We start from the raw sequence: 46,203 nt of genomic DNA, 5'->3' as shown, positions 1-46,203 counted from the left end.
GGTGGGGGGGGGGGGGGGGGGGGGGGGGGGGGGGGGGGGGGGGGGGGGGGGGGGGCGGCGGGGGGGGGGGGGGGGGGGGGGGCGCCCCCCCGCCCCCCCCCGCCGCCGGATCAGTCGACGATCACGGCCGCGTACGCAGTCGGCGTCGTCCCGGTGAGCGCGCCGCCGAAGTTGTCCTCGACCTCCGCCCGCTCCGCCGCGTTCGGGTAGGGGTTCGTGCAGGCGGTGCCGGCGCTGGAGCCGGACATCAGACTGGAGCAGGGCCCGGGCTTGCGGTCCGGCAGACCCAGGATGTGCCCCAGTTCGTGGGACGAGATGCGGACCGTGTCGTAGCCCTGGCCGACGGCCTGCCGTCCGATGTAGACGGTGCCGTTGCCGAGGGTGGTGGGCAGGGCGCGGGGCCAGCCGTTGTCCGCCAGGACGCGGATGTTGGCGCGCTGTCCGGCCGCGACCGGCCGCAGTTCGACGGCGTCGACGCTCTCGTTCCAGATGGCGGCGCCCCGGTCCACCGCGGACCTGAACTCCGCCGCGCCGCTCGCGTCGTAGGTGAGGACCCGTGCCGCCAGGGCGTGGTCCCCGGCGGCCGGCCCGGCGGCCACGGCGTGGCCTCCGGACAGGGTCAGGGCCACCGTCAGGGCGGCGGCGCCCAGACCGCCGGTCAGTCTGCGGACGTGCATGGTCGACCTCCTCGTGGGGAAAGGCAGTCGTGTACATGACATGAACATCGGGGGGTTTCCTGCCCACCCGGGGCAGGCGCCAATCCGTCGTTCCGCGTGACGGTACGACGCCGCGGGACTCGCCTTCGGCGGCCGCCGCGGCGAGGCCCGGCGCCGGACCGGGACGAACCGGTGCCCCCCGCCGGGGCCGGCCGGGACACGCGGTCCGCCTCCACCGGCGAAGCGACGGCTCCCGCGCCGGGCGGCCGGAGCAGCGGGCCGCCGCACTGGCGGGCGCCGGCTTCGGCGACGGGGAACCGGCCGGGACCGGCGGGTCCGCCGGCGGGGCCCCGCCGGCGGATTCACGCCCCGGTGCGGCACGGCGGGCGCGAACCCGCACGGCTGTCCCTCCTTCTGGCGGGCACTCGGACGGTACGTCGTCCACAGGGAGGGGAAGCCGTGCTCGCGGTCGCTGTCCTGCTGCTGCCCGGATTGGGGCTGCTGCTGTTCGTCATGACCCGTATAGAGGACCGGCTCCTGCGGGACGGCGGTGCGCCCCGGTCGCCCCACCGGGGCCATCTGCGGCTCCTGCCCGGTGGCAGGAGCGCGCCGGCCCGGGAGGCCGCCGTGAGCGGGCGCCGCGCGCAGCGCGGGCGGCACGCCGCCTGAGCCCCCGCCTCGGCAGCCGGGCCCCCCGGAGCCGGGCCGGTCAGTACAGCTTGTCGACAGCGGTGACGGTGGTCCGCCGGAAGTCGGCGACCCGGGCGTGCTCGAAGGTGCCCATCTGCCCCCACTGGACGACGGTCACGGTCCTGTCGTCCCGTCCGACCGAGAACAGATGGATGTCGGAGGACCCCGACGTGGAGGCGGTGTGCAGGCCGTAGACGTGGGCGCCCTCCTCCACGTTCAGCCCGCCGTAGGACTTCACCGTCGCCGTGAGGTCCGGGTCCTGCTTCATCAGCTTCTTCGCGCAGTCGGCGAGGTCCTTGCGCAGCAGGGCCGCGAAGTCCCGGGCGCGCTGCCGGTCCCGCTCCACCACGGTGACCTGCAGGGCGCCGGTGTCGTACTCGGTCCAGTACGAGCGGTGGGTGGCGGTGGACGGCAGCGCCTCGCCCGCGCAGACCGGCAGCGGGTCCGGCTGTCCGGCGGTGACCGGCCCCGCGTACCAGGGGGAGGCCGGGTGCGGCGGCAGCTCGCCCGGTTCCAGGAACCGGGGGGTGCCGGAGTCCGCCGTACCGGCGGTCGCGGGGACGGCGGCCACGGCGACACCGGCGGCGGCCGCCAGCACGGCCACGGTGGCGCGGATTCCTCGAGCTCGTACGTTCACGGTGTGTCTCCCCTTGTGGGCAGGCGCGGCGTGCGCGCTGCGGTGCGGCGTGCCCGGGGCGCCGGGCGCGGCCGGGCCCGACGCCCGGCGCCGCGCGGTCCAGCGCTCCTTGCACCCGGTACGACCCGCTGCGGCCGGCTTTCGTTGCCCTCTCCCTCCGCCACGGTTTCGTCCCGGATGTCACCGGCGGGCAACGGCGGCGGGGCGCATCGGCGCCCCGCCGTCACGGCCCTCTCCCCGCGGGGCCCCGCGTGTCCCGGGACGCCGTCCGGGCAGGTGACGGGGAAGCCCGCCCGGGGCGGGCGTGCCACGATGGGCGAGGGCCTGTAGGTGCGGTCGGGTGTGGAGGCGGAGCATGGACTGGCGGTCGTTCGCGGAGCAGATGGCCTCCCTGGCCCGGGACCTCCTGGCCCAGGAGACGGTGAGCGCCACGCTGGAACGGATCACCGACTCGGCGGTGCGGCTGGTGGAGGGCTGCGAGGCGGCCGGCATCCTCGTCCTGAACGGCGACCGGGTGCAGTCGCTGGCGCCCACGCACCAGTTCGTGGTCGACAGCGACCGGCTGCAGGAGCAGCTGCGCGAGGGACCGTGCTTCGACCTGGCGCGGCCCGGCCCGGCCGAACGCGTCTTCCGCATCCCCGACTTCACCGAGCAGGCGGAACGCTGGCCGACCTACGTACCCCGCGCCCGCGATCTCGGGATGGGCAGCATGATGGGGTTCCTGCTCTACACCCGGGAGGAGGAACTGGGCTCGCTGAACCTCTACTCCCGCAAGCCCGGCACCTTCACCGAGTCCAGCGAGACGGCGGGCTGGCTGCTGGCCTCCCACGCGGCGGTGGCCTTCTCCAGCGCCCGCGCCGACGCCCAGCTGCGCGAGGCCCTCGACACCCGGCACACCATCGGGGAGGCGATGGGCATCCTGATGGGCCGGTACCGGATCAGCGAGGAGGAGGCCTTCGACCTGCTGCGCACCCAGTCCCAGAAGACCAACACCAAGCTGCGGGAGGTGGCGCGGCGCGTCTGCGAGACCGGCAGTCCGGTGCCCTGAGGGGCGCGGACGGCGGTCCTCCCGGCTCATGGGCCGAACCGGGAGGACCTTGGCCGGGACAGCCCCCGGGGTATGCCGCTGCACCCGGCCCGGTCACGGGGTTCCCTGTTCACACGGCCTGAGACGTCCCCCGCGGCGGCGGGCCCGGCGATCCGCGGGCGGCCCGTCCGCCCGGCGCGGTGTCCCGCCGCCGCACCACGCACCGCGCCCGCCCGGGACGGCGCGGCGAGGACGGACGGGGCGGCACCGCCCGGGATCGGCGCCCCGGGGCGTTCCGCCGCCGTCCCGGGGCCGGCCGGGTCACACCGCGTGCCCCTGCGCCCTGAGCCATTCGTGGACGGTGTCCTTGTCCGACGGGGTGATCCGGACGTCCGCCCCGATCCAGGGGCCCTCGTCCTCGTTGAAGGCCGTGTCCGTGACCCGGGCGGTGACCCATGTGGCCAGGTCCTCCGCGGCCCGGTCCGACAGGGAGCCGCGCTCCCAGCCGGTGCGCGCCTCACGGGCCGCGGCGCTGTCGTGCCGTTCGGTCTCCGCCAGCCAGGCCGCCACCAGCCGCTCGACGGTACGGCGCTCCCCGGACGGTGTCCGCTGCTGCTTGTCCTCGCTGTTCATGCCGCACGAGTGCCCCGGATCCGGCCGGCACGCGCACCCGGGCGGACCCGTGTCGGCGGGGACGCGCCGGGTACCCGAGGGGCACCGGCAAGTGTTCCGAGCGGTCGTCCCAGGCGGCCGGCGAAGGGGGCAACGATGACGCAGCACGCCGACGACAACGCTTTCGACCAGCGCGCCGGCGTTCCCGAGCTCCGCCTGGCGGCGGGCGGCCCCGCGCCCGTTCCCCGGCACGACGTGACGGGCGGGGACCTGCCCCTGGACCGCAACCAGGCGATCCTGGAGGCGGCCAAGCAGGTGGGGGCGATCCTGAAGCGGCAGGGGCACGCGTTCGCGCTGGCGGGCAGCGTCGCCGTGTACGCCCACGGCGGCGTCCAGAACCTCCAGCACGACGTCGACTTCTGCATCCGCCCCGAGGACGCGGCCTCCGTCGCCGACACCCTGCGCGAGGCGGGCCTGACGGTGTACACGCCTCCGGAGGACTGGCTGCTGAAGGCCACCTGCCTGGGACAGCAGGTGGACCTCATCTTCGAGCTGGCGCACGAGCCCGTCACGACGGAGCTGCTGGCGCGGGCCGAGGAGCTGTCGGTGGACTCGGTGCTCATGCCGGTGCTGGCGCCGACCGACCTGATGCACAGTCTGCTGGCCGCCTTCTCGGAGCACCACTGCGACTTCGGAGCGGTCCTCCCGATCGCCCGCACGCTGCGGGAGAAGATCGACTGGGGCGAGGTGCGCCGCTCCTGCGGGGACGCCCCGATGCCCGCGGCGTTCTTCTTCATGCTGGAGCGACTGGAGATCATTGCGCCGAAGGAGGAACAGCGATGACCGACCCGGTAGCCCGCCAGGGGGCCGCGGCGGGCGACGCCCCGCCCGCCGCGCACGTCGAGTACCGCGTCGCCCATCTCCAGGACCGGCTCGCCGCGGAGGAACTCGGCGAGCTGGGCGTACGGACCGAGATGCGGGCCGGAGCCGTCGTGGTGAGCGGCACGGTGCCCTCGGCGCGGTGCCGCGAGACCCTGTTGCGGATCGTCGGTGAGGAGCTGGCCGGGATCACCGTGCACAGCGACATCGTGGTGGCGGAGACGACCCGCCCCGATCATGCGGAGGAGCTGTGATGGTCCGCGTCGCCGCCGTGGGGGACATCCACATGGGGCCCGACAGCCAGGGACTGCTGCGGCCCGCGTTCGACACCCTGTCCGACTGTGCCGATCTGCTGCTGCTCGCCGGGGACCTGACCCGGCACGGCACCCCGGAGGAGGCACGGGTGGTGGCGCAGGAGGTGCGCGGTCTGCCCGTGCCGGTCGTGGCGGTACTCGGCAACCACGACCACCACGACGAACAGCCGGAGAAGGTCGCCGACATCCTCCGGGACGCCGATGTGACGGTCCTGGAGGGCGGGGCGACCGTCGTGGAGTGCGACGGCGCACGCGTCGGCGTGGCCGGCACCAAGGGTTTCGGCGGCGGGTTCGTCGGCCGCTGCGCGGGGGAGTTCGGCGAGCCGCTGATGAAGGAGTTCGTCCGCTCCACCCGGCGCAGCGCGGACGGTCTGCGCACCGCGCTGGAGGAGCTGGACCGGGAGGGCTGCGACGTGCGGGTCGCCCTCACGCACTTCTCCCCCGTGGCCGACACCCTCGCCGGTGAGCCGCTGGAGATCTATCCCTTCCTCGGCAGCTATCTGCTCGCCGAGGCGATCGACACGGCCGGCGCGGACCTCGCCGTGCACGGCCACGCCCACATGGGCACGGAGCACGGGATGACGGCCGGCGGCGTGCGGGTGCGCAACGTGGCGCAGCCGGTCATCCGCCGCGCGTTCAGCGTGTACCAGTTGCACACCGCCGGCTGACCGGCGCGGGAGCCGTCAGGGCCGGCCGGGTTCTCCCGTCGTGCGCCCCAGGTAGGTGACCGGCCCCGGGTCCGGCACCTCGATCTCGTGGAAGCCGAGGCGGTCGTAGAAGGCTCTGGCCGGGGTGTTGGCCGTCGCCATCCCCAGGTGGACGGCCGGCACCCCGGCGTCCCGCAGCGCCCCCAGGAACGTCCGCATCAGCGCCCGGCCGTGTCCGCGGCCCTGCCACTCGGGCAGCAGGTCGATGTGCAGATGGGCCGGATACGCGGCCAGTTGGGGCAGGACCATCCGCTCGGGGTGGTGCAGCAGCACCCTCATCGCCTCGTCCGGCGTGCCCGGCGGGCCGTCCGGTTCCGGGTGGCGGTCGGCGACCCGGGGCAGCCACTTCGTGCGGAACGCCTCGACGAAGCGGGGCGTGTCGGCGGTGCCGAGGATGTAGCCGACCGCCCGCCCCTGCCCGTCGTCCAGGACGAAGGCCAGCTCAGGCTCCAGGTGGACGTACGGCGCCGCGAAGATCACGGGGAGGATGCCGGGATCCGCGTAGTGGGGTCGGCTGTCGCGGCCGTTGTGTCCGGTGCGGACGCAGATGTCGTCCAGGGCCTCTCGGTCCCCGGGGCGGTACGGGCGTACGGCGGGAGACGAAGTCACCGGGACATCCTGCTCCCCTGGGAGCGCTCTCACAAGATTGCGGGGCGGCTCCCCGCCCACGGGTGTCTCCCGTGGGCGGGGTGGGCGGGCGGGGGTCAGGCGGTGTGCAGGACGGTGTGCAGGACGGTGGCGGCCTGGGCGATGGCGGCCTGGGCGGCGTGGGTGTCGCGCAGGGCGTCGAGCATGACGAAGTCGTGGATGACGCCCTGGTAGCGCACGGCGGTGACGGGTACGCCGGCGGCGCGGAGCTTGGCGGCGTAGGCCTCGCCCTCGTCGCGCAGGACGTCGGCCTCGGCGGTGATGACCAGGGCCGGGGGCAGGCCGGTGAGCTGTTCGGTGGTGGCGCGCAGGGGGGAGGCGGTGATCTGCGCCCGCTCGGCCCGGTCGGTGGTGTACTGGTCCCAGAACCACTGCATGGCGTCGCGGCGCAGGAAGTAGCCTTCGGCGAACTGGTGGTAGGAGGCGGTGTCGAAGCTCGCGTCGGTGACGGGGTAGAACAGGACCTGCTGCACCAGGGGCACGTCGCCGCGTTCCTTGGCCATCAGGGTCAAGGCGGCGCTCATGTTGCCGCCGACGGAGTCGCCGGCGACCGCGATGCGGGCGGCGTCGAGGTTCCTGGCGGCGCCCTCGCGCACGACCCACCGGGCGACGGTGTAGTTCTGCTCGATGGCGATGGGGTAGCGGGCCTCGGGCGAGAGGTCGTACTCGGGGAAGACCACGGCGGCGTGGGCGCCGGTGGCCAGTTCGCGCACCAGGCGGTCGTGGGTGTGGGCGTTGCCGAACACCCAGCCCGCGCCGTGGATGTAGAGGACGACGGGCAGGGTGCCCGTGGCGCCGGCGGGGCGGACGATGCGGGCCCGCACGCTGCCCGTCGGGCCGCCCTCCACGGTGATCCACTCCTCGTCGACGGCCGGCTTGGCGATCTGGCCGGACTGCACCTCGTCGACCGCCTTGCGGCCCTCGACCGGGCCCAGGTCGAACAGGTAGGGCGGGTTCGCGGTCGCCTCGGCGAACGCCTGCGCGGCAGGCTCCAGCACGGGGCGGACGGCGGTGGTGGTGTCGGTCATCGCGATCTCCTCGGATCGGGCGCCGCGGCAGGTTCCCGGCGGGATTTCGCCGGGAGGGGCGGCACGACCGAAACAGTAGCGCTCGATTAGATAGTGCGCAACTAGTTTGGGTTCGACAGAATCGAGGGCGCTCGACCGGTAGGGTGGTGAGCGCCGTGCCCAGGACGCAGACCAGGAGTGGTGCGTGAACCCGACCGTCCCCGAACCGCCCGAGGGGTCGCTGCTTCTGGACGACCAGCTCTGCTTCGCCCTGTACGCGGCCTCCCGGGCGGTGACGGCCCGTTACCGCCCGCTGCTGGACGAGCTGGGCCTGACCTACCCCCAGTACCTGGTCATGCTGGTGCTGTGGGAGCAGGACTCGATCTCCGTCCGTGATCTGGGCGCGGCCCTCCAGCTGGAGTCCAGCACCCTCTCCCCGCTGCTCAAACGGCTGGAGGCGGCCGGCCTGCTGCGCCGTGAACGCCGCCCGGACGACGAGCGCTCGGTGGCCCTGCGCCTCACCGACGCCGGGATCCGGCTCCGGGACCGGGCCCGCGCGGTGCCCGCCGCCATCGGCGACGCGATGGGACTCACCCCGGAGCAGGACGCGGCGGCCAAGCGCCTCCTGCGGCTGATCACCGCCAACGTCTCCGGGGGCTGACCCGGGCCGGCGGGCCGCCGCACCACGGAACCCGCACGGGCGCGGGCGCCGATTGGCACCGGCCGGGCGGGGAACCCGGGGAGCCGCTGGGGGGCCCGCAGGGCCTGTAGGGCACGACACCTCCTGGAGAGCGTCATGAGTCTTCTGCGTGTGGCCGGCCGCCCCATGCTGGCCTCGATGTTCGTCGCCGGCGGCATGAACTCGCTGCGCAACCCCGAGAGCGTGGCACCGGTCGCCGAGCCCGTCGTACGCCCCGTCGTCGAACGCCTCGGCGTGGTGGTCGACCGCCCGGAGCAGCTGGTCCGGCTCAACGGCGCCGTGCAGGTGGCGGCCGGCGTCCTGCTCGGCCTCGGACGCGTGCCGCGCCTGTCGGCCCTGGCGCTCGCCGCGACGCTGCTGCCCACCACCCTGGCGGGCCACCGCTTCTGGGAGACGGAGGACCCCGCCGAACGCGCCCAGCAGCGCGTCCACTTCCTCAAGAACCTGTCCATGCTGGGCGGCCTGCTGATCACGGCCGACGACACCGGCAGCGCGCCGTCCGTGCTGTGGCGGAGCCGCCACGCGGCCCAGGACCTGCGCCGGGACGCGCGGCTGGTGCGCCGCTCGGTCCGCGCGACGGCCCGCCCCATGGCGGCGGCGAGCGGCGTCAAGGCCAAGCTGGGCGGCTGAGCGTCGCCGGCCGGGGCGCTTTCCCGCGGAGTCGTCCGCGACGCGCCCCGCGGCGGCCGCCGCGGGGCACGAGCGCTGCCCGCTTCCCCTCCGCGCCGCCGCCCGGGACCACGAGGACGCGCTCCTCCGCAGGGGGTGTCCGCCCGTGCCGCCCGCCGCCGGGCCCCCGCGAGGGACGGGGCGGGACGTGCCCGGAAGGGAGTAGCCGAAGGGGCGTGGGAGTGCGGCGTGTGGTCGGGTGGCCACAGGTGGCCGGTGCTCCCGCGCAGTCGTGCGGCACGGCCAGGCCCCGGACGGCCGGCCGGCCGGGGCGGGGGGACTCGACGCTCGTGGCGAGTCGATCCGGGACCGCCACGACCTGGCTGGAGGTGAAGGACATGGGACACGGAGGAAACGTCATCGACGAACTGGTGACCGATCACCGGGAGGTCGAGGAGCTCTTCGGCAGGATCGAGGCGCTGGCGCCCGGTCACACGGACCGCAAGATGTACGCCGACCAGGTCACGATGGAGCTGATCCGGCACTCCGTGGCGGAGGAGGAGTACCTCTACCCGGCCGTGCGCGAGCACGTGCCGGACGGGGACGCGGTGGCCGACAAGGAGCTGGAGGACCACGCCAGGGCCGAGCAGATCATGAAGGACCTGGAGGGCTGCGGGGCGGACGATCCGGAGTTCGACCGGCTCATCGGCATGCTGATGAACGAGATCCGCTCGCACGTGGCCGACGAGGAGGGGAACCTCTTCCCGATGCTGCGCAACGCCTGTTCCCCGGAGGCGCTCGACGAACTGGGCGACAAGGTCCGGCAGGCGAAGAAGACGGCGCCGACCCGTCCGCACCCGGCCGCTCCGGACAAGCCTCCGGCGAACAAGATGCTGGCGCCGGGGGTCGGGCTGGTGGACCGGATGCGCGACGCGCTGACGGGCCGCGGCAAGCAGGGCTGACCGCACGCCCGTCACGGTCCGGCCCCCGCACCCCGCCCGACGGGCCCGTCGCCACGGCGACGGGCCTCCCCTGCCGCACACCCGCCGCCCGGCGCCCCGCCTCACGGGCCCGCTTGCAGCAGCTCCCGCACGGCCCGGACGGCGTCCTGGGGCGTGACCTCGTCCGGGCGGGCACGGCCGGGCACGGGGCGGTCGCGGGCGCCCGGGTCCGCGTCCCGGCCGCCCGGATCGCCGAGGAGGACCGCGGGGACCCGGTAGGGGGCCCGGCGCCCGGCCGGCACCGCCGGCGGGAACAGCGAGACGACCGGCGTACCGACCGCCGCGGCGAGCTGGGCGGGACCGGTGCCGCCGGCGACGAGGACGTCGGCGCACCGCAGCACACCGGCCAGCACCCGAGGGCTCGTACGGCCTCCCAGGTCGACGGCCGTGTCACCGCTGACGCGGCGGGTCAGGGCGGCCTCGCCGGGCCCACCGGTGACGACGACGCGGTGACCGGCGTCGGCGAGCAGGGCGACCGTCTCCGCGCAGCGACCGGGGTCCCAGGCGTGGGCCGGCCACCCGGACCCGGGGTGGACGACGACGTACGGGCCGTTGCCGGTGAGGGGCGCGGTGTCGGGGGCCGGCAGGACGCGCAGCCGCCCGTCGTCGCCGGGCCTGAGGGAGAAGCCCAGGGCGGCGGCCGCGTCGAGGGCCTCCTCGGCCTCGTGCCGCCCCGGCGGACACCGGCGGCGGACGTCGAGCAGGTCCCCGTCGTGCTCCACGGGCTGCGCGGGGTCCGGGCCGCCGGCGCCGACGCGGCGCACCCCGGCCGCCCGCAGCAGCCGTGCCGTGGGCAGCGGGTCCCGGCCACCGGGGGCGAGGACGAGGGCGACGTCGTACCCGTCGTCGCGCAGACGCCGCAGCACGCTCCCGGTGTCCGTGCCGGCCGCGGGCGGACCGGCCCCCTCCTCCGGGGCCCCGGACGTCCCGGGGGTCTCGCCGGTCCCGAGGCCGTCCCACACCACGACGTCGTCGACGTGCGGCAGCAGCCCGGCGGCGGGCGCGCCCCGGGCGCCGCAGAGCAGCGTCACACGAGTGGCCCGGGTGGCCACCGCCCGCACGGCGGGGCCGGCCAGCAGGACGGGCCCGAGACCGCCCGGGCAGGTGACGAGCGCCTTCACGCGGACCGCCCCCCGCCGTCGCGCCCCACGGCCGCCGGGGCGCGGCCGGGCCCGGCCAGGAAGGCGGCGACGGTGCGCTCGAGGCCCTCCTGCCAGGTCACCCTCGGCACCCAGCCGAAGAGCTCGCGGGCGAAGCCGGTGGCGGGGCGGGGCGGTGGAGGCTCGCCGGCCGTCCCGTCGGCGAGCGCCGGCGAACCGGAGCCGGTCAGCGCGGCGATCCGGCGGGCCAGCTGCGCGACCGTCGGCCCGTCGTCGCCGCCGAGGTCGACCGGGCGCACCGACCGGCCGGCGGCCAGCAGCAGCACCCCGTCGGCCACGTCGTCGACGTAGCACAGGGGCAGCGTCCGGTCACCGTCGCCGGCGACGGTGACCGGTCCGCCGGACAGCGCCTGCCCCAGGAGGGTGGAGATCGTCCGGCCGTCGTCCGTCCGCATCCGGGGCCCGCAGGTGGCGAACACGCGCACGATCCCGGCGTTGCTGCCGCCGGCCGCGTGGGCGGCGACCAGGGCTTCGGAGAACCGCGTGGCCTCGGCGTAGGCGCTGTACGGGCCGACCGGATCGCCGTCGCCCGCCCGGTCCCCGGCGCGGGCCTCGGGCGAGGAGACGAGCAGGAAGCGGGCGCCGTCCCGGTCGGCGACGGCCAGCGCGTTGCGGGTACCGAGGCTGCCCGCGTCGAGGGCCTCCCGGGGCCGGCCCGTCGCGTCGGCCGGCGCGGTGGGCCCGGCCAGGTGCAGGACGAGGTCGTACGGGCCGGTGAGGGCCTCCTCGCAGCCGGAGGCCGGGACGTCACGGGTGCCGCGGATGTCGTGAATATCGCGGATGTCGCGGATGTCGCGTTCCAGGAACCGGAATCCCGGGCGGTCGGAGAGGGGGGCCACGTTCCCGGACCGCCCGGTGGAGAGGTCGTCCAGGCAGTCGACCTCGACTCCTGAATCCAGCAGTCGTGCGCACAGATGCGAACCGAGGAAGCCCGCCCCGCCGGTCACCAGGGCCCGGTTCCAGGAAAGTCGCGCACCGGCGTCCGCGGGGAGCGTCGTCATCGGCGTCATGGGACGGCCTTCCTTCCCCTGGGGACGTCGACTCCCCCAGGGGGCGCCGACGACGGCTGAGAAGCGCCGAGAACGGGCCGACGGGTTCCCCGCCGAGCCGCTTTCATTCCTTGACGGCCGCTCCGCCCCGCCGCCGGGGCGGCGGATCCCCTCCGCGGGCGGTGCGGCTGTGGGCACCGTCACGCCCGCCGGGCCCCGGCACCACCGCGGCGGAAGCTGTGATCAAGCGCACTCGGCGTGCCAAGTGCCGCGGGCGGGCGGGCTCTTGCCGTCGGTGCGAGGAGGCGGGAGGGCCGGGCCGGCCTCGACTCGGCAGCCCCTTCTGCCACCATGGTCCGCGCCGTCTCCCGGCTCCGCGGGGTCGCCGCGCAGCGCAGCCGGCGTCACGCCCCTCTTCCTTCCCCCTTCTCCGTCGGGAGTCCCCCGACTCGTCCTCGAATAGCGCCCTGTGTCTTCCTCCCCCTCCCCCGCCCCGCCCGCCCCTGCGCCCGATCCGGCCCCGCCGCCCGCGGCCGCCGCCCGCTCGCCCTGGCGGTCCCTCCGGCACCGCGGCATGCGCTGGTGGTCCTTCGCGAACTTCGTGTCGAACGCCGGTACGTGGATGCAGCTCACGGTGCAGAACCTGCTCGTCCTGCAGATCACCGGGTCCGCCGCCGCGACGGGGCTGTCGCTGTCCGTGCAGGCCGCGCCCGCGCTGCTCATCAGCCTCTTCGGCGGCGCCGCCGTCGACCGCTGGCCCCGCAAGGTGACGGCCGCCGTCAGCCAGGCCCTGCTCGGCGCGATCGCGTTCGCCACGGCCGTGCTGGTGGCGCTGGACCGGCTCGACATGACCTCGCTGATGGTGCTGGCCGCCGTGACCGGCGTCGTCGCCACGGTCGACGGGCCGGCGTGCGCCCTGCTGGGCAACGACCTCGTCCCCGTGGCGGACGTGCCGTCCGCCATCGGGGTGGGCGCCCTGGTGCACCAGGCGGGGTGCCTCGTGGGCACCGCGCTGGCGGGCTTGACGGTCGGTTTCCTCGGCACGGCCGCGGCGTACGCCGCCAACGGGCTGTCGTTCCTGTTCGTGGCCTCGGTCATCCCGTTCCTGCGCCCGGCCCCCGGGGCGGCCCGGGGGGCCGCGGCCGGCGGGCGGGCGCGCCCGGCGCAGGACATGACCGTGCGGGAGGGCCTGGTGTTCTTCGCCCGCCGGCCCCGGCTGCTGGCGCTGGCCGGGATCACCGGGGTCAGCGCGGTCTTCGGCCGGAACTACGGACTCACCCTGGCCGTGCTCGTCACCGGGCCGCTCGCGGGCGGCGCCGGGGCGTTCGGGACGGTGTCCACGGTGCTCGCCGCCGGCGGCATCCTCGGCGCTCTGCTCGGCGCCCGGATGCGCCGGCCCTCCGTGCGGCTCGTGGGGCTGCTCGCGGCCTCGGGCGCGCTCCTGCAGGTGGTGGCCGGACTGTCGCCGTCGCTGGCCGTGCTGCTGGCGCTGGTGCTGCCGATGGCCGTGGTGGAGTCCGTCTCCGACACCGCCGGGCGGGCGGTCCTGCAGACCGACCCGCCCGCCCGGCTGCGGGGGCGCGTGCTCGGCGTGTGGGGCAGCATCGGCACGGTCTGGAACCTCGGCGGCCCCCCGGCGCTCGGCCTCCTGATGGAGCTGGCCGGCGCCCGCGGCGCCCTGGTGGCCGGCGGCCTGGTCATCGCCGGCGCGATCGGCGCGGGCCACCTCCTGCGGGGACGCCGGACGCCGGCGCCGGTGACCCTGGGCACGCAGGAGGGGGACCTCGCCGGGAAGGCGGCTCTGAGCACGGCCGCGTGAGCGGGGCCGGGCCGGACACGGCTCGGCCCCCTTCGCGCGGCGGGACGGGAACCGGGCCGGACACGCCCGGCCCCGTCCGCGCGGCGGGACGGGGCCGGGACCGGGTGCCGGAGCCGCCCGGGCGGTCGGGGCCCGGCCCGCTCTCAGGCGATCAGGGCCCGGCCGGGCTTCAGGCGGTCGAGCAGCTGGGAGCGGTGCAGTCGCGCCACCGGGGCCAGGAGGTCGGGGTGGCGCAGCAGGGCCGCCGCGCGGCGGTCGCCGTCGTCGGGCGCGACCAGGCGCCGGAACTCCAGCGGCGTCCCGGCCGCGTGGTCGCCCTCGGCGAGCGCGGCCACGGCCAGGGCGGCCAGCTCCGGGTCGCCGAGCAGGCAGGCCGCCCAGCTGGCCACGACCTCGTCGACCCAGGTCCGCCAGGCGTCGTCCCCGTCCGCACCCGTGATCCAGTCGAGCCGGGCGGAGCCTCCGGGGCCCGCCACGCCGACCAGCGCGGCGTCCATCGGCGTCGGGTACCGCAGCCACGCCGCGACCGTCGCGGCCTGCCGCGCCTGCACCTCGCACAGGGCGGAGGCCAGCGCGCCGCCGTACGACGGGTAGGCGCACGTGAGCCATCGGGCGGTCGCCGCGATGACCGGGGAGAGATCTGCTTGCACTGCCGGGCCGTCCGAGCTGCTCGCGAGGGGACAGGGGGACTGCCCACACGGTAGTCGCGGCCCGGAGCGCGGGAACATGGCCCGGGCCACCTCCGGCGCGTGGCTTCGGCCACATCCGCGCGGCCGGGACGGGCTCCTCGGGCCCCGGCCCGGCCCCCGGGGGCCGCGCGTGGCCATCGCGTTGATCATGAGCCGGTAGGCTGGGGCGGCTGCGGCCTCCCCTACCCTCATCCGCGCACGCGATGAGGCCCGGTCCGCGGCGGTCGAGTCGACGTATACGGCATCACGGCATGAGGAAGAGACGCAAGTGCTGACAGCGGGCCGGTACCGGCTGCAGGACGTGATCGGGCGCGGAGCGATGGGGGAGGTCTGGCGGGCCGTCGACGAGATGCTCGGCAGACCGGTCGCCGTGAAGCTCATGCTGCCCCAGGACTCCGATCCCACCGCGGTCTCGCGGTTCCGGCTGGAGGCGCAGACCGCCGGCCGGCTCAATCACCCCCACGTGGTCGGTGTGCTGGACTTCGGCGAGTACGAGGGCCGTCTGTTCCTGGTGATGGAGCTGATCGAGGGGGACAGCCTGGCCCGTGTGCTGGCCCACGGCGGTCCGCTGCCCGCCGAGCGGGTGGCCCGCATCGCCGCCGAGGCGGCCGCCGGTCTGGCCGCCGCCCACCGGCAGGGCATCGTCCACCGCGACATCAAGCCGGCCAACCTGCTGCTCGACGCCGACGGCACGCTGAAGATCGGCGACTTCGGCATCGCCCGCTTCCTCGACGACCCCGGCGCCGCCCTCACCGCCACCGGGCAGATCGTCGGCACCAGCCTCTACCTCGCGCCCGAGCGTGCCCTCGGCCGGCCCGCGGGACCCGCCTCGGACGTGTACGCGCTGGGCTGCGTGCTCTACCAGCTGCTCACCGGCCGCCCGCCGTTCCAGGCCGACAGCCCCCTGGCCGTCCTGCACCAGCACCTCGACGCCGTGCCCGTGCCGCCCCGGCAGCTCGGCCTCGGACTGCCGCCCGCCTTCGAGAACTACCTGCTCGGGCTGCTGGCCAAGCAGCCCGAGGACCGGCCCACGGCGGAGGAGGTGGCCGACTGGTTCGGCCGCGGAGCCTGGCACGGCGCACCGGAGCCCCTGCCGCAGCAGCTGCCGGGACAGGACGCCGCCCCGTCCGGGCCCCCGGTCGTGGACACGCAGTGGCGGACGACGGTGCACCGGGCCGCGCCGCGCCGCCCCCACAAGCCGTCCCTCTCCCCGTCCCGTCTGGTGGCCGTGGCGGGCGGTGCCGCCCTGTTCGTCCTGGCGCTGCTGGCCGGCATGGCCTGGTTCGCGCCCGACGAGGGCGCGGCGCGCGACCCGCAGGCCGAGCCGTCCGTGAGCGCGAGCCCGTCCGTGTCGCCGGAGGCGGCTCCCTCCCCCGGCGTGCCCGCCGCCGTCACCTCCTCCGCGCAGCCCGCCGGCGTTCCCGCCGGCGGGGGCGACGAGGAGGAGCAGGAGGAGGACGAAGGCGACGAGTGACCCCGGGCCGGCTCGTCCCGGCCCGGGGTGACGGCCGTCGGTCACCGTCCCGCCCGGGGACGCCGTCCCCGGGCGGCCGGCGAGCACAGGTCCGCCGTACCGGTTCTGGAGGAAGCCCGCTGAGTACCGCCGTCGTCTCCGAGACCGTCCCGGTCGCCCTGCTGCTGGGCGTGCTGGCCTTCGCCGTGCTGCGCCCCCGGGGGTGGCCGGAGGCGGTGGCCGCCGTGCCCGCCGCCGTCCTGACCGTGGCGCTGGGCGCCGTGTCGCCGTCCGGCGCCCGGGAGCAGATCCGCACGCTGCTGCCGGTGGTCGGTTTCCTGGCCGTGGTGCTCGTGCTGGCGCACCTGTGCGCGCGGGACGGCCTGTTCGAGGCCGCCGGGGCGGCCGTCGCCCGCTGGTGCGGCGGCAGTCCGCGGCGGCTGCTGGCCGGGGTGTTCACCGTGGCGTCGGCGACCACGGCGGTGCTCAGTCTGGACGCCACGGTCGTCCTGCTCACGCCCGTCGTCCTCGCGACGGCGGCCCGGGCCGGCGCGAGCGCGCGCCCGCACGTGTACGCCACCGCGCACCTGGCGAACTCCGCCTCGCTGCCGCTGCCGGTCTCCAATCTGACGAACCTCCTGGCGTTCACCGCCAGCGGTCTGTCCTTCACCGGGTTCGCGGCGCTGATGGCGCTGCCGTCGCTGGCCGCCGTCATGGTCGAGTACGCCGTCTTCCGCCGCTGGTTCCGCGCGGACCTCGCCGCGCCCGCCGCGCCCGGCGCCCCCGGAAAGGCCCCGCGGATGCCCGTGTTCACGCTGGTGGTGCTGGCGCTGACCCTGGCCGGGTTCGCCGTGGCCTCACCGGCCGGGGTGGCGCCCGCGTGGGCGGCGCTCGGCGGGGCCGTCGTGCTCGGCGCCCGGGCGCTCGCCCGGCGCCGCACCACGCTCCGGGAACTGGCCGGCGCCGCCTCCCCGCTGTTCTGCCTGTTCGTGCTCGCCCTCGGCGTCGTGGTGCAGGGCGTGATGGCGGGCGGCCCGGGCGCCGGACTGGACCGGCTGCTGCCGGAGGGGGACTCGCTGCCCGCGCTGCTCGGCGTGGCCGCGGTGGCCGCGGTGCTCGCCAACGTCATCAACAACCTGCCGGCCGTGCTCGCCCTGCTCCCCCTGGCCGCGCCGGGCGGCCCCGGCCCGGTCCTCGCGGTGCTGATCGGCGTGAACCTGGGCCCCAACCTGACGTACGTCGGCTCACTGGCGACCCTGCTGTGGCGGCGTGTCCTGCACGAGCACGGCACCCGGCCGGACCTCGTCCTCTTCACCCGGCTCGGCCTGGTGACCGTCCCGGCCGCGCTCGCCGTCTCCACCGTGGCGCTGTGGGGAATGCTGCGCGTCCTGGGCATCTGACCGCGGTGTCGCGTCGCGGTCCTCACGGCCCGGTCGCCGCGCGGGCCCGCCGGGGAGCCGCCCGGCGCCGTAGTCCAGGCGCCGGGCGGTCCTGACCAGCGGGTCCAGCGGATCCCCGGCGCCGGTGCGGCGGCGCAGCGCGGTCCGTGCCCGCACCCACACGGCCCGCCACGCCCCGAGGCGCCGGTTCCGTGCCGCGGGCGCCCGCACGAGGCCGCGGCGTGTTCCAGGACCGGGAGAACACCTGCTCGCAGAACCGGTGTCCCGGGGGAACCGGAGGGAATCCGCCACGGTTCGCCACCCCTTCCGCTTCGTAGAAATATCCACAACGATGAGCATCTCGTCCGCGTGGGTCGACCGACCGGAGGGACGCCATGCGAAGAGTCACGCGGCAGGCCACGGAGTGGCTGGCCGCCGCCGCGACCGATCCGCGGGCCTGCAAACGCCAGTGGCGGGGGGACACCGGCACCGCGGTGCTGGCCTGCGGACGCTTCTGGGACGTGCTGAGCGTGCCGGAGGAGCTGGGCGTACTGGCCCTCGACGCCCTGCTGTGCCTTCCGCAGGCGCCCGGGCCCGTGCTCGCCGACGCGGCCTCCCGCCGGGTGGGGTTCTTCCTGCCGCCCGATCCGGCCGGCCGCTGGATCGGCGCGGACATCCGGTACCTGGGCCGGGGCGCGTGGATCGCGGTTCCCGCGCCGCAGCGGGCCGCGGGGCGGCTGCGCTGGCTGATCCCGCCGGACGGCTCCGGGACGCTGTTCGTGCCCGCCGCCGTGGAACTGGCGCTGCAGCAGGCGCTCGGCACGCTCGCCGTCCAGGCGCGCGCGGACCGGCGGTGCCCGACCTGCGGGGCGTCCACGGCCGGTCCCCGTCCGCACGGGGCCGGGCGGCCCGGCTGACGCCGCGCGGCCGTCAGCGGGCGGGCACCAGTTCCGCCCGGATTCCCGAGGGGACGTCGGCGGCCCCGCCCCGTGCGTCCCGGAGTGGCGCGTCCGGCTCCGCCGGGGAGGTGAGGGCGGCCCAGTGGGCGTCCCACGCGCCCGGGACCATCCGGCCGACCGCGCGCCACTCCGTGACGAGCGCGGCGTAGATCGGCGGATCGGACTGGGCGGCCGTGACGAGGAGGACGTGCCGTGCCGGTCGCTCCCTGCGCTCGAGGAGGAGACACCCGGTGGTGACTGTGCACTTCATGCCCACTGCAACGCGTCGGCGCACGGGGTGGTACGCCCACGGCCCGGCATGACCCGCATCGGATGAGGCGGGGTCCCCCGTTCGGGGCCATGCGGTCATCGGACAAACGGGTGAGCGGGCTCACGGTGCGCGCGGCGGGCGTCTCACCACAGGCCGGTGGTGAGGGCGGGCCGCTGGGCGGCGTGGACGGCGTCGCGCAGTTGCAGGGCGACGCCGATCACGGCGCGCAGGGCGGAGGGGCGTACGGTCTGGGCGCTCTCGGCGGCCAGCACGAGGAGGCAGGCGGCGGCCTGTTCGACCACGGCGACGGGGAGGGTGCAGGTGCCGCTCTCGGCTTCGCGGAAGGCCCGCCAGGGGGCCGCCGCCCCGTCGACGGCCCGTTGCACGGCCTGTTCGAGGTGGTGGGCGGCCTGCTCGCACAGGGGGGCCGGAAGGGTGAGGGTGCGGTGGAACGAACTCGTCATGATCTCACTGCTCCCCCGGTACCGGCGGGTCGCATCGGTGGGAGGCGGATATTTCACCGGGTCGGTGGGGCCCCGCGGGTAAGGGCCGGGGAGCCGGCCGCCATCGGCGTCCCGCCCCGGCGGGGGCGCGGCACCGGTCGGCGGGCGGCGGGGCGCACCGCTCGGTGGGGGCGCACGGCGAACCGGAAGGCGGTGGCCTCGCCGGCGGGACCGGGCTCCCGGCGCGCGGCGGGCCGGAGGCCGCCGGGACGGAACAGGGCGGCCGGGACCTACCCTGGTCGCCGTGTGTGTGACGTCCTCCTCTCCAGCGGCCGGGGACGGCGCGGGGCCCGGGGCCGCCGTCGCCCGGCTCACCGGGCGGCCGGTGACCGGTGAGCGCCGGCTGTCCGCGGCCCTCACCGAAGTCGGCCTCGACGGCGGGCGGGTGGTGATGGCCAAGCGCGGCGACGGCGACGGGGCGGTGCGGGCGGAGGCCGCGGGGCTGCGCTGGCTGGCCGGGGCCGGCGCGGTCCGCGTGCCGGCCGTGCACGGCGCCGACGGGCGCTGGCTGGTGATCGACCGGGTTCCGCGGGGCCGCCCGAGCGCGGCGGCGGCGGCCCGGTTCGGCCGGGACCTGGCCGCGCTGCACGCGGCCGGCGCGCCCGCGTTCGGCGCTCCGCCGCCGGGCGGCCCGGTGGACGCGTTCATCGGGCGCGCCCCGATGCGCAACGTCCCGGGGACCGACTGGCCGCGCTGGTACGCCGAGCACCGGGTGCTGCCGTACCTGCGCCGCGCGGTCGACGACGGCACCGTCCGCCCCGCCGAGGCGGCCGTCGTGGAGCGGGTCTGCGAGCGGCTGCCCGAGCTGGCGGGACCCGCCGAGCCGCCCGCCCGGCTGCACGGCGACCTGTGGAACGGCAACGTGCTGTGGGGCGCCGACGGCGAGGTCCACCTGATCGATCCGGCCGCGCACGGCGGGCACCGGGAGACCGACCTGGCGATGCTGCGCCTGTTCGGCTGCCCCCACCTGGACCGGATCCTGGACGGCTACCAGGAGGCGGCGCCGCTCGCCGGCGGCTGGGCCGACCGGATCGGGCTGCACCAGCTGTTCCCGCTGCTGGTGCACGCGGTGCTGTTCGGCCGTGGCTACGCCGAACAGGCGCTCGCGGTGGCCCGGTCGGCCCTGCGCCGGTGAGCGGTCAGCGGGTCACGACGTGCCGCTCGTTGGGGACGCAGTGGGTCATGGTCAGGCCCTCCACGTCGCGCGGCGGGTTCTTGCCGAGGTTGGCCAGCCGCTTGCGGTCCTCGTCGGTGAGGTCCTGGCTGGCCAGCGGTTCGAGATGCGCCACGTCCTCGGGGCTGATGCCGAGGCCCTCGCCGACCCGCAGGCCGAGGTCGTTCTCGACCAGGAGGAAGTGCCAGACCATGCGTTCCTGGACGGGCCGGTCGCACTGGGAGAGCAGGTTGACGAAGTTCTTCACCAGGTCGTCGCGCTCCCAGTCCTCCATCAGCAGGTAGCGCTGGCCGGCCTGCAGGTAGTCGTTGGTCCGGGGGATGCGCTTGCGGGTGAGCCGGCCCCGGATCTCGGGCCCCTGCTCGTCGTGGGTCGGGTACTGGGCCTCCCGCAGCCCGCCGAGGATGGACGGCTCGTAGTTGACGGTCGGGTTCTCCCCGCCGCGGTCCACGTAGTACGCCATCTGGCCGCCGCGCTGGTTGGTGCGCACCGGCGCGTTCTTGGCCTGGTTGACGGGGAGCTGGAGGTAGTTGGGGCCGACCCGGTAGCGCTGGGTGTCGCTGTAGGAGAACGTCCGGCCGATGAGCATCTTGTCGTCGGAGAAGTCCAGGCCGTCGACGAGGACGCCCGTGCCGAACGAGATCTGCTCGTTCTCCGCGAAGAAGTCCTCCGGCATCCGGTCGAGCACCATCCGGCCGACCGGCTTGGGCGGGAACTCCTGCTCGGGCCAGGTCTTGGTGTCGTCGAGCGGGTCGAAGTCCAGCTCCGGGTGCTCGTGGTCCTCCATCATCTGGACCAGGAGCTCCCACTCCGGGTAGTCGCCGCGGGCGACCGCCTCGTACAGGTCCTTGGTGGCGTGGCCGAGGGCCTGCGCCTGGACGTTCGCGGCGTCCTCCTCGGTCATGCTGCGCACGCCCTGCTTGGGCATCCAGTGGTACTTCACCAGGACGGTGCGCCCCTCGGCGTTGACCCACTTGTAGGTGTTGACGCCGAAGCCCTGCATGTGGCGGTAGTCCGAGGGGATGCCGCGCGGGCTGAACAGGTTGACGAGCATGTGCATCGACTCCGGCGTCTGCGACATGAAGTCGAAGATGCGCCGGGGCTGCTGCTCGAAGGTGACCGGGTCGGGCTTCAGGGCGTGGATGACGTCCGGGAACTTGATCGCGTCCCGAATGAAGAAGACGCCCAGGTTGTTGCCGACGAGGTCCCAGTTGCCGTCCTCGGTGTAGAACTTCACCGCGAAGCCGCGGGGGTCGCGGGCCGCCTCGGAGGAGTCGCGCCCGCCGATGACGGTGGAGAACCGGACCGCCACGTCGGTGCGCTTGCCGCGCTCCTGGAACAGCTTGGCCCGGGTGTAGCGGTCGATCGGCTCGTCGCCCCAGGCCCCGTAGGCCTCGAAAAAGCCGTACGCGGTGACGCCGCGGGCGTGCACGACGCGCTCGGGGATGCGCTCGCGGTCGAAGTGGCTGATCTTCTCCAGAAGATGGTAGTTCTCCAGCGTGGCGGGCCCTCGGGCGCCGACCGTGCGCTGGTTCTGGTTGTCGTAGATCGGATGTCCCTGCCGGTTGGTGAGCACCTTCCGGTCGTCGCCGGGGGCGGGGCCCTGGCTCGATACGTCCGTCATGATCTGGGCTCCTTCGACTCGTGCCTGCCGTCGGGCGAGGTCCTGGGCTGCGCGCAGCCGTCAGCCACTCCCTGCGGACCGCCCGGGTACCCGGTTGCGTGGATCGCTCACACATCCCGGCCGCCCGACGGGCGCCGGCTTCTCCGGGGGCGGGCCGGCTCCGGCACCGCCGCGCGGGTCCTCGCGCACGCCGCGTCGCCGGGGCCCGGCACGGTCCGGACGCGCCTCGGGCGCTCCTCGCGCAAGAGGCCCGGACACCGGTGTCGCCGCGGTGTCCGGGCCGGTCCGGCGGGCCGTGCTCAGCCGCCGTCCAGTCGCGTACGGAGGAGCTTCTTGCCCAGCTCGGCGCCCTTGCGGCTGTCCGCCTGAGCCTTGCGGAACAGCTCCGCGACCTCGGTGTCCTCGGCGCGCTCCGCGTCCTGGATGTAGGTCTCCAGGCGCAGCGCGTTGTTCAGGCACGACTCGACGTACCAGATGAGGTTGTAGTCCTTGTCCTGCGTGCCGGTCACGCCGCCGGTCTCCGTGCCACCGGTCATACGGGCCTCCTCTTCGCGGTGGGCGTTCCGGTCCGCCCGGGCGCCCCGCGCCCGGGCGGCGGACCCCTTGCAGCGCGGGACGGGTACCCGCCCTCCGCCGGGGCACACCGCCGGGAGCGGACGGCCGAAACGGCCCCGCCCGGCACCCGCCGGCCCGCGTGGAGGCGTGGGCCCGTGCGCCGGGCCGGAACCGCGAAGGCCGCCGGGGCGCGACCGGTCCCCCGCTCCGGTCGCGCCCCGACGGCCCGTCGAACTTACGTGTCCTCGGGCGCTCTTGTGAATCGCGCCGGTGCCCGCTATAGGGTCCGCGGCACTCACCCGTGCACAACCGCGTCCGGATGGCCCGGTTTCGTCCGGTGACCGGCTCCGGGGAGAAGGGGCTGGTCGAGGTCGCCGGCCGCCAGATGGGCGAGGACGACCTCGTACAGGTCGCTGCCGCCGGCCAGCAGCTGGCGTTCCAGGACGGGTTCCGCGCTGCGCACGTGCTCGCGCACGGTCTGGGCGTGCACGCCCAGGGCCTGCGCGGCCCGTTCCGCGTTGCCGCCGGCGGCGATCCAGGTGCGCAGCGTACGGCGCAGGGCGCGGGCGTCCTGGTCCAGGCGGCCCAGCAGGTCGTGCGCCCAGGTGCGCAGCGCGGGCCCGGCCAGCAGGCCGGCGAGCCGGGCGGGACCGGAGGGACGCGGCTGCCCGGGGCGGCCGCCCGGGGCGGCCGCGGGGTCCGGCTGCCCGGCCCCGGCCGGTTCCTCCGGCAGGGCGGCCTGGGCGCTCAGGGCGAGATGGACCACGGCGCGCACGGTGAGGTCGGCGAAGTCGGTGCGCAGCAGGCCCTCGACGCGTTCCATACGGGCGCGGACGGTGTTGCGGCTGACGCCGAGCACCTTCGCCGTGCTGACGGCGGTGAACTCCAGGCCGAGCCGGGTGGTGACCAGCAGTTCGGCACGGGTGTGGTGGGCCAGCTCGTCGAGCGGGCGCAGCAGGTGCCGCGTCCAGTCGCGCAGCGCCGCCGGGTCCATCAGACGCTCGGGGTGGGTGCGCTCGGCGTACACGGCCGCCTTGTCGGGGCGGAAGCGCGCGACGGCGAGGGCGCTGACGGCCTGCCCGTACGCGGCGGCGGTCCGGGCGAGGCTCTGCCGGGTGCTGCCGCCGAGGAAGGTGTCCGGGCGCCGGGCGACCAGGGAGCGCAGTGCGCGGCCCGTGGACTCCTCGGGCGTGACGACGATCACGTGGCCGTCCATGGCGGGGCAGCGCACGACCAGGGCCCGCTCCTCGGTGGTGCCCAGGCACTCCTCGGCGAGCCGGTCGCGGTCCTCGGGGGAGCTCTCGACGACGTAGACGCACGCCGTGTCGGTGTCGAGCAGGCCCGGCCACAGCCCCGCGGCGACACGGCGTGCGGCGACGGTGTCCTCCACCATGAGCAGTTGCAGGATGGCCAGCCGCAGGTCGGACGTCGCCCGCCGCAGCCGGCGCCCGGTCACGGTCGACTCGTGTGCGGCGAGCAGGAGTTCGACCACCTGGGCGGTGCGGGCGAGGATCTCGGAGGCGTGCCGGTCGAACGGGGCGTCGCGTGACACGGCCAGGACGGCGGCCCGCGGCGCGTGGGGGCGGTCCACGCGCACCAGGCGCAGATGGCGGCCGCGGTCCTGGCACGCGGCGGAGGCGATCCGGCCGGCGGTGACGTCCGCGACGAGGTCCTCGTCCAGCGGGATCCGCGCCCCGGCGAGGACGGCGCCGGAACCGTCCCGCAGGGTCGCCACCGCCCGCGTGGCGTCCGCGAGCCAGGCGACGACCCGGCCGAGGTCACGTCCGGCCGGCCGCAGGTGCTCCAGCAGTTCCTCGGCCCACATCGCCGGCCCGCCTCCCCTCACGCCCGCGTGCCGTGTCCCGTCCCCCCGGCCCGGCACCGCGGCCCGTCCTCGTCGCTCCTGGTTCCCCTGGGTCCCGCTGACAGCCCTCACCGGTCCGGGACGTTACCTCACGGGTGGGCGCCGGAGGCCGCGCGAGCGCGGGCCGGTCCGCCGCGCCCCTCGCGTCCGGCGCGTCCGGCTCCGGGCGGCGCCGTCCGCCCGGCCTGCGCCGCTCTCCCGCGCGGGCGGCATAAGCTCGGCGGGTGGCGAAGTACTTCGACGTGCACCCCGACAATCCGCAGCCGCGCAGCATCGCCCAGGTCGCCGACAGCGTCCGCGCCGGTGCGCTCATCGCGTATCCGACGGACTCCTGTTACGCGCTGGGCTGCCGGCTGGGCAGCCGTGACGGCCTCGACCGCATCCGCACGATCCGCCATCTGGACGACCGGCACCACTTCACCCTGGTGTGCCAGGACTTCGCTCAGCTCGGCCGGCTCGTACGGATCGACAACGACGTGTTCCGGGCGATCAAGGCGTCGACGCCCGGCAGCTACACCTTCATCCTGCCGGCGACGCGGGAGGTGCCGCGCGTGTTGCAGCACCCCAGGAAGAAGACGGTCGGCGTGCGCATCCCCGACCACGTCGTGGCCCAGGCCCTGCTCGCCGAGCTGGGTGAGCCGCTGCTGTCCAGCACCCTGCTGCTGCCCGGCGAGGAGGAGCCGATGACCCAGGGCTGGGAGATCAAGGACCGGCTCGACCACGTGCTGGACGCGGTGGTCGACTCCGGGGACTGCGGCACCGAGCCGACCACGGTCGTCGACTTCTCCGGCGGCGAGGCCGAGATCGTACGGCGGGGCGCGGGCGACACCTCCCCGTTCGAGTGACGGCCCGCCCGGTCCGGGCAACGGCCCGGCCAAGGGCCGGTCAGCGGGCGGTCAAGGGCGGGGGGCCGCCGACACGGCCGTGACCAGGCATGTCACGATGACCATGATCCAGTCCGCCCCTCCGGGCGGGCCCTGTGCCGACACCCACAGAGAGGCAGCCGAGTCATGACCTCCGTCCAGGGAACCGCGGTCGACATCCCCACCGAGGACGGCACCGCCGACGCGTATCTGGCCCATCCGGACGACGGGAAGCCGCATCCGGCGGTCCTGCTCTACATGGACGCCTTCGGTCTGCGGCCGCAGCTGAGGTCCATGGCCGACCGGCTGGCCGGGGCCGGCTACACCGTGCTCGTGCCGAACGTGTTCTACCGGCACGGGCGCGCGCCCGTGTCCGAGCTGCCCGAGTTCATCGATCCCGGGGCGCGTCCGGAGATCTTCGAGCGCCTCGGCCCGATCATGCGGTCCCTGACGGCCGATCTGGCGATGCGGGACGCGGACGCCTACCTGCGCTGGCTGGCGGACTCCCCCGCCGCGGCCGACGGACCGGTCGCGCTGACCGGCTACTGCATGGGCGCCCGGCTCGCCCTGCTGACCGCCGGGACCCACCCGGACCGGGTCGCCGCGGCGGCCGGTTTCCACGGCGGCGGGCTGGCGACCGACGCGCCGGACAGCCCGCACCTGGTGGCCGGGCGCGTCACCGCCGAGCTGTACTTCGGGCACGCCGACCAGGATCCGTCGATGCCGCCCGAGCAGATGGAGCGCCTGGAGGAGGCGCTGACCGCGGCGGGCGTCCGGCACCGCTGCGAGGTCTACACCGGCGCGTACCACGGGTTCACCCAGGCCGACACCGCCGCGTACCACCGGGAGGCGGACGAGCGGCACTGGGCGGCCCTGCTCGGCCTTCTGAAGCGGACCTTCTGAAGCGGGCCTGCTGAAGCGGGCCTGCCGAGAGGGACCCGCCGGCGCGGTGCCGGCGCCCGGGCCGCTGCCGGGCGCCGGTGCCGGGGTCCGGTCCGCGGCGCCGGGCGTCCCGAGGGACGGACGGGCGGGAACACCGCCGGACGCGCATCGGTTGGCGGTGCTGTACGACCCGACCGATCGACGCTGGAGGGGCTGGGTGCCGCCGATCCCACGACCGCTGCGCAAGCTGGGTTTCCTGACCATCGGCCTGTTCGACGAGGCGGACCCGCGCCGGGGCCACGAGTCGACGCTGGAACTGATCGAGCTGGGCGAGCGCCTGGGCTTCGACAGCGCCTGGCTGCGCCACCGCCATCTGCAGTACGGCATCTCCTCCCCCGTCACCGTGCTGGCGGCCGCCTCGCAGCGCACCCGCCGCATCGACCTCGGCATCGCGGTCACCCCGCTCGGGTGGGAGAACCCTTTGCGGCTGGCGGAGGACCTGGCGACCGTCGACGTCCTGTCCGGGGGCCGTCTCAACCCGGGCGTCAGCGCGGGCCCGCCGATGCACTACGACCGGGTCAAGGACGCCCTGTACCCGGGCACGGCGGACACCGAGGACCTGGGGTACGGCCGCCTGGAGCGGCTGCTGGACGCCGTGCGGGGCAAGCCGGTGACGGACTTCAGCGGGGCCGAGGGTTTCGAGGTCTACTCCGACCGGGTGCAGCCGCACTCCCCCGGCCTGGGCGGCCGCATGTGGTACGGCGGCGGCAGCCTGCGGTCGGCGCGGTGGGCCGGCGAGCACGGCATGAACCTGTTGACGAGCAGCGTCGTCCGGGCGGAGGACCCGGACGGGCCGTGGGACTTCGCCGAGATCCAGCTGTCCCACATCCGCGCCTTCCGCGCCCACCACCCCGACGGCGAGGCCGCCCGCGTCTCCCAGGGTCTCGTCGTCATCCCCACCGACTCCGCCACGCCCGGCCAGCGCGCCCGGTACGCGGAGTACGCGGCCCGGCGCGCCGCCCGGACGACGTCGCCCCAGGGCCCGGCCCGGCTGCTGTTCGCGCCGGACCTGGTGGGGACCTCCGCGGAGATCGCCGAGCGGCTGCACGCGCACGCCGCGTTCCGCGAGGTCGACGAGGTGGCGTTCGCGCTGCCGTTCACCTTCGCGCACGAGGACTACGTGCAGATCCTCACCGACATGGCCACGAAGCTGGGCCCGGCGCTGGGCCGGCGGCCCGCCGCCTGACGTCACCAGCGGCCGGGGGCGCTGCCGGTGATCGCCTCCGAGGGCCTGCCGTCCACCCCGGCCGGCACGTCCCCGGCGAGCATCACCCGGTGCATGATCCGGGGGGAGTCGAGGTGGGCGTGGTCGCTCGGGGCGAGGTGGATGGTGGCCCGGTTGTCCCAGAAGGCCACGCTGCCCGGCTCCCAGCGGAACCGGACCGTGTACTCGGGCCGGGTCGCCTGCTCCAGCAGCAGGTCGAGGACGGCCCGGCTCTCGGCGCGGGAGAGACCGGTGATCTGCTCGACGTAGTAGCCGTTGACGTACAGCACGCGCTCCCCCGTCTCCGGGTGGACGCGCACCAGCGGGTGCACGGAGGCGATCTGGTGCTCCAGCAGGTGGCGGACGTAGGCGTCGTCGCCCGGCCGGGGCTGGTAGCCGACGCCGAGCCGGTGTTCGGCGCGCAGTCCGTCGACGAAGGCCCGGAGGGGGGCGGACAGCCCGGCGTAGGCGGCCGCCAGGTTGGACCAGGTGGTGTCGCCGCCGTACGGCGGGACGGTCTCGGCGCGCAGGATCGTCGCGGCGGGCGGGTCGATCCGGGCGCCGTGGTCGCAGTGCCAGCCGCGCAGCAGCGTGTGCCGGCGGCGGCGCAGCCACTCGTCGTGCGCCATGCCGAACCGGCCGCCCAGCTCCAGCCGGTCCGCGGTCGTCTCGACCTCCGGCACGTCCGGCGGTGACGCCTTGCCGCGCCGCCGCAGGACGACCGGTTCGCCGAACCGGCGGGCGAACGCCACGTGCCGGGCGTGGTCGAGCCGCTGCTCCCGGAAGAACACCACCTTCCAGCGCAGCACCGCCGCCCTGATCGCGGCGACCTGGGCGTCGTCGAGGTCGCCGGCCAGATCGACGCCGGTGATCTCGGCCCCGATGTGCCCGGCGGCCGGCTTCACCTCGATCCCCCCGCGCTGCTCCGTCCCCTGGGCGGTGCCCCTGTCCGTCGTCATGCGCACTCCACGGTCGTCCACGCCGGGTCCCGTCCGGACCGGCCCCGGGAGGATCGTGGCAGCGTTCGCCCGGCGTGGCGACAGCGCCTGGTGCGCGCGGCGCGCCCTCGGGGAGGCGGGCGCGGGGGCCGGGCGGGACCGCGGCGCGCCCGCCCGGGCCGCCGCGGACGACGCCGGGCGGCGTCCCGGGATCCGCGCCGGTGCGCTACGGGGCCGGCCGTACGGCGACGGCCTCGACCTCGAAGAGCATCCCCGGCAGTGCGAGAGCGGCGACGCCGCTCAGCGTCTGAGCGGGCAGCCGGTCCCCGAAGCGCGCGTGCAGCGCCCTGCCGAGGATCTCCAGCTTCCCGGCGTCGTGGTCCACGATGTAGGTCCCGAGCCGGACGACGTGCTCGTAGCCGAGTCCGGCGCCCGCCAGCGCCGACCGCAGCCGGTCGAAGGCCAGGTCCACCTGGGCGGCGAAGTCGCCGGGCACCGGGGAGCCGGTGGCGTCGGAGGCGTACTGGCCGCCGATGAAGACGAGGTCGCCGGGCGCCGAGACGGCGTGGCTGTAACCGAACGGCGTCGGGTCGTGCAGCGTGGGCGGGTTGGTGATCGTGCGCGCGTCGCGCGTCATGACCGGGTCCTTCCGTGGCGTACGGCCGCCGCACCGGCGGCGGGTGCGGCGCCGCCCGTGCGCGAGGGGCCGGGCGGCCCCCGCCCGTGCCAACACCCCTGGCCGGGCGGCCCATTCCGGGCACCCGGGTCACGGCAGCGGCTGTTCGGCCCAGATCGTCTTGCCGCCGCCGGTCTGGCGGCTGCCCCAGCGCTGGGTGAGCTGGGCGACCAGCAGCAGGCCGCGGCCGCCCTCGTCGTAGGCGTGGGCGCGGCGCAGGTGCGGGGAGGTGGAGCTGCCGTCGGAGACCTCGCAGATGAGGCTGCGGTCGCGGATCAGCCGGAGCCGGATGGGCGGTTCGCCGTACCGGATCGCGTTGGTGACCAGCTCGCTGACGACGAGTTCGGTGACGAACGCGGTCTCGTCCAGGCCCCACGCCAGCAGCTGCTCGATGGCGCACTGCCGGGTGGCGGCCACCCGCGCGGGGTCCGGCGGCACCTCCCAGGTCGCCACCCGGTCGGCGCCCAGCGCCCGGGTACGGGCCAGCAGCAGCGCCACGTCGTCGCTGGGCTCCTCCGGCAGCACCGCCTTCAGCACGCCGTCGCACAGCGCGTCGAGCGAGGCGGCGGGCGCGGTCAGCGCGCGGCACATCTCGGCGGTGGCGTGGTCGACGTCCCGGTCGCGGTCCTCGACGAGGCCGTCGGTGTACAGGGCGACGACGGATCCCTCGGGCAGGGTCAGCTCGGTCGCCTCGAACGGCAGCCCGCCCACGCCGAGCGGGGGACCGGCGGTCATGGGGAGGAGCCGCGCCGCGCCGCCGGGCAGGATCACGGCCGGTGGTGGATGGCCGGCCGCGGCCACGGTGAGGCGGCGCGAGACGGGGTCGTAGACGGCGTACAGGCAGGTGGCGCCGAGTTCCGCGACCTCGTCGGCGTTGTCGTCGGCGGCGAGGTGGGTGACCAGGTCGTCCAGGTGGGTGAGGAGCTCGTCCGGCGGCAGGTCCACGTCGGCGAGGGTGCGCACGGCGGTGCACAGGCGGCCCATGGTCGCCGAGGAGGGGATGCCGTGGCCGACGACGTCCCCGACGACCAGGGCGACCCGGCTGCCGGACAGCGGGATGACGTCGAACCAGTCGCCGCCGATGCCGGCCGCCGAGACGGTGGGCAGATAGCGGTGGGCCACCTCCACCGCCGCCTGTCCGGGCAGTCCCCGGGGCAGCAGGCTGTGCTGCAGGGCCAGCGCGGTGGTGCGCTCGCGGGCGAAGCGGCGCGCGTTGTCGACGCAGACGGCGGCCCGGCTGGCGAGTTCCTCGCCCAGGGCGGTGTCGTCGGCGGTGTACGGCTCCTGCGGCGCGGCCCGCATGGCCACCGCGACCCCGAGGGTGATGCCGCGGGCCCGCAGCGGCACGGCCAGGGTGGAACGGAGGCGGTTGCGGTACTCCCGGTTGTGGGGCGCCTGTATGTTGCGCACCCGCATCCACCGCTCGAAGTCCGGGTCGCCGACGCCGCTGAGCACCGCCCGCCCCTCGCGCAGGGCCTTGGCGGGCCCGGAGTACGGCGGGTAGGTGTCGGTCTCGCCCAGGCGCGCCGACGCCCTGGGGAAGCCCTCGACGGCGGAGCGGTGGGCCACCCGGCGCATCACGACGTCCTCGGCGGGCACCGCGAGGGGCTCGTCGGCGTTCAGCACCCAGTCCAGCAGGTCGACGCTGGCGAAGTCGGCGAACCGGGGGACGAGGAGGTCGACCAGTTCCTCGGCGGTGCGCACCACGTCCAGGGTGGTGCCGATCGCGGCGGCGGCCTCGTTCAGCAGGGCCAGCCGCTGCCGGGCCCGGTGCTGCTCGGTGTTCTCGAAGGCCGCCAGGGCCACCGCGGCGACCTCGCCGGAAGGGTCGCGCACCGGCCACATCTCGACGGTCCAGGCGTACTCGTCCGGGCCGGACGGCGACCGGGTGAGGTTCTCGTACTGGACGGGCTCGCCCGTCTCGGCGACGTGCTGCAGGTGCCGTACGAAGTCGCGGCTGTCGACGGTGCGGTCCAGGGTGTCCCACAGGTGGCGGCCGATCAGGGCCTCCTCCGGCATCCCCATCACCCGGCAGCCCGCCTCGTTGACCCGCAGGTAGCGCTGCCGGGTGTCGAAGACGGACATCGACAGGGAGGCCTGCTGGAAGAACTCCCCGACCAGGGTGAGGGCGGTCTCCGCGGGGCGGCCGGCGTCTCCGGCGGGCTCCGCGACGACGAGGTAGTCCTCCGTCTCGCCGTCCGCGCCCGTCACCGGGCACGCCCGCAGGGAGAGCTCGAGGGAGGAACCGTCCCGGTGCCGCAGCACGACGGTGCCCGCCAGCGCGGCCAGGGCGCCGGGCGGCACGTCCCCGGCGAGCAGTTCCCGCGCGGCGCGCCCCACGACCTCCCCGGCCGGGTGTCCCGTCAGCCGCCGGGCGCCCTCGCTCCACCTGGTGACGACGCCGTGGCCGTTGATGACCGCCGCAGCGGAGACGTGCTCCATGTTGTCAAGAATGATCCCTCCGTCCCTCCGCATCAACCGCGGCGGAAGGTCCGGCTCCGGTTCGTCCGGGGCGGACGCCCGCACGCGGTGGACGTGCGGGGCGGCGGGGGATCGGACCCTGTCCGCCGTCGGACCCCGTCAGCGATCAGCATCGGATCCGATTGGATTCGGACCGCCGTGAGCCCCTGGATCGCACGGGTTCACCGGACGCGTCGCCTCCCTGTCGTCGAACGATCCCTTGACGACAGGCGAGAACGCGGAGGCCGCGGATCGACGGATCCGGGCCGGCCGCGACCGACGGCGTGGTGCCGCGGTCCTGGGACGGAGCCGTCGGCGCGGGCCGGGCAACGGTGGACCGGTCGAGGGCTCGGCCCATTCTGCGCCCGCCCCCTCGGCCGGGCCGCCGGACGAAACGCCCGGACGCCCCCTGGCGTCGAACTCGATGCCGCCGGTCGCCTCGCCAGATTTCCCCTTTTCCCGAGCACGGCGAAAAATCGCCGGCATTCGATGGCGGGTTCGCCCATGAGGCAGGCGGGTATCGGGAGCGCAATCAGCGATATACGCAACGGCGGAACGCGCGATATGCCATACGGTCGGCCGTCATGGACTCAGTCACAAGGACACGGCTTCACCAGGCAAGTCAAGACTTACCTTTGAGGAAATTTGACCGTATGGTGCGGCTCGAATCGAAGGAGCCCCCCTTGTCGAAAGTGGATGATCCCGCGGTGCGTGCGCTTGCATCGGAGCAGGATTATGTGTCCTCCCTGTACGGGTTACTCACCGAGCGGCTTTCCGAGGCGCGAGCACACCGAGCCAGTGTGCTGAAGGCCCCGGCGGACAGCCCCGACGAGGCCTATGAGCGAGAAATCGCCGCCGAGCGTCTGACCAAGGAAATCAGCCGGCTGGAGGGCGCCGAAAAAGGGCTGGTCTTCGGGCGCATCGACTGGACGGACGGCACGGCCCTGCGAATCGGGCGGATCGGGCTGCACACGGAGGAGGACGACCTGCCGCTGCTCGTGGACTGGCGCGCGAACGCGGCGCGGCCCTTCTACGAGGCGACCCCGGTCCACCCGATGGGCCTGCGGCGCCGCCGCCACCTGCGCCTGGAGGAGCGCACGGTCGTCTCGGTGAGCGACGAGATCCTGGACGGGTCCGCCCCGACCGACGAGGACGTCGTGGGCGACGGCCCGCTGGCCGAGGCCCTGTCGGCACGGCGTACGGGCAGGATGCACGCGGCCGTCGCCACCCTGCAGGCCGAGCAGGACGAGATCGTCCGCTCCGCCCACCGCGGGGTGACCGTGGTGCAGGGCGGGCCCGGCACCGGCAAGACGGTGGTCGCCCTGCACCGCGCGGCCTATGTGCTGTACGCGTTCCCGCGCGCCGCGGAGGAGGGCGTCCTGGTCGTGGGCCCCAACGCCCGGTTCCTCGACTACATCTCCCAGGTCCTCCCCTCGCTCGGCGAGAACGACGTCGTTCTCGCCACCCTCCCGGAACTGGCCGGAGTGTCCGCGGACACGGCGGGCCCGCTCGACACGGCGCGCCTCAAGGGCGGCTCCGACCTCGCCGACGCGCTGGCCGGCCTGCTGCGCGTCCACCAGGCCCCCGCCGGCGACTTCACCGTGCGGGTCGGACAGGAACGGATCCACCTCCGCCACGAGGAGGTCGCCGCGGCGCGCCGGGCAGCCCTGGCAGCCGTGTCCGGGCACAACCCCGCGCGCGAGGTGTTCAAAGAACTCTTGGTCGACGCCGTCACCGACGCGATGCAACGAGACATGGGCGACCTCCTGGAGCAGATCGACGCCGATGCCGAACGGATGACGGGCATCGACCTCGACCGGTTCACGGGAGCCGCCCAGCGCCGCGCCGAGGGCGCGGCCGACCCGGGTCCGGTCCACGAGCTGGACCTGGACGCCATCCGCGCCGACCTCCTCGACGACGCCGGCGTCGACCGAGCGGTCGAGGCGCTGTGGCCGCGGCTGGCGCCCGGTGACCTCGTGCAGGCGCTGCTGACGGACGCCGGCGCTCTCGCCGAGCACCTGCCCCGCCTGACCGCGCAGGAGCGGTCCCTTCTGCTGCGCGGGCCGGACGACCCGTGGACCGATGCCGACGTGCCGTTGCTGGACGAGGCGGCGGGCCTGGTCGACGGCGCTCCCGAGCGGACGTACGGGCACGTCGTGGTGGACGAGGCGCAGGAACTGACCGCCATGCAGTGGCGGATGATCGTCCGCCGCTGCCCGGCACGGGCGATGACGCTGGTGGGCGACTTCGCCCAGGCGGGCCCGGTCACGACGGCACGCGACTGGAAGGAAGCCCTGAGCCCCCACGTCGGACCGCGGTTCGAGCTGCACAACCTGACCGTCAGCTACCGCACCACCCAGGAGATCCTGGAGAGCGTCCGGGACCTGCTCACGCGGATCGCCCCGGACCAGAGGCCCACGCGGTCACTGCGCAGCGGCGAGAGCCCTCGCACCGTGACCGCACCCCCGGACGGGCTGGTCGCCGCCGTCGTCCGGGAACTCCGCGCCCAGAGCGCCGCGCACCCGGGCGAGCTGCTGGGAGTGATCTGCGCGGACACCAGGGTGGGCGAGCTGACGGCCCGGGGCGTCGCCCATCACGCGCGCATCGTGCCGGCGTCCGAAGCGCGCGGCCTGGAGTTCGACGGGGTCGTGGTCGTCGACCCCGACGAGATCGTCGCGGCCCGCCCCGGCGGCGAAAGGGACTTGTACGTGGCCCTGACCCGGGCCACCAAGCGCCTGTGCACCGTCACCGTCCAGCCCGCCTGACGACTCGGCGTCCGCGTCGTCGCCGCGGGCGCACCCGGCGCGGTACGGGCGCCGGCCCCCGCGCACGGGACTGCTCGCCGTGCCGCACCGAGGTCTCGGCGAGCGGGTCGCCGAGGCATCAGCGGCCTTCGGCCGAATGGGTGAGGGCCGGCACCGGCCGGACGTCGGGATCGGGTGCTGGCGGCTTCCGGCCATGCCTCGGCGCTGCCCCCCTGGTGTGCCCGGCGGGCCGCGCGGCGTGGCCGCGCCGAACGGGCGAGGACGAGCGGGCGGCGTCCGCGGCGGCCGGCCGGGTGGCGGGCGTCCGGGCCGGGTGCGGTTCCGCCCCCGGCGGGCCGCCGGGCGCCGGGTTCCGGCCGCTCACGTGCGGCGGTTGTGGGTGCCCGGGGTGTGGCCGAAGGAACGGCGGAAGACGTCGATGAAGGCGCTGGCGGAGGAGAAGCCGCAGCGGTGGGCGACGGTCGTGACGGGGAGGTCGTCGGCCAGCAGCCCCAGCGCGTGGTAGAGACGGGACTGGGTGCGCCACTGGGGGAAGGTCATGCCGAACTCGCGGCGGAAGAGGCGGCTGAGGGTGCGTTCGCCGGTGCCGGTCACGGCCGCGAGGTGGGCGAGGGTGTGCGGGCGGGCCGGGTCGGCGTGGACCAGCGCGCACACCTCGGCCAGCCGGGGGTCGGCCGGCGCGGGCAGGCGCAGCGGCTGCTGCGGTGCGGCGCGCAGCTGGTCGCGCAGGACGGCGAGCAGACGGCGGCGTTCGGGGCCGTCGTCGCCGGGGTCGCGGGTGTAGGCGAGAATCAGTTCGCGCAGCAGCGGACCGACGGCGAGGACGGTGGGGGTGTCCAGTCCGAGCGGGTTGTCGTCGGCCGGCAGGCCCACCAGGTGCAGATCGAGCCGGCCGTGGGCCCGGTGGGCGTGCACGGTGCCGGCAGGAACCCAGATCGCGCGGGTGCCGGGCGCGAACCAGGTGCCGGCGTCGGTGGTGACGGCCAGGACGCCGGAGCCCGCGTAGACGATCTGGTGGTCGTCGTGCCGGTGGGCGTCGATGCGCTGCCCGGCGGCCAGGTGCTGGGCGCGGGTGGGGGCCGTCGGCGTGTGGCGGATGTTCGGCACAGGTCGGCAGATTATCGGAAGCGGGCCAGGCATCCGGGCGGTGAGGATCGCGGGATGACCGTGAAACACGACCGGCCCGTGGTTCTGATGTCCCTGGGGCACGCCTGCGTGGACGTGTACCAGGGGGCCGTGGCCGCCCTGGTGCCGTACTTCGTCGCCGAGCGGGCCTACTCCTACGCCGCCGCCTCGGGTGTCGTCCTGGCCGCCTCGCTGCTGTCGTCGCTGGTGCAGCCGTTGTTCGGGGCGCTCACCGACCGGTGGGCGATGCCGTGGCTGCTGCCGCTGAGCGCGCTGGCCGCCGGGGCCGGGGTGGGCCTGTGCGGCGTCACCGGCTCCTACGCCCTCACCCTGGCGGCGGTCGCGGTGTCCGGGATCGGGGTCGCCGCCTACCACCCGGAGGCCGCGCGCGCGGCCCGCGCCGCCGCGGGCGGCAGCCACACGGCGATGGGCTGGTTCTCCCTCGGCGGCAACATCGGTTTCGCCCTGGCGCCGCCGCTGGTGTCCGCCGTCGTCGCCGCGGGCGGTCTGCGCGCCTCCCCGTTGCTGCTGCTCCCGGCGCTGGCGGGGGCGGTCCTGTGCGGGGCCGCGGCGCGCTCGGCGCGCGGGCGCGGACCGGCCGGCCGCGCGGGCGGGGCGGGCGGGGCGGGCGGGCGCGACGACTGGGCGTCGTTCCTGCGGCTGTCGGGCGCCGTGGTGTGCCGTTCGGTCGTCTTCACCGGCCTGAGCGCGTTCGTCTCGCTGTACGTCCGGGAGCGGACCGGCGGCGGGGAGGCGGCCGGTACGGCGGCACTGTCCGTGCTGTATCTGGGCGGTGCCGTGGGCACGCTGGCCGGGGGCCGGCTCGCCGGCCGGTACGGGCGGCTCGCGGTGGTGCGCCGGTCGTACGCGCTGACGGTCCTCGCGGTCGCCGGGACCGTCCTGGTGCCCGGGCCGCCGGTGTACCTGTTCGTCGCCCTGACCTCGGCCGGGCTGTACGTCCCCTTCTCGCTGCACATCACGCTGGGCCAGGACTTCCTGCCCCGGCGCGTGGGCACCGCGAGCGGGGTCACGCTGGGCCTGACGGTGAGCGTCGGCGGTCTCGCCGCCCCGGTGCTCGGCGCGCTCGCCGACGCCACGTCCCTGCGGACGGCCCTCCTGCCGCTGGTCGCGCTGCCCGTCGTGGGCCGGCTGCTGCTGTGCGGGCTGCGCGAGCCGGTTCCGCCGGGAGCGCCGGCGCCCGGGCCCGCGGCCCGGTCCGTCCGCTGACCTCGCGGATCCCCGATCCGCCCTCCCCGGCCCGTCCGGTCCAGGATCGTCGGCATCGTCCCCGGCCGCGCCCGCGTGGTGCGCGACGGCGACGCGCCGTTCCCACGGCCGCTGTCCCGCGGCCCGAGGACCGGCCGGCGCGGGACGTTCCGGACGATCCGGCGTGACCGGCCGTCAAAGACCGTGCGGCGCACGGTTCGGGAACCAACTATTGGGCTGCGCTTCACCACGGATACGTCCACTCCCCCTTGGCCCGGCAGGACAGAAACGGGAAGCTGAACTCCCGCTTCCCCCACAGCCGTTGGGCTGCGCCCGGACCCAGAGGAGGACGCAGTGTCGTCGAGCACGTCCCGGACCCGCCGCAGGAGATGGCTCACCGGTCTCGCCGGAGCCGTCACCCTCGTCGTCGCCTTCCCCGCAACCGCCTTCGCCGCCCCGCCCCCGGCCCTGCCCGCCAACGCCGACAGCCTGGAGCGGACGTACCAGCCCGCCTACGACTACGACACCGACGGCTGCTACCCCACACCGGCCATCGGCCCCGACGGCACGGTCAACGGCGGCCTCAACCCGACCGGAGCCCTCAACGGCAACTGCCGCGACGCCTCGGACCTCGACAACACCAACGGCTATTCCCGCTACAAGTGCAACAACGGCTGGTGCGCCTTCATGTACGACCTGTACTTCGAGAAGGACCAGGCCGTGGCGGGCAGCAGCATCGGCGGCCACCGCCACGACTGGGAGCACGTCGTGGTGTGGGTGCAGAACAACACCGTGCAGTACGTCTCCACGTCCAACCACGGCTCGTACACCGTGCACGCGCGGTCCCAGGTCCGCTTCGACGGCACGCACCCGAAGGTCGTGTACCACAAGGACGGCATCAGCACCCACTGCTTCCGCCTGGCCAACTCCAACGACGAGCCGCCGGAGAACCACGAGGGCACCTGGCAGTACCCCGCACTGGTCGGCTGGAACGGCTACCCGGCGGGCGTGCGCGACAAGCTGACCTCGTACAACTTCGGCAGCGCCAACTTCGGCCTCAAGGACGGCAGTTTCGCCTCCAACCTGGCAGCGGCCAAGCCGTCCGGCATCGCCTTCGACCCCAACGCCTGACGCCCGGCGGCCCACCGCCTCGGACACCGGCCGGCCGGGGGCCCAGGTCCCCGGCCGTACCCGGTCTCCGTCCGCCGCCCGATCCGCTCCCCCGGTGCCGCCGCGCAGCGTCCCCGGCACGGACAGGCACGACGGCGGTGGCACCCTCGAAGAAGCCCTGGAACGGCTGCACGCCTCGGGACCGGAACGGCTCGGCCGGCTCACCAACCACGCCCCATGGTCGTCGAGGCGCTCGCCGCCCGCGGCCGGGCGGACGCCGTGCGCCGCTGGCTGGACCGCTACCGGCACGAACTCGAGGACTTCCCCGTCCCCGTGGCCCCGGTGACGGACGACGACCGGGCCGGCGCGCCGACCGCCGCCGCGGCCCTGAACGCCGTGCCCCCGCCGAGCCGACCGCGTACGAGCCCCCGGCCCGCCTCACCCCCGAGGAGGCGCTGGAGCGCGCCCTCGCCCACGGCGACGAGCACGCTCTCAAGCTCACCGGCACGGCTTCGGACGTCGGCGACGACCGGGCCCTCGCCGCGGCGTGGCGGGCGGTCGAGCTGAGCGAGCCGCCGGCCCGAGCTCCCCCGCCGGTGCGAGCGCGCCGCCCCGTGCGGCACGGGAGCACCCGTGCGAGGCACTATCGTGTCCCCATGTCCGTCCCCGAACTGATCCGTATCGTCTCCCGCGACTCGCCCATGGCGCTCGCCCAGGTGGAGCGCGTCCGGGCCGAGCTGACGGCCCTGCATCCCGGTGTGCGCACCGAGGTCGTACCGGTGAAGACGACCGGTGACAAGTGGCTGGGCGACCTGTCGCAGGTCGAGGGCAAGGGCGCGTTCACCAAGGAGGTCGACGCCGCGCTGCTGGCCGGCGAGGCCGATCTGGCGGTGCACTGCGTCAAGGACGTGCCCGCCGACCGGCCGCTGCCCGCGGGCACGGTGTTCGCCGCGTTCCTCCGGCGCGACGACATCCGGGACGCCCTCGTCCACCCGGGCGGACTCACCCTCGACGAACTCCCGGCCGGCACCCGGATCGGCACCTCCTCGGTGCGCCGCGTCGCCCAGCTGGCCGCCACCCACCCGCACCTGCGGTGCGTGCCGTTCCGCGGCAACGCCAACCGGCGCCTCCAGAAGCTGGCGGCCGGCGAGGCGGACGCGCTGCTGCTCGCGGTCGCCGGCCTGGAGCGCATCGGCCGCCGCGACGTGATCAGCGAGGTCCTCTCGCCCGAGACGATGATGCCGCCCATCGGCGCGGGCATCCTCGCCCTGCAGTGCCGCGAGGACGACACCGACCTCATCGACGCGGTCAGCGGCCTCGGCGACCCGGACACGCACCGGGAGGCCACCGCAGAGCGCATGTTCCTGCACGTCCTGCAGGGGCACTGCAACAGCCCGATCGCCGGGTACGCGCGCGTGGACCGCGGCGGCGAACTGTCCCTGCGGGCCTGCGTGTTCACCCCGGACGGCAAGACCCGGCTGAACGCCCACGAGTGGGCGGGGCGGCTCGATGCGGCCACCCTCGGCACCTCGGTCGCCGTGGCCCTGCTGCGTCAGGGCGCCCGCGAGATCATCGACGGCATCCCGCACTGACCCCCTGCCGCCGGGTCAGGCGGTGCCCTCCTCCGCCTGACCCTGCAGGAAGACGCTCACCTGGTGCGCGAGGCTCTCCCGTCCCGCGCCCGGCTGGGTCTCCGCGGCCGGCTCGTGCACACCGATGCCGCCCACCCACAGCCGGCGGTCGGCCCACTCCTCGTCGACCCGCAGCTGGACCTGGATGTCCACCTGGCTCAGGGACGCCTCGGGGCCGGCCGCGTACAGCACGGCGGTGGCCCGGCGCAGCGGGTAGACGTCGAAACCCTCGATGAACTGGGAGTTGCGCCAGTCGATGAAGGCGCTCTCCCCGTCGGGTCCCAGCCGGACGTCGATCTGGCCGTCCTCCAGGTGGATGCCGTAGCGCCGGCTGCCCCGGTTCTCGACGGTCACGCGGACACTGAAGTACGTCAGCCCTTCGGCGGCGTCGTCGCGTCCGCGCGGCGGTTCGGCCGCCTCGAGACGGTGGACGCGGACACGCAGACCGGCATGCTCGTCGTACTCCTGCCAGTCCCCGACCACGTTCGGCTCGTACACAATGCACCTCTCGACCTCTGGAAGCTGCTTCCTATCTGTGTGCTCAGGCCACTGTCAAATGCACGGAATGCACTGTGGCCAGGCAGTTCACCCGTTCTGATCGACGATCAAGCCGTGCGCAGGAGGAATTGACCGACAAGCCGGGAAAGCGCTTGCCCGGACGTGCCGCACATCACGCTCCGCCGGTCCCGCCGGCGGACCGCCCGCCGGCGGCCGGGAGGCCGGTGACGCCGGGCGCGGCGTCCGCGACGCGCATCCCGAAGCCCTCCCGGGGCGGGTGACCGCACGGGAGCCGCCGCCGGGCGTCCGCCTCGGAGCCGGGAGGGGGACCGCGTCGGCCGCCCGGAGCGGCCCGGGGCGCGGCGGAGGGACGGAGACAGGGGCCGGGCCACGGCGGAGACGGGGCGCGGGGCCAGAGCCGGGCAGCGGTCGCGGTCGCGGTCGCCCTCCGGAGTCCTGGAGACGGCCGCGGCCGGGCACGACCCGGCGCCGGCCGCCGGCGGGCCGGGCCGGATCGAGGCCGATGACGCCGCGGCCGCCGGGCCGCTCCGGCGGGCTCCGGGCCGGGACCGCGCCGGAGCGGCACGGCGGGCAGTGTGGCACGGCGGCCGCGGCGGGACCCACGGTCCGCGCCGGCCGCTTCCTGGCCCAAGCGCCCTGCCGGTGGCCGGGGCGGCGCGGGGAGCCGCCGTGCCGGCGGTCCGCCGGGGACGCCGGGGCGGCGTTCCCGGACGGTCCGGACGCCGGGGCGGGGGCGGTGGACATCGCGGGCCGGCGGCGCTGCCGGGTGCCGGACGGCCGGGGCGCGGAACGCCGTCCGGGGAGATCGCCCGGCCGCGGGACGAGGGCCCGGCCGGAGCGGCCGCAGCGGGCCGGGGAAGCCGTGCCAGGAACCCGCGGGGACGAGTCTCGACAGGCGCCGGCGGGTTTGCGGCGCGGTGAATTCGTTGAATTCACAACGCGTCGTTCCGGCGGCATTCCCGGCCCTCGCGCCGACCCTGCACAATCACCCGGCAGCGGTACGTCACCGAATTCTGGAATTGTTTTGAAAACGGCGCCGCCGGGAATGCCCCAGTCAGTGCTTCGGACTGAAGGCACGTCCGTGGGAGCCGGCCCGCCGCGCCCCGGGTGTCCCCGTGAGGTCCGAGACCGCGCCTCCCATGGTGTCCGTCCGCCCGCCCCCCTGCCGAGGGAGGTGCGCACCATGCGTGTCGCCAGCAGAACCAAGCCGCACCCGCACGACGACGCCCCCGACACGGCCGCGGACTTCGAACGCCTCGTGCGGCTGCCCGAGGGACCGGAGCGCAGGGCGCTGCGGGACGAGCTGATCCGGGCCTGGCTGCCCATGGCCGAGCGGATCGCCGTCCGCTTCCGGGGCCGCGGCGAGAGCCTCGAGGACCTGTACCAGGTGGCGGCGCTGGGGCTGGTCAAGGCCGTCGACCACTACGACCCGGCCCGCGGGCACGCCTTCGAGGCGTACGCCGTGCCCACCATCACCGGTGAGATCAAGCGGCACTTCCGCGACCACATGTGGACGCTGCACGTGCCGCGCCGGGTCCAGGACCTGCGCAACCGCGTGCGGCGCGCCGCGAAGGAGCTGGCGCAGACGACCCCGGGACGCGTCCCCACCGCCGCCGAGATCGCCGAGCACGCGCACCTGACGCCGCACGAGGTGCGCATGGGCATGGAGGCCCTGGATTGCTTCTCCGCGCTGTCGCTGGAGGCGGAGATGCCCGGCACCGACGGGTACGCGCTCGGGGACTCGCTCGGCGGACCCGACCCGGCCTACGACACCGTCGTCGACCGGGTGGCCGCCGCCCCCTGTCTGCAGGCGCTGCCCGAACGCGAGCGGACCATCCTGTACCTGCGGTTCTTCCACGGCATGACGCAGAACCGGATCGCGCAGCAGCTCGGGATCTCGCAGATGCACGTCTCCCGCCTGCTCAGCGGCTGCTTCGCCCAGCTCCGCGAGGAGATCCTCACCGAGAGCGGCTGAGCGCGGCCCGGCGCCGCCGGGGCGGGTTCAGCGCTCCGGCGGCGCTCCGGGTATCTGGGTCGGGCCGTGCCGGTCCAGCGCGTCCTCCAGCTCGATCCGGATCTCCCGGGGCATCACTCCGGTGCGCCCCCAGACGAGTATCGTCTCCGCGACATTCCGCAGCTTGGTGTTCGTGTGCTGGGACACGTCCTTGAGCACGGCCCAGCCCTGGTCCGGCGTCACCCGGCCGAGCGCCACGATCATCCCTATCGCCTGGTCCACGACGGCGTGCGAGACGACCGCCTCCTTCAGCTGCCGGACCTGTTCCTGCAGCTCGAGGATCTGGTCCGAGCCTCCGTCCGCGGGCATGGTCACCTCCGGGTCCGGTGCGTCGCCGCGCCTGTTCCTGGTGGTACGGCGCCGACGCATCCATCGTCGCCGCCCGTCCCACCCCGTGCCACTGGGCCGTCCGGGGCCGCCCGCCACCGTTTCGGCGCCGGCGCCGGGGTACCCGGCAGGCGTCCTCGGCGGTTCGGCCGGACACTGGTGTGAGTCCGGTGGCTGCCGGTGGACGAGACCAGGACGCGACTGCCATGAACCACGACACGACCTCCCCCGCCGGTGCGAACAGCGTCTTCTCCACGCACTCCGTTTCCGGGGCCCCCTGCTGGGTGACGCTGACCAGCCGTGACCTGAAGGCCACGGAGGAGTTCTACTCCGCCGTGCTGGGCTGGCAGTGGCGGCCGACCAGGCTCGGCGACCACTTCCGCATCGCCCTGGCGGACGGGGCGCCGGTCGCCGGGATCGCCGCCGTCGCCGCCATGTGGCAGATGGCGGTGGCGTGGACCCCGTACTTCGCCGTGACCAGTGCGAACGAGGCCGTCTTCCGGGTGCAGGAACGCGGCGGCACGGCGGCGGTCGGCCCGCTCTCCATCCCGCCCGGCCGGGTGGCGCTGCTCGCCGACCGGGACGGCGCCACCTTCGGCGTCTGGGAGGGGAAGCTGTTCACCGACTGGGAGACCTGGCGCCGCGCCCAGCCGGCCTTCATCAGGCTCCACACCCGCGACGCCTTCGACGCCGCCATCTTCTACGGCGAGGTCCTCGACTGGGCGTCGGGACGTCCCGGCTGCTGCGAGGTGCAGTACGAGGGCGACGAGGTCGTGCTGCGCAGCCAGGGGGACGTGGTGGCGCGCATCGAGTCGGGCGCCCTGGAGGCGGCCCCCGACCCGACGATCCGGCCGCACTGGCAGGTCCACTTCGCCGTCGACGACGTGGCGGCCTGCGTGCGGGCCGCGGAGCTGCACGGCGGCAGCGTCCTGTCCAAAGGCAGCGACGAGGCGGTGCTCCGGGACCCCGACGGCGCGCAGTTCACGGTGACCGCGCGCCGCGGGCGCTGATCTCACCGGGCGGTGCGGGAGGGCCGGGACAGCAGCACCAGGCTGCGTGACTCGACGGTCAGCACCGCGCTCGCCTTGTGCTCCGCCTCGTCGGGCGTGCCCTCCGGGCCGGCGGTGTCGATCAGCGTCGTCCAGCGCTCCCCGTAGGCGGCGTCGGGCAGCCGGAAGTCCGTCGGCTCCCAGTGGCCGTTGAACAGCAGCAGCAGGGAGTCGTCCACCACGGGCCGGCCGCACGGGTCGGGTTCGGCGATGGCGTCGCCGTTGAGGAAGACGCCGACGGCGTGGGCGTCGGGGCGCTGCCAGTCGTCGTCGCTCATCTCGCGCCCGTCCGGCCGCAGCCACACCAGGTCGGGCAGCGGCTGGTCCGCGCGCGTGAGCGTCTCCCCGCGGAAGAAGCGGCGCCGGCGCAGCACCGGGTGGGCGGCGCGCAGCGCGATGACGTCCCGGGTGAAGGCCAGCAGGTCCCGCTGTTCCCCGGTCAGCCGCCAGTCGATCCAGGAGATCTCGTTGTCCTGGCAGTAGGCGTTGTTGTTGCCCCGCTGGGTGCGGCCCAGTTCGTCGCCGTGGCAGAGCATCGGGATGCCCTGCGACAGCATGAGGGTGGCGAGGAGGTTGCGCTGCTGCCGGGCGCGCAGCTCCAGCACGGCCGCGTCGTCGGTCTCGCCCTCGGCCCCGCAGTTCCAGGACCGGTTGTGGCTCTCGCCGTCCTGGTTGTCCTCGCCGTTGGCCTCGTTGTGCTTGTCGTTGTACGAGACCAGGTCGCGCAGGGTGAACCCGTCGTGCGCGGTGACGAAGTTGACGCTGGCGCGCGGGCGGCGCCTGTTGTGCGCGTACAGGTCGGAGGAGCCGGTGAGCCGGGAGGCGAACTCGCCGAGCGTGTGGTCCTCGCCGCGCCAGAAGTCCCGTACGGCGTCCCGGTACTTGCCGTTCCACTCCGACCACAGCGGCGGGAAGTTGCCCACCTGGTAGCCGCCCTCGCCGACGTCCCACGGTTCGGCGATCAGCTTCACCCGGCTGATCACCGGGTCCTGCTGGATCAGGTCGAAGAACGCCGACAGCCGGTCCACCTCGTGGAACTGCCGCGCCAGGGTGGCCGCGAGGTCGAAGCGGAAGCCGTCGACGTGCATCTCGGTGATCCAGTACCGCAGCGAGTCCATGATCAGCTGCAGGACGTAGGGATGCCGCATCAGCAGGCTGTTGCCGGTGCCGGTGGTGTCGTAGTAGTGCTCCCAGTCGCCGTCCACCAGACGGTAGTAGGAGGCGTTGTCGATGCCGCGGAAGGAGAGGGTGGGGCCCTTCTCGTTGCCCTCGGCGGTGTGGTTGTAGACCACGTCGAGGATCACTTCCAGTCCGGCCTCGTGCAGGGCCTTCACCATCGCCTTGAACTCGGTGACCTGCTGCCCGCGGGTGCCGAGGGCGGCGTAGCCGTTGTGCGGCGCGAAGAAGCCGATGGTGTTGTAGCCCCAGTAGTTGGACAGTCCGCGGCCCTGGAGCACCCCGTCGTGCACGAACTGGTGCACCGGCATCAGCTCCACCGCGGTCACGCCCAGCGAGGTCAGGTGCTCCACGACCGCCGGGTGCGCCAGCCCGGCGTAGGTGCCGCGGAGTTCGGCGGGGACGTCGGGGTGGGTGCGGGTCAGTCCCCGTACGTGGGCCTCGTAGATCACCGTGTCCGCGTACGGCCGCCGGGGCGGGCGGTCGTCGCCCCAGTCGAAGAACGGGTCGGTGACCACGCCGAGCATGGTGTGCCCGGCGCTGTCGGCGGGGTCGGGCCGGCCGGGCGTGCGCTCGAAGAGGGAGGGGTGGTCGTCGACCTGGCCGTCCACCGCCCTGGCGTACGGGTCGAGGAGCAGCTTCGCCGGGTTGCACCGGTGGCCGACGGCCGGGGCCCACGGCCCGTGCACGCGGTAGCCGTAGCGCTGTCCCGGGCCGACACCGGGCAGGTAGCCGTGCCACACGAAGCCGTCGGCCTCGGTCAGCGGCACGGTGGCGTGGTGGCCGTCGTCGTCCACGAGGACGAGGTCGACCCGTTCGGCGACCTCGCTGAAGAGGGCGAAGTTGGTGCCCTGCCCGTCGTAGGAGGCGCCGAGGGGATAGGGGTGCCCGCCCCAGACGGGCACCCCCTTCCGGCCGGCCGGCACGGCGGTCACCGGGCCTCCTCCAGGACCTCGCCCGGCGCGCTCGCCGGTCCGGCCAGGCGGACGACCGGGGCCTCCCGGGGCACCTGGCGGGCCTCCCGCGACTCCGGCGCGGGCACGGGCGGCACCAGCGGAGCGCGTTCGCCGGCCCGGGCGCGCTGCGAGAACCAGATGACCCTGGCTCCGGTCTCGGTGGCGCAGCAGCCCCAGCCGTCGCTCGTCGCGGCGAGGTGCCGCAGGCAGGCGCGCAGGTCCTGGTCCGGGCGGAGCGCGTGGTCGTTGCCCCCGACGGCGGTGATGAGGTGCTGGCCGTTCCACCACATCTCGATCGACGTGTTCTTGTCCGTGGCGTGTTCGTCGATCGCCCGCAGCAGCATCTCCGCACCGCGGCAGACGGGCTCGACGAGGTTCTCCAGGTCCCAGAACCTGAGGTGAGCGGCCAGGATGCGCCTGACCTGGCCGATCCGCTGCGGACCGACCTCCACGTCGAGGTGGTAGTAGCAGGGCACTGCGGTCTTCATCGTCGTGGCTCCTCACCGCGAAACTCCCGCTCCTCCCGGCCCTGGCGGACCGAGCCCCGAACACGAAGCGTGAGCATGTATCGCTTCTGAGTCACTCCAGAGTGGGTGGCCTAGCCCATTCGTGCAACACGAGGCGACCCGTGAGGCCGAAGAGGGGACAGTTGAAGGTCCAACAAGACGCTGGGTCGCAACGCGTGCACCATGAGTCAGGAAACTCGACGACCGTGACGGACCCGCGCCCACCGACGCGCGGTCACCGCCCGGCCGTCGGGAACCCCCCGTCGAGTCCCGGAAGGTGAACGGCCCATGCTGCTACCCGCCAAAGCCGAAGTCGCCCGGCAGCTGCGGCGCTACCGGGCCTGGGAACGGCTGATGCTCGCCTCGCCCACCGACCGCGCGGTGCGGGCCACCTTCGAGGACTCGGGCTACACCCTCTGCGTGCTGATGGGGAAGCGGTGCGCCCGGGAGGCCGCCGACGCGGCCGAACGGTACCTGCGCACGAGCCTGGTCACCTACGTGCGGGAGCAGAGCGAGCGGCCCCGTGCCGGGGAGGCGGCCAGGCGCGGCCCGCCCGCCGCCGGCCGGCCTTCCCCGGCGGGGAGTTGGAACCCCTCCGGCGCAGCTTGACCCCCTGGCCGGACAGGACGTCCGGCTTCGAGCACGGCGGAGGTGAGGACCCATGAGCGCGACCCCCCGGATCGGCCGCATCCCGGTGCAGGAGGTCCACCCGGTGGTGGAGTGCGGCAGGCGCCCGGCCAAGGCGGTGGTGGGTGAGTCGTTCGAGGTGTCGGCCACCGTGTTCCGGGAGGGGCACGATGCGGTGGCGGCCAATGTCGTGCTGCGGGATCC

At 75.2% G+C, this 46,203-nt stretch carries 45 protein-coding genes and 1 pseudogene; 25 read left to right on the top strand and 21 right to left on the bottom strand.

Annotation, left to right across the window (positions count from 1 at the left end; all coding sequences use genetic code 11):
• Positions 1 to 110: 110 nt before the first annotated feature.
• A complete protein-coding gene (locus ACIBAI_RS16730; protein ID WP_399034836.1) occupies positions 111 to 677 on the bottom strand; it encodes a snapalysin family zinc-dependent metalloprotease in 567 nt (188 codons plus the stop codon).
• Between the two features lie 438 nt (positions 678 to 1,115).
• Between ACIBAI_RS16730 and ACIBAI_RS16725 the strand changes: the two genes are divergently transcribed.
• A complete protein-coding gene (locus tag ACIBAI_RS16725; RefSeq protein ID WP_399034833.1) occupies positions 1,116 to 1,325 on the top strand; it encodes a hypothetical protein in 210 nt (69 codons plus the stop codon).
• Positions 1,326 to 1,365: 40 nt separating this feature from the next.
• Here the strand turns inward: ACIBAI_RS16725 and ACIBAI_RS16720 are convergent, their stop codons facing one another.
• On the bottom strand, positions 1,366 to 1,983 hold the full coding sequence (locus ACIBAI_RS16720) for a hypothetical protein (protein WP_399034831.1): 618 nt from the start codon (positions 1,981 to 1,983) through the stop codon (positions 1,366 to 1,368).
• 355 nt (positions 1,984 to 2,338) lie between these two features.
• On the opposite strand from ACIBAI_RS16720, the gene ACIBAI_RS16715 reads away from it, so the two are divergent.
• Complete coding sequence (locus ACIBAI_RS16715; protein WP_399034829.1) at positions 2,339 to 3,031, top strand: GAF and ANTAR domain-containing protein; 693 nt, start codon at positions 2,339 to 2,341, stop codon at positions 3,029 to 3,031.
• Between the two features lie 300 nt (positions 3,032 to 3,331).
• Here the strand turns inward: ACIBAI_RS16715 and ACIBAI_RS16710 are convergent, their stop codons facing one another.
• Positions 3,332 to 3,643: a hypothetical protein gene (locus tag ACIBAI_RS16710; RefSeq protein WP_399034827.1), complete on the bottom strand. Its 312-nt coding sequence runs from the start codon at positions 3,641 to 3,643 to the stop codon at positions 3,332 to 3,334.
• A gap of 135 nt (positions 3,644 to 3,778) precedes the next feature.
• Here ACIBAI_RS16710 and ACIBAI_RS16705 point away from each other — a divergent pair, with 135 nt between their 5' ends.
• From ACIBAI_RS16705 to ACIBAI_RS16695, 3 genes are read left to right on the top strand one after another with little or no spacing between them, the layout of a single operon-like run.
• Positions 3,779 to 4,465: a nucleotidyltransferase domain-containing protein gene (locus ACIBAI_RS16705; protein ID WP_399034825.1), complete on the top strand. Its 687-nt coding sequence runs from the start codon at positions 3,779 to 3,781 to the stop codon at positions 4,463 to 4,465.
• A complete protein-coding gene (locus ACIBAI_RS16700; protein WP_399034823.1) occupies positions 4,462 to 4,755 on the top strand; it encodes a BON domain-containing protein in 294 nt (97 codons plus the stop codon). Before ACIBAI_RS16705 ends, ACIBAI_RS16700 begins: the two co-directional genes overlap by 4 nt.
• Positions 4,755 to 5,483: a metallophosphoesterase gene (locus ACIBAI_RS16695; protein ID WP_399034821.1), complete on the top strand. Its 729-nt coding sequence runs from the start codon at positions 4,755 to 4,757 to the stop codon at positions 5,481 to 5,483. Before ACIBAI_RS16700 ends, ACIBAI_RS16695 begins: the two co-directional genes overlap by 1 nt.
• Positions 5,484 to 5,498: 15 nt before the next feature.
• On the opposite strand, the gene ACIBAI_RS16690 is transcribed toward ACIBAI_RS16695, so the two are convergent.
• Both ACIBAI_RS16690 and ACIBAI_RS16685 read right to left on the bottom strand, forming a co-directional pair.
• The gene (locus ACIBAI_RS16690) at positions 5,499 to 6,131 is read right to left on the bottom strand and encodes a GNAT family N-acetyltransferase (RefSeq protein ID WP_399034819.1); all 633 of its coding nucleotides are present in this window, start codon (positions 6,129 to 6,131) and stop codon (positions 5,499 to 5,501) included.
• Between the two features lie 95 nt (positions 6,132 to 6,226).
• Positions 6,227 to 7,198, bottom strand: a complete 972-nt coding sequence (locus ACIBAI_RS16685; protein WP_399034817.1) for an alpha/beta hydrolase — start codon at positions 7,196 to 7,198, stop codon at positions 6,227 to 6,229.
• A gap of 184 nt (positions 7,199 to 7,382) precedes the next feature.
• On the opposite strand from ACIBAI_RS16685, the gene ACIBAI_RS16680 reads away from it, so the two are divergent.
• The 3 genes from ACIBAI_RS16680 to ACIBAI_RS16670 all read left to right on the top strand — a co-directional run bounded on the left by ACIBAI_RS16680 (position 7,383) and on the right by ACIBAI_RS16670 (position 9,448).
• Complete coding sequence (locus tag ACIBAI_RS16680; RefSeq protein WP_399034815.1) at positions 7,383 to 7,838, top strand: MarR family winged helix-turn-helix transcriptional regulator; 456 nt, start codon at positions 7,383 to 7,385, stop codon at positions 7,836 to 7,838.
• A gap of 135 nt (positions 7,839 to 7,973) precedes the next feature.
• Complete coding sequence (locus ACIBAI_RS16675) at positions 7,974 to 8,507, top strand: DoxX family membrane protein (RefSeq protein ID WP_399034813.1); 534 nt, start codon at positions 7,974 to 7,976, stop codon at positions 8,505 to 8,507.
• 377 nt (positions 8,508 to 8,884) lie between these two features.
• Positions 8,885 to 9,448, top strand: a complete 564-nt coding sequence (locus tag ACIBAI_RS16670) for a hemerythrin domain-containing protein (RefSeq protein WP_399034810.1) — start codon at positions 8,885 to 8,887, stop codon at positions 9,446 to 9,448.
• Positions 9,449 to 9,549: 101 nt separating this feature from the next.
• On the opposite strand, the gene ACIBAI_RS16665 is transcribed toward ACIBAI_RS16670, so the two are convergent.
• A complete protein-coding gene (locus tag ACIBAI_RS16665) occupies positions 9,550 to 10,608 on the bottom strand; it encodes a glycosyltransferase family 9 protein (RefSeq protein ID WP_399034808.1) in 1,059 nt (352 codons plus the stop codon).
• Positions 10,605 to 11,657 (bottom strand): NAD-dependent epimerase/dehydratase family protein, encoded by a 1,053-nt coding sequence (locus ACIBAI_RS16660; protein ID WP_399034806.1) that lies wholly within the window; start codon positions 11,655 to 11,657, stop codon positions 10,605 to 10,607. The genes ACIBAI_RS16665 and ACIBAI_RS16660 overlap by 4 nt, the downstream gene beginning before the upstream one ends.
• Positions 11,658 to 12,210: 553 nt before the next feature.
• Between ACIBAI_RS16660 and ACIBAI_RS16655 the strand changes: the two genes are divergently transcribed.
• On the top strand, positions 12,211 to 13,455 hold the full coding sequence (locus tag ACIBAI_RS16655; protein ID WP_399034805.1) for an MFS transporter: 1,245 nt from the start codon (positions 12,211 to 12,213) through the stop codon (positions 13,453 to 13,455).
• 143 nt (positions 13,456 to 13,598) lie between these two features.
• Here ACIBAI_RS16655 and ACIBAI_RS16650 read toward each other — a convergent pair whose 3' ends face one another.
• Positions 13,599 to 14,105: a hypothetical protein gene (locus tag ACIBAI_RS16650; RefSeq protein ID WP_399034803.1), complete on the bottom strand. Its 507-nt coding sequence runs from the start codon at positions 14,103 to 14,105 to the stop codon at positions 13,599 to 13,601.
• Positions 14,106 to 14,412: 307 nt separating this feature from the next.
• Here ACIBAI_RS16650 and ACIBAI_RS16645 point away from each other — a divergent pair, with 307 nt between their 5' ends.
• The 3 genes from ACIBAI_RS16645 (at position 14,413) to ACIBAI_RS16635 (ending at position 17,893) form a co-directional block, all read left to right on the top strand.
• Positions 14,413 to 15,618: a serine/threonine-protein kinase gene (locus tag ACIBAI_RS16645; protein ID WP_399034801.1), complete on the top strand. Its 1,206-nt coding sequence runs from the start codon at positions 14,413 to 14,415 to the stop codon at positions 15,616 to 15,618.
• A gap of 170 nt (positions 15,619 to 15,788) precedes the next feature.
• Entirely contained in the window at positions 15,789 to 16,997 is a 1,209-nt protein-coding gene (locus ACIBAI_RS16640) for an SLC13 family permease (protein WP_399034799.1), read from the top strand.
• A gap of 374 nt (positions 16,998 to 17,371) precedes the next feature.
• A complete protein-coding gene (locus ACIBAI_RS16635; RefSeq protein ID WP_399034797.1) occupies positions 17,372 to 17,893 on the top strand; it encodes a hypothetical protein in 522 nt (173 codons plus the stop codon).
• Between the two features lie 13 nt (positions 17,894 to 17,906).
• Here ACIBAI_RS16635 and ACIBAI_RS16630 read toward each other — a convergent pair whose 3' ends face one another.
• Both ACIBAI_RS16630 and ACIBAI_RS16625 read right to left on the bottom strand, forming a co-directional pair.
• Positions 17,907 to 18,185 carry a hypothetical protein gene (locus ACIBAI_RS16630; protein ID WP_399034796.1) on the bottom strand — a complete coding sequence of 93 codons (279 nt, stop codon included), beginning with the start codon at positions 18,183 to 18,185 and terminating at the stop codon, positions 17,907 to 17,909.
• Between the two features lie 143 nt (positions 18,186 to 18,328).
• Positions 18,329 to 18,652, bottom strand: coding sequence for a hypothetical protein (locus ACIBAI_RS16625; RefSeq protein ID WP_399035108.1), 324 nt, complete (start codon positions 18,650 to 18,652; stop codon positions 18,329 to 18,331).
• A gap of 286 nt (positions 18,653 to 18,938) precedes the next feature.
• Here ACIBAI_RS16625 and ACIBAI_RS16620 point away from each other — a divergent pair, with 286 nt between their 5' ends.
• Positions 18,939 to 19,823 (top strand): fructosamine kinase family protein, encoded by an 885-nt coding sequence (locus ACIBAI_RS16620; RefSeq protein ID WP_399035107.1) that lies wholly within the window; start codon positions 18,939 to 18,941, stop codon positions 19,821 to 19,823.
• A gap of 4 nt (positions 19,824 to 19,827) precedes the next feature.
• On the opposite strand, the gene ACIBAI_RS16615 is transcribed toward ACIBAI_RS16620, so the two are convergent.
• From ACIBAI_RS16615 to ACIBAI_RS16605, 3 genes are all read right to left on the bottom strand, one after another.
• A complete protein-coding gene (locus ACIBAI_RS16615) occupies positions 19,828 to 21,486 on the bottom strand; it encodes a catalase (protein WP_399034794.1) in 1,659 nt (552 codons plus the stop codon).
• Between the two features lie 299 nt (positions 21,487 to 21,785).
• A complete protein-coding gene (locus ACIBAI_RS16610) occupies positions 21,786 to 22,022 on the bottom strand; it encodes a hypothetical protein (protein ID WP_399034792.1) in 237 nt (78 codons plus the stop codon).
• 314 nt (positions 22,023 to 22,336) lie between these two features.
• Positions 22,337 to 23,866 (bottom strand): helix-turn-helix domain-containing protein, encoded by a 1,530-nt coding sequence (locus ACIBAI_RS16605; RefSeq protein WP_399034789.1) that lies wholly within the window; start codon positions 23,864 to 23,866, stop codon positions 22,337 to 22,339.
• A 263-nt stretch (positions 23,867 to 24,129) separates the two neighbouring features.
• Here ACIBAI_RS16605 and ACIBAI_RS16600 point away from each other — a divergent pair, with 263 nt between their 5' ends.
• From ACIBAI_RS16600 to ACIBAI_RS16590, 3 genes are all read left to right on the top strand, one after another.
• On the top strand, positions 24,130 to 24,750 hold the full coding sequence (locus tag ACIBAI_RS16600) for an L-threonylcarbamoyladenylate synthase (RefSeq protein ID WP_344606240.1): 621 nt from the start codon (positions 24,130 to 24,132) through the stop codon (positions 24,748 to 24,750).
• Between the two features lie 165 nt (positions 24,751 to 24,915).
• The gene (locus ACIBAI_RS16595) at positions 24,916 to 25,671 is read left to right on the top strand and encodes a dienelactone hydrolase family protein (protein WP_399034787.1); all 756 of its coding nucleotides are present in this window, start codon (positions 24,916 to 24,918) and stop codon (positions 25,669 to 25,671) included.
• Positions 25,672 to 25,867: 196 nt separating this feature from the next.
• Entirely contained in the window at positions 25,868 to 26,896 is a 1,029-nt protein-coding gene (locus ACIBAI_RS16590) for an LLM class flavin-dependent oxidoreductase (protein ID WP_399034785.1), read from the top strand.
• 2 nt (positions 26,897 to 26,898) lie between these two features.
• On the opposite strand, the gene ACIBAI_RS16585 is transcribed toward ACIBAI_RS16590, so the two are convergent.
• The 3 genes from ACIBAI_RS16585 to ACIBAI_RS16575 all read right to left on the bottom strand — a co-directional run bounded on the left by ACIBAI_RS16585 (position 26,899) and on the right by ACIBAI_RS16575 (position 30,970).
• Positions 26,899 to 27,873: a TauD/TfdA dioxygenase family protein gene (locus ACIBAI_RS16585; RefSeq protein ID WP_399034783.1), complete on the bottom strand. Its 975-nt coding sequence runs from the start codon at positions 27,871 to 27,873 to the stop codon at positions 26,899 to 26,901.
• 205 nt (positions 27,874 to 28,078) lie between these two features.
• The gene (locus ACIBAI_RS16580; RefSeq protein ID WP_399034781.1) at positions 28,079 to 28,489 is read right to left on the bottom strand and encodes a RidA family protein; all 411 of its coding nucleotides are present in this window, start codon (positions 28,487 to 28,489) and stop codon (positions 28,079 to 28,081) included.
• A 129-nt stretch (positions 28,490 to 28,618) separates the two neighbouring features.
• Entirely contained in the window at positions 28,619 to 30,970 is a 2,352-nt protein-coding gene (locus ACIBAI_RS16575; protein WP_399034779.1) for a SpoIIE family protein phosphatase, read from the bottom strand.
• 755 nt (positions 30,971 to 31,725) lie between these two features.
• Here ACIBAI_RS16575 and ACIBAI_RS16570 point away from each other — a divergent pair.
• Complete coding sequence (locus ACIBAI_RS16570) at positions 31,726 to 33,753, top strand: HelD family protein (protein ID WP_399035105.1); 2,028 nt, start codon at positions 31,726 to 31,728, stop codon at positions 33,751 to 33,753.
• A 360-nt stretch (positions 33,754 to 34,113) separates the two neighbouring features.
• Here the strand turns inward: ACIBAI_RS16570 and ACIBAI_RS16565 are convergent, their stop codons facing one another.
• Positions 34,114 to 34,860: an AraC family transcriptional regulator gene (locus tag ACIBAI_RS16565; RefSeq protein ID WP_399034777.1), complete on the bottom strand. Its 747-nt coding sequence runs from the start codon at positions 34,858 to 34,860 to the stop codon at positions 34,114 to 34,116.
• A 54-nt stretch (positions 34,861 to 34,914) separates the two neighbouring features.
• On the opposite strand from ACIBAI_RS16565, the gene ACIBAI_RS16560 reads away from it, so the two are divergent.
• From ACIBAI_RS16560 to hemC, 4 genes and pseudogenes are all read left to right on the top strand, one after another.
• Complete coding sequence (locus tag ACIBAI_RS16560; protein WP_399034775.1) at positions 34,915 to 36,105, top strand: MFS transporter; 1,191 nt, start codon at positions 34,915 to 34,917, stop codon at positions 36,103 to 36,105.
• 333 nt (positions 36,106 to 36,438) lie between these two features.
• Complete coding sequence (locus tag ACIBAI_RS16555) at positions 36,439 to 37,215, top strand: NPP1 family protein (RefSeq protein ID WP_399034773.1); 777 nt, start codon at positions 36,439 to 36,441, stop codon at positions 37,213 to 37,215.
• Between the two features lie 94 nt (positions 37,216 to 37,309).
• Positions 37,310 to 37,551 (top strand): annotated as a pseudogene (locus ACIBAI_RS16550) (hypothetical protein); the annotation flags it as partial.
• Positions 37,552 to 37,850: 299 nt separating this feature from the next.
• Positions 37,851 to 38,786: a hydroxymethylbilane synthase gene (gene hemC, locus ACIBAI_RS16545; RefSeq protein WP_399034771.1), complete on the top strand. Its 936-nt coding sequence runs from the start codon at positions 37,851 to 37,853 to the stop codon at positions 38,784 to 38,786.
• A gap of 15 nt (positions 38,787 to 38,801) precedes the next feature.
• On the opposite strand, the gene ACIBAI_RS16540 is transcribed toward hemC, so the two are convergent.
• Positions 38,802 to 39,323, bottom strand: a complete 522-nt coding sequence (locus ACIBAI_RS16540; RefSeq protein WP_399034769.1) for a hypothetical protein — start codon at positions 39,321 to 39,323, stop codon at positions 38,802 to 38,804.
• A gap of 1,204 nt (positions 39,324 to 40,527) precedes the next feature.
• Here ACIBAI_RS16540 and ACIBAI_RS16535 point away from each other — a divergent pair.
• Positions 40,528 to 41,319: an RNA polymerase sigma factor SigF gene (locus ACIBAI_RS16535; protein WP_399034767.1), complete on the top strand. Its 792-nt coding sequence runs from the start codon at positions 40,528 to 40,530 to the stop codon at positions 41,317 to 41,319.
• A 27-nt stretch (positions 41,320 to 41,346) separates the two neighbouring features.
• On the opposite strand, the gene ACIBAI_RS16530 is transcribed toward ACIBAI_RS16535, so the two are convergent.
• Positions 41,347 to 41,667 carry an ANTAR domain-containing protein gene (locus ACIBAI_RS16530; protein WP_399034765.1) on the bottom strand — a complete coding sequence of 107 codons (321 nt, stop codon included), beginning with the start codon at positions 41,665 to 41,667 and terminating at the stop codon, positions 41,347 to 41,349.
• A 224-nt stretch (positions 41,668 to 41,891) separates the two neighbouring features.
• Here ACIBAI_RS16530 and ACIBAI_RS16525 point away from each other — a divergent pair, with 224 nt between their 5' ends.
• Positions 41,892 to 42,695, top strand: a complete 804-nt coding sequence (locus ACIBAI_RS16525; RefSeq protein ID WP_399034763.1) for a VOC family protein — start codon at positions 41,892 to 41,894, stop codon at positions 42,693 to 42,695.
• Positions 42,696 to 42,697: 2 nt separating this feature from the next.
• Here the strand turns inward: ACIBAI_RS16525 and glgX are convergent, their stop codons facing one another.
• Both glgX and ACIBAI_RS16515 read right to left on the bottom strand, forming a co-directional pair.
• Positions 42,698 to 44,845: a glycogen debranching protein GlgX gene (gene glgX / locus ACIBAI_RS16520; RefSeq protein WP_399034761.1), complete on the bottom strand. Its 2,148-nt coding sequence runs from the start codon at positions 44,843 to 44,845 to the stop codon at positions 42,698 to 42,700.
• Positions 44,842 to 45,354, bottom strand: a complete 513-nt coding sequence (locus ACIBAI_RS16515) for a pep a2 (protein WP_344609772.1) — start codon at positions 45,352 to 45,354, stop codon at positions 44,842 to 44,844. The genes glgX and ACIBAI_RS16515 overlap by 4 nt, the downstream gene beginning before the upstream one ends.
• A 306-nt stretch (positions 45,355 to 45,660) precedes the next feature.
• Here ACIBAI_RS16515 and ACIBAI_RS16510 point away from each other — a divergent pair, with 306 nt between their 5' ends.
• The gene (locus tag ACIBAI_RS16510; protein ID WP_399034758.1) at positions 45,661 to 45,981 is read left to right on the top strand and encodes a DUF5133 domain-containing protein; all 321 of its coding nucleotides are present in this window, start codon (positions 45,661 to 45,663) and stop codon (positions 45,979 to 45,981) included.
• Between the two features lie 52 nt (positions 45,982 to 46,033).
• On the top strand, positions 46,034 to 46,203 hold a 170-nt coding region (locus ACIBAI_RS16505), incomplete at its 3' end, for a maltotransferase domain-containing protein (protein ID WP_399035103.1).

Source organism: Streptomyces sp. NPDC051041 (assembly GCF_044456065.1).
Taxonomy (GTDB): Bacteria; Actinomycetota; Actinomycetes; order Streptomycetales; family Streptomycetaceae; genus Streptomyces; species Streptomyces glaucus.
This window is presented reverse-complemented; position numbering and strand designations above follow the sequence as displayed.

Coding starts and splice junctions, on each gene's coding strand:
- ACIBAI_RS16510 (WP_399034758.1), top strand. CDS start 45,661: ATGCTGCTACCCGCCAAAGCCGAAGTCGCCCGGCAGCTGCGGCGCTAC.
- ACIBAI_RS16585 (WP_399034783.1), bottom strand. CDS start 27,873: ATGACGACGGACAGGGGCACCGCCCAGGGGACGGAGCAGCGCGGGGGG.
- hemC (WP_399034771.1), top strand. CDS start 37,851: ATGTCCGTCCCCGAACTGATCCGTATCGTCTCCCGCGACTCGCCCATG.
- ACIBAI_RS16660 (WP_399034806.1), bottom strand. CDS start 11,657: ATGACGCCGATGACGACGCTCCCCGCGGACGCCGGTGCGCGACTTTCC.
- ACIBAI_RS16610 (WP_399034792.1), bottom strand. CDS start 22,022: ATGACCGGTGGCACGGAGACCGGCGGCGTGACCGGCACGCAGGACAAG.
- ACIBAI_RS16535 (WP_399034767.1), top strand. CDS start 40,528: ATGCGTGTCGCCAGCAGAACCAAGCCGCACCCGCACGACGACGCCCCC.
- ACIBAI_RS16580 (WP_399034781.1), bottom strand. CDS start 28,489: ATGACGCGCGACGCGCGCACGATCACCAACCCGCCCACGCTGCACGAC.
- ACIBAI_RS16705 (WP_399034825.1), top strand. CDS start 3,779: ATGACGCAGCACGCCGACGACAACGCTTTCGACCAGCGCGCCGGCGTT.
- ACIBAI_RS16615 (WP_399034794.1), bottom strand. CDS start 21,486: ATGACGGACGTATCGAGCCAGGGCCCCGCCCCCGGCGACGACCGGAAG.
- ACIBAI_RS16710 (WP_399034827.1), bottom strand. CDS start 3,643: ATGAACAGCGAGGACAAGCAGCAGCGGACACCGTCCGGGGAGCGCCGT.
- ACIBAI_RS16670 (WP_399034810.1), top strand. CDS start 8,885: ATGGGACACGGAGGAAACGTCATCGACGAACTGGTGACCGATCACCGG.
- ACIBAI_RS16675 (WP_399034813.1), top strand. CDS start 7,974: ATGAGTCTTCTGCGTGTGGCCGGCCGCCCCATGCTGGCCTCGATGTTC.
- ACIBAI_RS16575 (WP_399034779.1), bottom strand. CDS start 30,970: ATGGAGCACGTCTCCGCTGCGGCGGTCATCAACGGCCACGGCGTCGTC.
- ACIBAI_RS16655 (WP_399034805.1), top strand. CDS start 12,211: ATGCGCTGGTGGTCCTTCGCGAACTTCGTGTCGAACGCCGGTACGTGG.
- ACIBAI_RS16595 (WP_399034787.1), top strand. CDS start 24,916: ATGACCTCCGTCCAGGGAACCGCGGTCGACATCCCCACCGAGGACGGC.
- ACIBAI_RS16515 (WP_344609772.1), bottom strand. CDS start 45,354: ATGAAGACCGCAGTGCCCTGCTACTACCACCTCGACGTGGAGGTCGGT.
- ACIBAI_RS16715 (WP_399034829.1), top strand. CDS start 2,339: ATGGACTGGCGGTCGTTCGCGGAGCAGATGGCCTCCCTGGCCCGGGAC.
- ACIBAI_RS16630 (WP_399034796.1), bottom strand. CDS start 18,185: ATGAAGTGCACAGTCACCACCGGGTGTCTCCTCCTCGAGCGCAGGGAG.
- ACIBAI_RS16700 (WP_399034823.1), top strand. CDS start 4,462: ATGACCGACCCGGTAGCCCGCCAGGGGGCCGCGGCGGGCGACGCCCCG.
- ACIBAI_RS16695 (WP_399034821.1), top strand. CDS start 4,755: ATGGTCCGCGTCGCCGCCGTGGGGGACATCCACATGGGGCCCGACAGC.
- ACIBAI_RS16560 (WP_399034775.1), top strand. CDS start 34,915: ATGACCGTGAAACACGACCGGCCCGTGGTTCTGATGTCCCTGGGGCAC.
- ACIBAI_RS16730 (WP_399034836.1), bottom strand. CDS start 677: ATGCACGTCCGCAGACTGACCGGCGGTCTGGGCGCCGCCGCCCTGACG.
- ACIBAI_RS16525 (WP_399034763.1), top strand. CDS start 41,892: ATGAACCACGACACGACCTCCCCCGCCGGTGCGAACAGCGTCTTCTCC.
- ACIBAI_RS16605 (WP_399034789.1), bottom strand. CDS start 23,866: ATGTGGGCCGAGGAACTGCTGGAGCACCTGCGGCCGGCCGGACGTGAC.
- ACIBAI_RS16530 (WP_399034765.1), bottom strand. CDS start 41,667: ATGCCCGCGGACGGAGGCTCGGACCAGATCCTCGAGCTGCAGGAACAG.
- ACIBAI_RS16685 (WP_399034817.1), bottom strand. CDS start 7,198: ATGACCGACACCACCACCGCCGTCCGCCCCGTGCTGGAGCCTGCCGCG.
- ACIBAI_RS16635 (WP_399034797.1), top strand. CDS start 17,372: ATGCGAAGAGTCACGCGGCAGGCCACGGAGTGGCTGGCCGCCGCCGCG.